Below are 57,671 nucleotides of genomic sequence, written 5' to 3' on the forward strand. Positions count from 1 at the left end.
CAGACCCCAATGCCTACATCTTTATCATGCACATTTTATAGAGCATAGCGCGGACTCATTACCATTCGTGCTGGCCCTGGTACAATGGGCTAAAGAGCGATTTACCAACGTGATTTATAAACAGACCGACCACTCTATTATTGAGTTTTTCCGGCGTTCTAAAATGATTCCGCATCCTGCTAATTCTCCTTGTAGCCGTCTGCTAAAAATCGTACCAATGCTGGAATATATGGCCTTCCACCAACTCGATATTGATCTGATCGGCTACATCAGTGAGGAAAAGGGACGGGCCACAAAGATGCGCTCTAAATACTCACAGGATAGCAAGCGCAAAGCCTTTCCTATAATAGATAGAACCAATGAATGGTGCTTTACCATCGTTAAGGAGAAATTTGGTTGGTATCCGGCAATTTATGATCTGCGCTGGAATGACCAAGCATTTGTTCACTGGATGGAAGGAAATATTGACAGACTTCCAGAAGATGCACAACGACGGGTACGAAAAAAGTTGCATACAGATAAAAGAGTTTTTAAACACAATAACTGCCTGCCATGTAAAAACATGAATCTGGAAGATATGCTTATACTCGAATATGCCTATCCAGACCGACTTAATACCGCTCTTGACTTATCCAAGCAGTTGCAAAAGTATTGGGGACGGGATGCCACCGCTTACTATCAAGTATTTGCAGGCCATCATTGTAGCATGTAGCGTCCCACTTGCAAGTGATTATAGAATTTATTGTTCACCTATAAACCCAATACAATGATTACTACAAAAATTTCCAAAAAGGATTTTGAATGGCAACAAAGACCGAGTAACGAATTTATTAAAGTAGCTACGCTCGATGGCCAACCGATCCTAAAAGGGGTAGCCATCTGCGCCTACGATCTTGAAGAAAGGTCTGGATACATTGTTTACTACCAGCGGGTAAAGGAATACTATTCCACATTTGTACAGTTACGAACCCCAAGTGGCAAGTTGGTTAAAGGATATGCAGAAGGTTTCGATTTTTCCCTTGTCTACGCTGCTGAACGCCCAGGTAAATACCCTGATGATGCTGAAACTTTTGAGCGGTTCGTACAGGCAAAACAAACCTTTACACCCATAGGTAATAAGAAGAATTTCCCAGCCTATGTTCGAAATCTGATACAGGAAGATGACGACATAATTTTTGTTCATCGCTATCCGGGCAATCTATGGATGACGGAAGATGTCGATGATCATGGAGATCGCTTTGCATGCTTAGACTTGAACTATGTATATGAGCAGTTCTACACTGGTGATCTCGAACAGGCGGAAGATTATCTCTTTGATATGTTTATGCTTTATGGGAATAGCTTTTAGAAAGCTATTTCGGCGCCATATAGTTAGACTAAAAAAAATAAATCATGGAAAAGTATCTTTTTGACTTTCACTGGTCTATGGTAGTGCAGGTAACCCGTGTTAAAACTGGTCTGAAAAGAAATCGGCATGTGGTCAATAATGTATTAGGTACTTCGCTTGATTATGCTTTTCTCCATCTACAGCGTAAGCTGCACAAAAACGGATGGGTGCTTAGAAAGGTGGTTTCAGCCCGGCCCTATGAAATAGCACATGCCTTTTATTCCATGTCGGAGGGCAAACTATTGGAAAAGGAAAAGTTACACCTTATCCAATGGCCCCCGACACCCACTCCAGAGCAGATAAATGCGGTATGTTACATTCCTAAACCTTGATAGTTTAAGGCTACCCATTTCCCTCCAGGTGTTCATCTTCAGAGCGTTGTTGGATTAATACACCATTACGGTAAATATCCTTTTTCGCCAATCCATAGAAAAACCAAGCTGCCGCAAACGGGCATTTTTGATCATCGGTAACCCGCTGCCACGGCCCATGCTGACACCGATAATCAACGCCGACTGCATTACGCGCCGCCCTACAGGTACGCTCCAGCGAGCAGGGGACAAGACCTTCCATTAGGAAGTTTCCCAATTGCCAGGCCACCCGAAAATGGGATGGGTCCGAAATCGGCTCCAGCCAATCCAGCCCATAGGGAACCCGCGCTGTGCGTTCCCCGGCGTTATTAATGGATAGAGGGCCACCCAAAAAGTTAAAAGCCCTGTAGAAATCATAGCTCAAGGGTTGAGTTGCTTTGTAGATTTTCACGATGGCATGTGGAAACATATAGCGGAGTATTCTTCCTCGCTCAACATTAGCTTGTAACAACTGCATTGTCCCCATGTAAAATTCGTGATCCCATATCTTACTGCTAACATGCCTAATGCCCTGATCTGCATAGTCCATATAACCAAGATGATCCCATCCAATACCGTTGTAATAACGATAACCATAGTCAATAACTTCTTCTCCAGACGCCGGCATAAAGCCGGCGTTTTCCATTTCGGTAAGTATGCTTACAAATGCCCATCCGGGCATGTTGTGCATTAGTGATACGTCACATAAGGCAAAGATATTTTCCTCCTGGTCGCAAAAGTCAGGGTAGATGCGGCGGGCCAAGTCAACAGCCACCCGGTAGGGATAACGTGGCTGTAGGTTGAGATCGGGGTAGAATTTTCTTTCTATCATATAGGCCATCGTTTCCGATACCGCGTATTCACCAAAGTTAAAATACTTTGTTTGCCTACCCTCGCTCTCCAGGGTGAGTTTAATTACTGTAGCACGGGAGTTTTCAAAATACTGCTGTATCCGCGCATCGGGTTCATTCAGAACTTCTGTTATTATATAGCTGTCTGCTTGCTGCATGGAGATCCCAGTAATTTGGCCGGAGCCTCGTAGCCGTTCTAAAAATTCCATGTGTAGTCGCTGCTCATCTGCCACCGGGCCGTCCATTGGCACATTAAGCTCTGTAACGGCCTCCGGCTGTATGGAAGATATCAACTGGCGCAGCCGATCCAATCCATTCCAGATTTTGCATAACCCTGAACAAGTGGTTACGTCCTGTATAAAGTGGAAATATTCATGAAAGTAAGTCCCCTGCGGCCCCGGCTCCAGGAGTGCCAGATTGTGTAGGCTCTGGTCAGTATCAACATAGATCTCCAGAAAAGAAGTAAGGTATCTACCTGTATCAGCCATTGTTAGTGTTTATATACATACGAATAAATTTTACCTGTTAGCTGCAATCTACCTATTAACGACCTATAACCACTGCTATTGCCACAAAATGATTGCCTGTAGTCTGCTAAAAACCACATTTATCCCACTGTCCCCCAAATCGCGAAAGTACAAACCTTCTTCGGCCCTACGAACAAACTGCTGCCGTCCCGGAAACGGCAGCGCCGGAGGTTGTCAAAAAAAATCTCCACCGGTCAGCCAACACACCAGGCCGGGAGTTGACCGGTAGTATTTTTTTGTGCCAATTCGTTCATTCAGGCCTTCGCCGGTTAGGAAAAGTTGCTAAGGGTGTAAGCGGGCGGGAGTAGACGCCATTCTACCAACAGCCCCAAATTAATAACAATTTAAAATTTACACTCATGGCACACGAAATCAATTTCAACGAAATTACCGGCAAGCACAGTTTTTACGCAAGATCAGAGAAGGCATGGCACGGACTGGGACAGGTAAAGGACGGTTATCAAAATAGCCGCGAAGTCATTGTAGACGCAGGGCTGGATTATACCGTTAACATCGCCCCTAACACACACCACGTTCCGGGTTTTGAATCCGTAGTGGCAGACGATTCCTTTTATACCTATCGCACCGATAACGGCGCTATACTGGGTAGCCGGATCGGCAAAAAGTACCGGGTATTGCAAAACGTAGACGCTTTCGGATTCTTTGATGCCATAACCGAAGGAGAGGGCATTTTATATGAAACCGCCGGAGCATTGGGTAAAGGTGAAAGGATATTTATTACTGCCAAATTACCCGATTATATTAAGGTGGCACAGGATGACCTGATCGAAAAGTACATTTTCCTTTATAACTCCCACGATGGTACAGGCAGCATTAAAATTGCCTTCACGCCCGTACGCATCGTATGTGCTAACACCCTAAATGCGGCTATGCGCAATTGTCAGAACTCCATTGAAATCCGTCATACGGAATCAGCCGCCGAAAAATTGAGGAAGGCGCACACCTTCTTAGGTATCAGTAATCAATTTTCTGCACAGTTTGAACAGTTAATGCAAAGTTGGGTAAAAGTTCCTATGACCGATCCGCAAGTAAAGCGACTGATTGAAATGGCACTTTGCCCAAACAAGGAAACGCTTACCAAATTGCAGGCCGGTCAGTGGGAAGAAGTAAGCACCCGCTTTAAAAATAGCGTAGATGCCGCTTTCGAGTATGCAATGTGCAATGTAACCCAACAGATGGGCACCACAAGAGGCACCCTGTTTGGCGCATACAATGCGGTAACAGGCTATTTCCAGAATGTGAAGGAGTATAAAAACACTTCCGCAAAGTTCGAAAGCATTATCGAAGGTTCAGCCTTCCAGAAAGGACAAGCAGCCTTTAACATGTGCGTAAACTTTGCCGATTTAGGAGAAACAGCACTGATTTACAATTAAGCAAACAGGTGCAGGCCAGTAAAAAGCCTGCACCTATTTTTTTCCTGTAAAAACATCCCTTTATGGAAACGATAATGGTAAAACTTCCCGAAATGGAAGAAGTAAATTTTTCCTTTGAGCCACAATATGAAGAAATTCCTATTCGCGGTAACTACATGGCAACAGGTATTGAGCAACTGGATAGAGAAGCAGAAGCCGCTGTATTAAGAGAGCTGGAAAACGGGAATATATACGCATGGTTTTGCGCCGCCGTCACGGCAGAATGGAGAGGGATAAAGGAAACTACGTATTTAGGTGGCTGCTCTTATCATGATGAAAAGGATTTTAAAAGAGATCATTACGATAGTATGAAAGACGAGGCATATAAAGACTTAATAGCTACTATTAAATCATTGGCAAAGTAAGTGCTGAAAAGCCGGTGACCTGTTTTAATTATTAAACTAAAAACATTTACGTTATGGAAGAAAATACTTTTATCACTCATGAGCCAGGTCAGAAAGATGCGTGGATTTGTATGCCTGTCCTTTGATATATGGTAATTGTAAGAGTATTTTTTGGGCCACGGCGCGGCCACGTCAAATCAGGTGTTGGCTGTGGTAAAAAAGTCGGCGCCCGCGCTTAAAAATTTTATTGCCGCATATAATAATGTTTTACTAGCTTATCTGTTTTTGATATTGTAATATGGGAGCTGTCCGAATGGGTAAATAATTGTCTCTATAAAAAAGGGGCCGTTAAGCCCCCGGAAGCCGCGTAATGCCCCTACTTCCATTAATAATAGGGTATCGCGGTTAAATATGATAAAGGCAATAGTTTAAAGCTGATTTTATTGATTAAAGTTAGGCATCCATACTCAATTTCAAAATTTTAATACTATACTAACCCTTAGTAGACTTTTATAATTTGAGGTAATTCAATGATTTATATCCGTAGTAAATGGTTTGAGCCGCCAATGTGTAAATAAAACGTATTACCACTATGGGCCAGATGACGGAAACTCACTAAATTGAGCTTTATCAAAATCATTACATATGAATAGATTACAACTTATCGCCTACGCGACTAACTCTGTTACCGAACTGGCCCTATTGTTTCAGAATCACAGCCGGATGTATAATGGCAACATACCGCTGGATCTATTAGAAGCCTATCATAGTGAATTTCTGGTGATCTATCAACGACTTGTAAAATTTGGTCAGCAACCCCTGAGTGCCGCCACAGTCAGTGAAGCTGGTTCGCTGGTATGGGCGCTGAAGCCTGGTGAAAACGTGCTGGTCTGTGTGGACAAAGTGATTAACCGGATGGTAGCCACTTATAAGACCGCCGAGGCTCAATCTTGTGTTCGTGTATAGTACTGTTTCTGTTCCAATTGTGCTGTCTGATATTCTATTGAATTACAGGGTATCAGCCGGGAGCGGAAATTTTCATATTCGAGACACTGCTGCGCATCAGTAGTATCCCATCTGCGCTGGTTCTTATCCCACCTACCATCCCTATAACCCGGTGGTGGCAGATAATAGGTGATTATGTTAGCAGCAATTACATGGGGTTCTACTTCATAGAGCATAATGCGGCTACGTTGCTCTTTATTAAACTGTCGGTAATAAGACGGTTTCATAATTAAGAAAAGGGCATAGTATATTAAATAGAATTACGGTCAGGCATAATTGGGATAAAAATTACACCATTATTCTCGTACATTTGCCGCCGGGTTTGAATCTCCCCAAATTTCCTTCCACACTAAAAGAACTTTGAGCGCCTGCTCAGTCCCTATGCGAAAGCATAGAAAGCATTCTTTTGTCAAATACGACATAGAGTAATGTGCAGCCCATTTTTATGGTGCCGCAAATCTGCTATGACCAAAACGCCGTTATGAATTATTTAGATAAAATTAACAGAGGCCATTACTATGCGGTAATGATCGAGATCATAAAGTATGGTTATCCTAAAGCACATATAGATGATCCATTGTGGATATACTATGCGGATCAGATCATTCCCCTTAATTACATGGTCATTTTAGCCACAATGGGCGCCGTCACCCCCTTAACCAAAAACAATCTACCCTCCGAAGATATATTGGTATTACAGTTTGCACAGATGGGCTTTCGGGTGGTTAGGCACGTAGTAGGCAGAAAGGATCTGCAGTACTTGGCCGTGAGCTTTAAAAGTGAAGATGATCAGGCCCTAGCCGACATGAAACATGCTGGCATATGGCATTATGATGACCAATTGAATGGTGGCAGCGAGCGAAATGCCCCCGGACTGCTTATTAAAATCCAGGCGGGGGATCGTATCGCAGTAAGGATAAGCCATCAAAACAGGATACAGGATTTCTACCCAATTTTTGGAACTGTTATCGCTACCCATCAGGCAAGGGAGGGGGGCATACACGTTGCCTATGATGTTAATTCATTTTCCATATCTATAAAACGCAAATCCATAGTGCCCGCAGCCGATTGGGAAAGGCCGGTTTTGCAAATAGAAGATAAAGAGCATGTCCGGACATTATTCAATGAAACTCCTTTCCGAAATCCACATGATTTATACAAACAAGCGAGGCCGGCTTTTAAACCTATCGCGAGTTCTGAAACTAGAAAGGTCGCATCGCCGGCTACAATATCCTAAAAGGTAATTCCCTTGATTTTGTGTCTTACACCAACCTTTTTTTAACGGTACTTTTTAAGCAAAATTCATCATGGAATCAACAACTACCAATAAACAAAATTTTGGCTCCTATATGGAGGTCATAAATTCATTGCGCCAGATACAGCGCTATCAGCACCTGCCAAAAATTGACCCTGATAGTGTAGATACCGCATACCTACACTATCGGCGAAACGAAGGATTTACCTTTCTTTCTGAAACTTATACCCCTGGCCAACATTGTAAAGATATTTACCAAACTATTAAGATTGTCACTGACAAGGACGTTTTTGCCATTAGCGAGCTAGTTTGCATTGATGACTGCGATATTGATCTCCAAGCCAATTATACAGTCGGTAATTTGACATGGAGAAATACCTACCATGACAAATGTTGTTATTACAGAATATTTATCCCAGTTGTAGACGCCACCTATCATGAAATAAGTGGGTTTTATGGAGTCGCGGAAAATAGAACTGCCACCTATGAGGTAGGCCCCTGTGTTCTCGAACTGGAGCAATACCGGGACAGTGAGAACGAAATATATTTAGTGATCAATTGTAACTCCTATGTGTTGTATTCGGCCCTGTTAGATTACTGCCGTATTCTATTTGATATTTTCTGTCTTTTAACTGGGACCGCACATTTTCAGTGGTTCTGCTTTTTTCATCACACTTTAACCCAAAAAGAGATCGCCGGGATGCGATACCAAACCTGGCATAAGCCCCGTGCCAATGAATTTTCCGCCTTCGGTGTTACGATTGGCCCACTGGCCCTGACCAAAAGATGCGACTTTGGAAAGGAAAAGATCGAGGCCCTGGCAGCTATGGCCATCCAGCACCAATTATTTAGGGAATGTATTGCCGTACTCAGCGAGGCTTCCGGGATTCCGGCACGGTTACATTGTTTGGCTGTTGCAAAAATAATGGCCTGTTTGGCGCAAGTATTCGGTAGTGATGATGGCATCCAGCTTCATTATAAAGTAGCTGAAATTGCCCGATTAACCAATCTTGAAAATCGCTGGAATAAAATGCTTTCAAGGCTGGGGATTTCGTTGGAGCCAGAAGAAAAGACAGCCATTTTATGGGCTTATGCGGTATCCTGGCACTCCGATTTCGGTGGTGCTTCAACCGGAGCGCAGGTAGACTATAAACGGTTACAGATGATTTTGATGAATATTTTGAATACCATTTTTCTCCGTAGTGTAGATCATAGAGGCAATATGGGCGATCAAACCACATATAAGGCCGTGGTCATGTGGGATTTGTCTGTGGATTTCTGGCACCGGACTATTTAGATAAAAAAATAAATATTATAGGTATGGCTCTATCACCGAACCGACAGCTATTGAACGAATTTAATAAGTTCCGGCATCAACGTAATTTCAACGCGCATTTAGGAAATGGGGAAAAGTCATTGGTTAGGATCAACTACGATGAAAGACTGGGGATGCGAATGGTGGGTAGCAGTCAGGATCTTGAGCAGTTTCGAAGTGGAGTACAACCAATCAAAATGGATTTCGACCGGGTGAATCACCTCGTTTCCTACTACCACTATGTATCTCCTTGTGATACCACCCCCGACAATTGCGTATTTCACATCGAGAGAATGTCCTATCATATTCCTAAACCTCGTACCAAATACTGTTATAAAGCCCTGATACCGGACCTGGATATTTTTACCGGCAGTGCGCTCACCCATAACCTGGCGCAAAACCTGAAGTCAACTAACCGTGGAAACTTTGTCATTCAGGGGGTAGTGTTAAGTTGCGACCTGGTGGAAAAGGATGGAGTTAATCACCTAATCATCACCTGCCATGTTTTGCAACTCTACAATGTATTCTGTCAGCAAATTGATGCAATACTGGCGGCACTGGGTTATTTCACTGGAGGCTACCACCGCAACTGGTTTGCCTTTTTTTACGATAACGATGATTTCAGATCTATTCTTGCCTATACCTATGAGCGAACTGGCACTAATGTACTTTTCCCTTTTTGCCCACTACATTTTTTCAAAAATGGCCTTTACCATGCTCCAAAAAAATTTACTTCAACCCAAATAAGTTTATTCGCCCAACGGCTCATCGCAGTACCAGGATTCTATGACACAGTTTCCCTCTGGCTGGAACTGGGCTGGTCCACGCCGCGACAACAAATAATGGTACTCTCATCCACCATCCACTTTTTATGTGAGGCCCTAATGGGAGGCAATATATTGCGGGCCGCTCCCATTCGTAACCGTACTGTTTTCCGTAAGGTGTTATCCCAACTTAATAAAGTAGTGGATGCGCTCACCGAAGTGGACGATCCCTGCAGGGTAGAAATTAAACGCAACTTGCGAGCCTTTAATAAAGCCAGCCTGGCCGAAAAAGTGAGTTGTTGTTTTAGCTTTCTTCACCTTGATATGGAACATGCCACCTGCGAGGCGCTCAAACAAGCCGAAGATCAACAACCCAGTGGATTTTCTACAATACGCGAATATCAACCTGCTGAATACACAGCCCTGGTTTTAGCCAACACCGCTAATATGATATTTTTACGGATGATCGAATACACCGGACCTATCGTTGATCTTACGGTCCATCCAGTAGTACGGCCTGAAGATGCGGGAGGTGCCGTTTTTCCCATTATGGTTTGATAACTTTCCTATTCCAGCTACAGGTATATCCTCAATAGTGAACCGATACCAAAATTATACCCCCTCCTTACCTATTGTTAGCCGATGCTCACTCTGAATATGTGTCTTACGCAGATAATTATAGTATCGCCGAAAAGCGACACCATCATCTTCAATAAAAAGTTTGAGAATAGAATAAAAAGATGGCCCTGCCAAGACTGCCAGGGCCATGTACCTCCACACCATATTACCTCTGTCGAACTATGGCAGGTGAGTACAATATTCTATTGATGGACCTCATCTATGACGTGTAATGTTTCCTGGATAAGCGAAGAAAAGGCGAGTTCGAGCAAATCTGTAATTGGAAATCCTACCGGATAAGCCAGATGGTAGGGGGATGACATATAGTAGATGATAATGCCTTTATAATGGAATAAGTAGGGCAGCAGGTATTTTTGCGTATTAAAACTTGCTTCGAGCAACCCATACTTTTTTGCGTATGCCATATCTGGATTGGCTACAACCATGTAAAATGCGATTGTATCCCGTGACGGATGCCGGACGTAAAAGCAGTAAGGGGCTTGCGAAAGGACTTCATGAAGGGGAATAAACGGCGGCAAGATGGTATCTTTTGCATAACGGTCCACCCCCTCAAACACTTGCTTTCCCCTCCAGTAATGATACTCTTGCCGATTCTTTCCAGTTAGCTTACCAAAGTAGCAAATAGAAAAGGTGTCTTCTTTGAGTAGTTCTTTGTTTGGCGCCAAATACTGTTGATACCGTGTCCTGGTGAGGTGTTTTAAGGAATCAATGTTTTCCATATCTTTTTCCGGTAGCACACATATTATCTGCACTTTTTGTCCCCATGAATCAAAGATTTCACCCTTCTGCAAAGGGAATTGCCGCCTTAGCCTTCTTAGTTCTTCGGCCTTTGCTGAATCGCTTTGAAATGCCTTCCGCTGGGCTGACGCTGATGCAGTGATAGTAGCCATTAAAGTAAAGATGGCAATGAAACGCCACATGAACATTGGTTTATTGGTTAACAAAATTAAAAACTGAAAAAAGGACCCGGCTTAATAGGCCAGGCCCTGTTGACTAACGATAGAAGAAAGGCATATGAGATCCTTTAAAAGTAGGTTCACCCATCATCGAGCAATATCTTGCGACGTTGTAGTAAATTACAAGGTCCGAATTTTTACAGATTTCGATACAGCCAGGTTTTTAAAAATAGGGGCGGGCCAGCCCAGAAGCGGCAGCACCGCTGCCCTATTTGAACTCCGCTGACTGAAACTATCTTTATATTTTACCTGGGCAACAAAAGCCGTAGGCAAGACTATTTCCCACGATCAAGGCCCCTTATGTCACTATCGCACTTTTTATAAAACTCCTGGAAGGACTCTTCCACCAAATCTGAAACCGGATACGTTGTAGCCCAACCGGTACCGTGAAGCTGATCCTGGTAGCAGATGGTAATGAACTTGTAATAATATAGTTTTTCCTGGGTGTAGTCACGTAAAAACCTGATTGCATCTTTTTTAGAATGTAACTGCGCATATTGCCTGGCCGTGTTCCCTCGGATAATATGAAATATGATACTGGTAGAATCCTGGTGCCTCACGTATTTGTTAGGACCGAGCTGTTTTAAAAGTTTTACAGCCAACAGCGAAGATGATGGCATGATCGTGTCTGGATGGAAATTCTCTAAAAAAGCAATTCGCCTTTCCCCTCTTTTATATCCTGACACCCTCAGATTCCGGTCGGAGAGTTGACCAATATACATGATGTATATCAAATAATCTGCTATGGCTGCTCCACCGACCTTACGGATAAGCCTATCAAATTTGTCGCTTTCATGTTGTAGCGAATCCTCATTGAGCAGCATCGGATCTTTAACCAGGTTGTAAAGTATTATGCAACCCGTGTGGCTGAAGTTAAAAGACTGATCTTCCGAAAGTGGAAACTGATGCAGATATTGGGAAATTGGAGATGCCGGCGTAAGCAACTGCTGAGCGTTGGCAGTATTACAAAAGAAAAGGAGCAGTAGGGATAAAAGTTTCATGACAGTTACGCTATTACAATAGAAACAACCAAACCGGCCTTTGATACCAAAGTAAAAATTGAAACACGCGATTTTTCGAGTTTATTTAAACTTATCGGTAACCCCTAAAGGATTTCTAGTGTTCCGGGTAGTTAGCTTGATTTTTGCTAATTTGGTCTATCCAGACACCCGAATTAGTTGATTTTACGGGGTTTCTTAATATTGTATACCGGCAATTCTGTCCTGATAATAAAATCTTCCAATTCGGCACGACCCAATTCTATTTCAAGAAATGCGACTGTTAGCTGGGTTGACATAAAATCATTAAGTAGGACCTCAATCTCATCACAGAATCTTTCCTTACTGGTAGCTTTCTTGTAACCAGGATGGCCGTCATACATTTCGGCACCCAAGGTCCTTCGTAGCGTATGGTTGCAAGTTCGAACAATATCGCCCATCCGCTCTTTAATATTCCCTGTTTCTCCAATGTAAACAAGGCGGCTACTCTGGCGGATAACATAGGCTCCGGCTTTTTGAGGGAAAGGTTTTCGCCAACCTTTTGCACATGCAATGAACTGTTGAGGGGCTGCCAGCAATTTATCCTTTAATAGCTGAAGATATTGTTGCACATCAATTTCCATAATGATCGGTTTGTGGTGCCAATATAGTGGAATGGTTTCAATTGCACCAGTCTTATATCATAGACGTTACTGTCTCAAAATCTATCATCTGATATATTGCTATTTACAATGGGTGTAGTTTCGAAGTGGGGAAATAGCCCAACTTAAATACGCATTTATGAAAATGTACCTTGATAAACTGATTGATACTTATAAATGGTGCAAAAATCTTGACCCCAAAGGAGCGACAACCTTACTGCTCCCTACCTTTTGTGGAGTAGATCCTACCACCATTGTACATTTTGCCGATGCCTTTAACCTGGCAGAATTTCGGTATTTGGCACAGGAATCCTATTCAGACTATGCAGGAGTGTCTATTAAGAGGCTGACCGCTGCCCTCAAAGACATGAAAACCGGGACTTACGATTTCAGTCCTCATATCTATGCGGAAAAAGGAAAAGCCGCTTACATTAACCTTAATCATGTGCTTGTAACGGTCGAAGATAAAGCGGCCTTGAAAATGAGCTTTCACTTTGTAAACTGGGATAAATTGGGCCAACATCCGGCGCCAGGTAGCTGGCAGGAAGCGTTTTTGAAAACAGTGAAGGATTTCGCCTATAAGCATAATGGGCACATTGTAGCCGCTAATCTTTGGAAAACCTACGCTCCATCCGATGTTAAACTACCGGCATTTCTTACTAATCTCCGGGGGAATCCCAATCAGGTCGAACAGCTGCAGAAAAAAAGCATTGCTGCCAAAGTAAGAGCTGTAAATAGGAATGCCAAAGCGCCTAGTCCTCGGCAATGAAGAAATGAAGTATTCCAATAAAAACGCCCAGCTCGTGCCGGGCATTCATGAGAAAAATTCTATTCAGGCCACTACTCTGAAAAGATCAAGTGGGTTATAGCTTATATAACGAATATTCCAGTGGCTTCAACCATCGCGACTACAAGTTTTTTATACATCTTCGCTTAATTGTCGTAATCAATCACCAGACAGTTTTATTCCGCTTCGTGCTGTACTTTTCAGCAAAGCAAATCACTATGTACATGAAAATAAAGGATATTGATGCCATATATAGAGAGCTGAAACGGGGTAACCAGGCACTATGTAACACAATTTATACTCTGGACTATGAATTAGTTTCCCCCAAGGGACTAAGGTTTACCAATTCCAGCTATGAAGAGGCGCTGTTTCGGGAAACAACCCCCAACTGGGAAAATTATAGTGCGCTTAGTGCAATAGATTTCTATGAAGCGGTACGTGACATTAAGGTTGGTAAATATGATTTTTCCCATGCCATCGAGGATTCTATAAATTATGGCCAGGTTATCAACCTGGATAAAATACTATGGAACGGGCAGGAATGGATAGAGGCAATGCAGGCTTTAAAGCAATATGCGGAAATGACCAGCCCAGGCAGTCAGAATATTGATAAATATCTTAAAGACCTTACCATTAGCCTGTCAAATGTGGCTCATAAACATGGGGGGCTTGACCAGTTACAACATGTCTGGAAACGCCTGGGACCAAAAGATGTAAGACTGTCCGAAATAATTCGCGATTTAGGCAGCAACCCGAATCAGCGTACCACACATTATACCAAACTGGTTCTTGATCATAATCGACGAGTGGTACGGAGATCAGAAATGCGCCAAAAGCGGGTTTAGTAAAAGGAGAAAAGATCCGCTCCCCCATAAAGCCAGGGATTGTTCCAGACGTATCCGTTTCTCCTATTATAAATAATTGGGTATAGCCGGTGAAACATCTGGAGCTATTAAAAAAGGTACGGATTATCGGTGATGCTTCGCAGGGTTTGGTGTTGAGTGTTGCCTACATAATAATATTTTAACGAAAGGCGCTGAAGTTCCAAGTCGCATAAGGGTAAAAAAGGGTATCCACAGATGAAAAAGGCGCCTGAATACAGCGTAAAGCAAATACGTAGCTGCTCATCCGCCTATGATCATAACGCAAACTCGAAAAATTGGCATTCCACACCTCTTCAGCCACATCGCGATGAGCGTTATAATAGTCAACTCGTCCGGCCTCGTCTGACCAAAGGGTCAAATAGTACCAGTCGGCACTTGACACAGCATAGAAGTACGGAAATACTGTTCGGCCTACCGAGTCAGTATATATCCTTGCCGGAAAAACATCAGGCCTACCATTATAACTATAGTGTTTTGATTCGATATCTGGTGGTACTGGCGGCTGTAGTGATGATCCTTCTTTCGTGCAAGCAAAGTTCAAAATCATTACGGAAAGTAAGTATGCCATTAAGGCAAATGATTTCAATTCCATAGGTAAAACTTAACAATTAGTAGTGTATGACTAATGCGGCCCTTTGGGGATCTTTCCCGGTCGTCTGCTACTCTATAAAACAATTGATGAGTGATTTTTGACTAAAGAAATTATGAAAACACTGCTTTTTTAGTGACCATAAACCGTATTACCTATCTTTTTGGAGTTTTTCGAAGTCATTAATAATTGTATTGAAAATCACCTAATTTCTCTGTTTCCTGACAAGAATTGACGACTGTTGTTCATTATTGGGGGGTAGTTTTTCTGATTCATTAGTATGGCCTTACTATTCTAAATGGCTTCCCTCTAATTTACAGATCGTCTAGTAACGAGGGGGATACCTGGTTGCAAAGCCTCTTTCCATATTAAGCGTATCTCTTAAAGAGGTAAATAAAACGTCGTTTCGTGGATGCTCGTATTTAAAAATGCGTCGCGTTCCCATTTCATCAATGTTTTCGAAGTTAAACGAAAGTGTATCAAACACTCTATGATGAAACATGAAATCTACATACGCCAGGGGCGCGATGTGCTGATCCACGTCAAAAAACCATTTCTCCATCATCATGGTACTCGGCCATGAGGTCTTTTGAAAAAAGGTAAGTTTTGTCCCGTAAGATTCTGCTGTTGCCGGAGCAATTAATGGCAGAAATGCGGTTATTCGTTTTTCCAGTGTATTACTATCATTTATGGATAGATCGGGACTTAATGTTACATGGATTGATCTGTTATAAAATTCCTCTTTGTCGTCACGCAGGAGGAAGAATATATATTTAAAATAGGCAATGCTATCATCTAAAACAAAGTTGTTTACTAACGGCACCAGGCTTTTTAATCGTTTATTTACACTGTCATACTTGTATTCAAAAAAACTTTTGTGATACCAGCACCTAAATAATAGGCCTTTCCCTACTTCACCTGTTAAAGTGTCTCGTGCATCCATAATGGCGGGCTTATTGTGAATGCCTATCGCTCTGGCAAATAGGATTAGGCGATCGAATAAATCGTAGGCCTCTACCTCTGGAACAACATTAACTTTTGCGAGTGCCGGGGTATTATCATTTTGCTCCGGGGTTTTCACGTGGGAGGAACAATAAAATAGAGTTAGAACAAGCAAGGGTAGAAATTTCATAAAAATTCAAGTTGGTTGGTAAATAATAAAAAACGAACATAAAAGGCAATGAATCGTATTGATACTCAAATGAGGAAAACTCACTTTTCTACGGCCAGTGGTTTAAAATGTGGTTGGTAATATCGAAGATAAGATAGGAACTCAACTTCCTTTCAGGGGAATATTAAAACACTAATTTTTTAGATACTATATGGTATAAGATTTATCAATTTAGAATTTTTCAATGCTATTTACCGTCATGTTAAATATCGACGAAATTGCCACCGTTTAGGCCACAATTGGCAGGATAGTTATCAGATCAAAGGCGATTAATTGGTGAGCACAAACTAAGACAATAGTAGGAGGGAAAATACTTCGACTTGTTAAAGCCACCTGGGACGTAGGTAATTGAGGATTTTTCTTTTATCGTCTTTATGGGTTATAGGATTAGCCAGGACAATCCGGGGACGCTTGTTGGAAGATGATACTTTGGGGATTCGATATTTCAGTCTGATACTTTTACCCTTAAAACATTCATGCTTGCGAACATATCTCTGCACTTCCAAATCCATGTTATCCACGGGACTAATACCAATCACCATCTTCCCTGTTTCTGGTACAACTTGTAAATAGTATTTTAATCCGTTCTTGTTCCCTAGATCACATTGGCAGTACCGAACCAGGTCAAATTGGCTTTCGACGCTAAGGTTAAAGCCACATACCTTTATAGGGATATTTTTGAGAAACTTTAGTATGTTTAAATCACTATAGTTTTCGTCATACCGATTCCATAAATAGTACTTCTGGTTATAAAATTTCCTCCATTCATCACTCATTAAGAACATCGCTTTTGCCATAAAATTCTATTTAGTAAATACTGTAAATGAATTTATAAATGATGGCATTAAGGAAATGTCAGATGACAAATATAATAGGCAGTGACTACCACAGGATATTATTTGAGTCAGAATTACTCACCTGATTGTTTAGTCCTGTTCTGAATTTTACTTTTACAATGTAGTCAATTGAAGCTATGCCATTACACACAAACTAAGTCGCCATTAGGTTGTGATAATGATAGCAGCAAGTTTGCGAGTGCAAAAAATGGACACTACATCAGAAAAGATTCATATTGATTCTAAACCTGATGTCAAAAGAGGGCAAAGGAGTTTTAAGCTGGATTTATTGAATTAACACAGAAGCGTTATCACACGATGCAAGCCTGTCGCCAAGGATTTGCAAATTTGAAACGCTTCAACGATGCAGTCACATGCACAAGAGATCAGCAATAAGGGTAAAATTAGGGTTCACCCTCAATCGTGAAGCGGGGTCCAAGTATTTCTTTTATTCTATTTTGTTTTTCTTTCGCAAGAATAGAAATGAAGTCAAAGTCACCTTCATGATATTCTACGCGTAGGCTAACGTCACTATCAAAGGCAGAAAGATAGATTACCTTTAACAGTTGTTCTGCAAAGGCAATTAATGGCTCAATTTGCTCGATTGTGAGGTCATCGTATTCGACTTCAGCTTTTTGGGCTGGAGTGTCGGTATGCCCATAAAAACGATTACGCAAGCCTCTAATAGTTTGTAGCAGCATTTGATTAGTATCCAAGAATGACTGCCATTCCTGAAGAGTTTCATGATTGACCTGGACCCAACCGAAAATTTGGTCTGCTTTAAATTGATTGGTAAAATTCTGGATATTGTAATAGTCGTTTCTACTGGTAGAATACAACTTAGCAATTTCGATAATCAAGACTCGCCAATAAAGGTGTCGAGTGTTATTCATAAAACGATCAACAGCTAAGTATTTTGCTTCAAGCTCGTCCTTTGGTTTATGAAGACGAAGACAGTATAAGTAATGTTGGCGGCATTGGTATACGATTTTCCAATATTCGCTAACCTTATCTCTTAAAACTTCCTGCGGAGTGGGCTGATTGGTCATAGCATCAATTATTAATCCAGTTAGGATCATTATATAATAATGAATGTAAGAAAAATAAACAAGTAGCCAGGGCTTTGTTCTTCTCTACAATCAGGTTTTCAAGGTTGAATTTAGTAGCAAGAAATTCATTAGGTTAAAACCATATATTTAGTACTCAAATACAATGATTCCCAGTCATTTGTATACATGCCACATCTCACTACTGGTAAATCAGAAAGGCTAGGAAAACTTCAAGCCTGCCAATTTTTCGAACGGCTGTAGTTCTATAATCTATTTTATATCTAGTCTACTGACAACGAACAACAAAGGTATGAGGAGTTCGATAGGATCTAGCCCAGCTCCAGTAGCAGTTTAGGTCTTAAATGCCCTTTAATATTCTTGCAGGTAATATTGCACTATGGTAGATTTTCGATAGAAAAGCTATATTTGTGCCCGCGTATACTGGTAGACAGTGGCGTGAATAGTTCTTCTTAATGTAGTTTGTGGGCACATGAATACGAAATAGGCAATGTTTCACTTTATGTTGCACTTAATTTACAATATGCTGGTTTTTAATACCTTATAAGCGATTTTGCTCCCCAACAGGGGGAGCAGAAAGCCTGGTAGTACTACCAGGCTTTTTCTATTTTAAGCCGTGAAGCAGCTATTTTCCCTGAGCAGAAAGGATTTTTAATTTAACTTCCAGCATAACAACAATCCCATAATGGAAAAAAGTAGCAAATTTATAGCGGTAGAAGGTTTGGATGGCGCCGGTAAATCAACGCAGATTGAACTGCTGACGAAATACCTGGAGTCAAAAAATGAGAAGACGAAATTTGTACATTTCCCAAGAAGCAATCAGGGTATGTTTGGGGAATTGATTGCTAAATTCCTGCGTGGTGAATTCGGAGATGTGAAAAACGTACATCCCCAATTGGTGGCGTTATTGTTTGCGGAAGACCGGAAAGAATTTGCCGCTACTATCAACCAATGGCTGAAAGACGGCTACTTTGTGCTGGTAGACCGCTACGTGCTTTCGAATATCGCTTTCCAATGTGCCAAGCTGGAGAGCGAAGAGGAAAAGCAATACCTCCGCAACTGGATCAATGAATTTGAATACAACTATAATAAAATCCCCAAGCCACATTTTTCTATTTACCTGGATGTGCCGTTTGCTTTTGTAGAGGCTGCGCTGGAAAAGAGACGCGCAAATGAAGACCGGGAATATTTACAGGGGAAAGATGATATTCACGAAAAGGATTTCTCCCTGCAACGCGCGGTGAAGAAGGAATACGATACCTTGTTATCGGCCGATACAACGATCAACAGGATTGCCTGTTTCAATGTAGCACAGCAAATGCGGCCTATTGCAGATATTCATACCGAAATTGTTCAACTGGTGAATAGCCAGGTACAACTATAAAGAGAAAGGGAGCAATGCTCCCTTTTTTAATGCTCTTCAAAGCCCGGGTTAAACCCGGCCATCGGGATTTCCGTGTATGCCGTTACCGGAATCACCTTTCCCAAAAATATTTTCATGTGTTGTAAGTAATTCCGGGCTGTATACCTGTCCCCGGAAATAGATACCCTGTTTGAAACCTGGTTCCACTGTTATGAGCGCGCAGGTGTCGTCTTCCTATTGAATATTCTGGCTTTACATACGACTGGCACTAAGAAAGTACGCATCTTTTAATTCCACAAAAACTGAAAACATGAAAACTCTTCGCGGCGCTAGAGCGCTTCTCCACAGCAGTTTTATGGCTGTGTTCCTCCTGGCATTGATTGTTACCGGCTGTAAGAAACCGGCCTTAACCCCATCTTCCGAAAACAACCTGTTGGCAACCGGCAATGTGGTCAGTATTAATTCGGTGCAACCGGTAAAATCGGAAGCCCTGCTGGCAATGCAGTGCTATAACAACGCATTTTACCATGAGTATGGCACCTATGGCCCTTCTTTCAAGGCCTATTATTATTCGGATGTGAATCATACCGGCAGAATGGATTTCTGGCGGCAGGCAGAGGCCATTGAAACCCTGATCGATGCCTATAATACCAACAACAATGCGGATCTTAAAAATAAGATCGTTTATCTCTACAATGGTATGCGGGATAACTATGGCCTGCTATGGACTTCCAACATCTATAACGATGATGTAATCTGGGGTGCACTGATGTGTATCCGCGCTTTTCAGATCACCAACGATGGCGGTATGAAAGATATGGCGAAGAACAACTTTGATATGGTCTGGAACCGGGCCTGGGATACTAACCTGGGAGGTGGCCTCTGGTGGACTACCGCCAATAACACCAAGAATGCCTGTGTAAACGCTCCTGCGGCCATTTGTGCCATGTACCTCTACCAGGCTACGGGTGATGCGGCTTATAAAACAAAAGCGCAACAGCTCCTCGACTGGATGGTACTTAAATTGTATACCGCAGGTTCGGGAGAAGTGAAAGGCGCTATGAACGCCGCTGGCGTAATCACAGAAGGCACCCGCACTTATACGCAGGGTACCTTTATCGGCGCCTGCAGCATGTTACACCCCTACTACCCTTCCAATAACTATAAAACTATGGGGGCTAAAGCGATGGACTATACGAAAAACAGCATGTGTAATGCCCAGGGACTGTTGCCGGATGAATATGATAACGATGATTGTCAGGGTTTTAAAGCTATTTTTGCCCGTTGGGCCTGTAAGTTTGTAAAAGATCACAGCTACCAGAGCACCTATGCGGCCTGGCTCAATTATAACGCCGCAGAAGCCTGGAATTACCGGAACTCCAACGGACTCATGTGGGGCCAATGGTGGCACCGCACTCCTGATAATTACGTCAATTCCTTCGAAACCACCTGTGGAGTGGCCATGATGAATGGTGTCTGGCAGTTTTAGATTCGCTTTTGTTTTTATTGAAAGAGATAATTAATTTGTGTGATATACTTGATAGTTATGATAAACACAAAAAGGGTATCGATCCTGTTGCTCGTCTTATTCTCCGCAATAATGACGCAGGCGCAATCGTTGACCGATCTTGTCAATAAAAATGTGGCATCGCTGGGCGGCGCAGATAAGTTAAAGGACCTGAAAACGCAGTATGCAGAGGGTACAATGGAAGTGCAGGGGATGTCGCTTCCCTTCAAGAAATGGGTAGTACAGGGTAAAGCGCTCCGTATGGAATTTACGGTAATGGGTACCACCAATATCCAGGTGGTAAACGGCTCAGAAGCCTGGGTACAGATGCCTGTGATGGGTAAACCTGATCCGGAAACAATGGACTCCTCTACCACTAAATTGATGGCCAGCCAACTGGATCTGACGGGCGATTTTTTCCGCTACAATGAAAAAGGGAATAAGCTGGAACTCCAGGGACTTGAAAATATCAATGGCGCCCAATTGGCCAAAGTGAAAGTTATTTCCCATGCCGGCATCACCACTTATTGCTATGTAGATCCTGCTACCGGAAACGTACTGAAAACACTGAATAAAGTGGATATTCAAGGTCAGTCGATGGATCTGACCACCGACATCAGCAATTTCCTGAAAACAGCTGATGGTTTCACTTATGGCAGCGTTATTTCCCAGGATCCAACTGGCGTAAAGATTACCGTGTCTAAGCTGGAAAATAATGTGCCGGTAGATGAATCGATATTTAAGAAGCCATAATAATTAAAGAGGTTGTTCCGTCACTTTTTCGGGGCAACCTCTTTTGATGATGCGCAGGAGTTATCCCGACAATACCCCTATACATGAAAAATTTCTTTTGTTTGCGCCCGTTTGTATTTACGCTCCTTTTACTGCCGGCATTGCCATTCACAGGCAAAGCGCAAACGGCGCCGCTACCCGAAGCATATAAGAAATTTGTGAACTTCTTTTCATCTGAAAGAATGAAGGTGAGAGAAGGTGGCTGTAATGATTGCTCCAACATCGTATTGTTAAAATTGCAATTTGGTAAAAGGGATATACCAGATAGTGTTTTCCTTTCCTATTCTGCCCCACTCTCTATTCAATCCTGGACAACAAAAATCCGCGAGCTGGATATTGACTGGAAACAGCTGTTGAAAGATAATGGCAAAGCAAAGACGGTTATTTTACCGGTGTTGTATATCAACGAGATATCTGGCGGCTCAGCGATGTTTGCATCTGCAAGGGATTTGAGTCAGGGTCTTTTTCAGTTTGCCAATGGCGGCTTACCGGCTGGAGATACTACAAAATGGTGGGAACCGATTATTATAACCACCACCACTGCCAACACAGAAAGCAGTATGTTATTGAATAACAAAAATCTTCAACAAAAGTAATTGTAATCGCGTATCATCTTTTATTTCGTTAACAACGATTCTAATAACCTTATTTTCCTGATATCCGGTTTGGTGGTGAATATTCCCTGTCCGCCGCTGTTTCGCACCCCACGTACAAAACAATAAATCACCCCGCCAAATTGTTTCTCATAATTAAAGCCAGGGATACGGCTTTCCAGGTATTTTTTCACTGCTACGGTATAGATAAAATACTGGAGATGATAATTGTTTTCATTCATGGCGGCTGCCAGTCCTTCTGCATCGTAATCAGCAACGCTGTTGCCCAGGTAGTTCGATTTCCAGTCGAGGATATAATACTTTCCCTGGTGCTCAAAGAACAGGTCAATTTTCCCATTCATGATCCCTTCCAGTTCCTGGCTGCTGTATTCAGAAAAACGTTTTACACTTACACTCACCTGGTCGTCCGACAGGTTATTCAGCAGATTGGATTTGAATACCGGTACCGGGAAGTCAAATTCAAACTCCGCCAGCCGGTGCGAACGCCCTACAGACGCCAGCTGGAAGCTGGTGCCTGCAATGTGGATCGGTGCATACATGATATGCTGCAACATTTCGTTCAGCCGTTCGAGATATACTTCCCGTTGTCCCGGTACAAAATGGCGGATGGCTTCTTCCAGCCAGTGCTCCCATTTTGTGGGATCAGAGAAATTGATATTTTCAAAGATAAAGTGCAGCAGGTTACCCGTTTTGGCGCCCCTGCGCAGGGTGGTAAAGATGAAGTTGTCGTATGGGTCCGTTTGCTGGAACGAGCGTACCCGTGGCCGGTGTTCAGGTTTGGCGGCCAGCATGGTATAACTCATCTTACGCCAGTTCTGTTCCTGCAAATGGAACGATATAGGGGGCCTGCTTACGGCCAGCTGGCCTTTGGTGAGTTGCTGGCGATAGCTTTCGGCCGGTGTTTCTGCCGGCGATCCCTGCAAATTAATCAGGGCAGGATCCGGTGCAGCTATTACGAGTTCCTTTAGAAAGGCGGATAGCGAAGAGTCTTTAAAAGCACTGTATGTATTTTTAAAGAGGTAGCATTTATAAACGGCACGGGTCACCGCTACATAGATAAGGCGGCGGTTTTCCTGCTCCTGTTGTTGTTGGTAGGCTTTCAGTTGGTTGTCCGTGAGAAGCGCTTTTTGAGTACCCAGGTAATCGCCGGTTTCCGGATCGCGGAAGCTCACAAACTCAATTCTTTGTTTCTCCACGAAATCCAGGAAAGGGGCCATCACGATTTTATATTCCAGCCCTTTACTTTTGTGAATGGTCACAATGTTTACGGCGTCTTCATCGCTTTCCACCCGTTGTGCATATTCATCACCTTCGGTGTTCATGCCGTCGATGCCGCGTTTGAGCCAGGAAATGAGATCCCGCATAGACAGGTTTTTGCGGCTCTGCACCTGGTGTACCAGTTCGGATAACTGATACAGGTTGGTGATGATGCGTTCCCCGTTTTCAGTATGGCCGTCGAGCAGCACCTGTCGTACGCCGAAATCTGCAATGAACTCCATGAGCGCAGTGTAGGCACCATCGCGTTGCCAGAGGTTCCGGTATTTGCCAAACAGGTCCAGCATGATTTCATCATCTAGTTGCAACAGAGTACGGGTATTGTAGCCCGTGAAACTACCAAGCAACGCCCGGTTAATAGACGAGCGGTCGGGCGTTTCCATGGCTTCCAGCAGGTGCAGCAATTGCTGCGCTTCCGCTGATCTGAGTACTTTGGCTTCGTCGATGGTAACGGCCGGGATGCCCAGTTTGGCCAGCGCATGTTTGATATCTCTTCCCTCCTGCCCCGTGCGCACCAGGATACCGATATCCGATGGCGTAACGGGCCGTGATCCGTTGTTGTTTTCGATGCGGTAGTCCTTATCCAGCAATAGTTGCGCAATTTGCGCCGCTACCCCTTTGGAAATGGTTTCTTTTTTATCGCAGGAGATAATTTCTATAGGCACTTCTTTAGCACTTCCATTGTAGAGATAGCCTTTTTTGTTATTCTCCGGGCTGTGTACCTGGATATAGTCAATGCTATCACTTTCGGCAGCGAAATCGAACGTGGGAAAGCCGGGTGTAGGTTCAAAGAAGACGTTCATGGCGCGGATCAGGTTTTCGGAAGACCGGAAATTCTGATTCATATCATATACATGCTGTACGCCATTACGGGCATTGAAGTAAGTGAAAATATCTGCTTTTCGCCAGGCATAAATGCTTTGCTTCGGATCGCCGATATAGAACAGTGTGGTGTTCTGGCCGAAGGCCCGATCAAATATTTCGAATTGTTCTTTATCGGTGTCCTGGAACTCATCTACAAAAACGGCCCTGTATTTACTTTGCAGTTTTGTAATCAGTTCCTCGTTGTTGTTTTTCACCAGGGCGGTATGCAGGTTGTTGATGAGGTCATCATAACCCATCATGTTGCTGCGTTCCTTGAATAACCGCACCTGCTCTGCTATTTCCTTGATGGCTGCGTAGTAGATCTGCCGGCGTACCAGCTGTTGCCGGTCTTTTAGCTGTTTGTTGATGTCATCTGCTTCGTCAATGCCCGGTAACAGATCCGGGAATATTTTCTCAATATATTTTGCGGATCTTTTTTCGCGGATCTTTTTTATCAATAGCTCCGGTTCTGCAATCAGGTCAGGATAGTCTTTTTTTGTGTATTGGTTAGTGGCGCAGGCAGCGGCGATATGCGCGGCATTGGCAGTGATAAAAGCACAAAGACTATCCGTGATTGCCTTTTCTGCGGCTGTCAGCTCGTTTAATTCCCGGATCCATTGTTCCTGCAAGGAATCGCTGATGTCATCGGATACCTCATCCGAGTAGCCCAGGAATTTTTTGCCACCGAGATGTTCTTTGATAACATTGAGCATTTCGGTTTTCATGTCTTCCTCCCAGATCTGTTCCAGCAGATGGGTATTGAGGGTAGTGACATTCCTGCGCCAGAATTTATTCAGTTCGTTTTCAATGATCGGCGTGAGATCGGGCACCATGGTAGCGCCAAATAGCTGATTGGTTTCAAAGGCAAACTCATTCAGTGTTTGCTGGCAGAAGCCATGGATGGTAAGCACAGACGTTTCATCCAGTAGCAGAATGGCATCACGCAGCAGTTGCTGCACTGGCCGGGGATCGTCAAAATCAATGACGCTGAACACCAGGTCCATGATTTTCTGATCGCTGATTTCCTGTCCCCTGCTCACTTTGTAGGCCTGACGGATAAATAAACGTATCCTTTCTTCCAGTTCTGCTACGGCAGCCCGGGTGAAAGTTACCATCAGTATTTCTTTGACCGACAGCTTTTGTTCCAGGATCAATCGCAGTACCAGGATGGCAATGGAATACGTTTTACCGGTACCGGCGCTGGCCTCAATGAGGTTGCTGCCTTCCAGTGGAACGGTGGCTGCGTCGAACTTTTTATATATTATGCTATCGATCATTTGTCTTTGTCTGGTGTTTCAAAATATGCCTGGAGCAAGGTGGTAAGCGGCGATAAAAGCAGGTCGTAGGTATCGTGATACCCCACAAGTGCTTCTTCGTGTTCAAAAAAGCCCTGTTCATATACCTGTACCAGGTAAGGATCTGGGGCTTCCTGCCGTTCTATCATACCTGATATTTTATCCTTGAATTTCTTCAGGTCTATTGTCAGCCGGTCTTTTTCTGTGAGTTCCAGGTCCGGGAAAAACGGGATGATTTTGTTGAAGCCGGACTTGTATACTTTTATGATTTCTGTTAGTCGCCGCAGTGCTTCTTCCGGTGTAAGCGGGGTCGCCTGGAAGGCATCCTCTTTCCGGGCGCCGGAAATAAAACAGAGATCTGTTGCCACGCCGGCTGCTTTGCCCGCCAGGTAACGGATATAGGCTTCTATAAGGTACTTGCTTTCTTTCTTTGACCACGACACCTGTACGAGCGTTTGGTCATAAATGCGGATATGCCCTTTGAGCATACTGCCATCCACTTCCAGTTCTACCGGCACCTTTTTTTCTACTGCACCTTTGGTGCAGGCTTCAAACAGGTTGCGCACGGGAACCACCTGGTCCTCCATTTTATGAATAGATACGGCAGCCATATTGCGGAGCGGCAACCGGCCTTTTTTTACCAGCGTACTTTGTAAAATGGGCTGTTGCTTTTCGGTGACCGGCAGCAATTCATTTTTAACGGACCATTGCTGCAGCCTGTTCAGGCTAAAGATCTCTGTTTCGTTGAGCAGCAGCTGGTTGTCGTTGTACCTGATCCCGAGCACCTTGTTATAATACGCCCGGAAAGGATTTTTGAAAAAGCTGATCACTTCTTCCAGGGTAATTTCCTCGAAGGTGAGCGGAGTGGTTGTTTTATTTTCGTTGAGATAGGTTTTTCTGGCCGTGTCTTTTGTACTGAGATAGGAAAACAGGCGGCTATCGGTACCGGCATATTTCCTGCTGAAGCTTTGCAGCGGCTGCAAGGTAACCAGCTGATGGCGCACAGTTTCCGGCTCTTCGGTACCTGCTTCGATATAGTCTACCAGTTCATCTACCAGTACAGAAGGCGGAAGATCGGTATTGTCTTTCGCATCTTTACCGATGTAGCTGATATAGAGGTATTCCCTTGCGGATAGCAGGGTTTCGAGGAACAGGTGTTTGTCGTTCTCTTTCACATTACGATCGCCTTTCTGACGGTCTTTTTCCATCAGGTTAAAGCTGGATTTATTTTCGCGGCGCGGAAATTTATTGTAGTTCAGTCCCATGAGCGCCACCACTTTGAAGGGGATACTACGCATGGGAATGAGCGAACAGAAAGTGATACCGCCGTTTACGAACAGGCCCGCACGGGTGCTGCCGGTAAGTGTATCCAGGAAGCTATGACTGAATACATCGAAGGTTACTTTTTCGCTCATGAACTCATTGAGGGCATTGTAGGCCGTGAGTTGTTTGATCAGGGTGTTATAATCTTCGTCCACATCATCTACCGGCTCATACACCATATTATGCAATACTCTTTCGGTGTAGGCTACCCATTCTACAATGCTGCGTGGGCGGCGTCTGTCGAGGATGGCGGACATGAGTACTTCTGCAAAATGGCAGAAGCGGATCACTTCATGGGCATCGCTGCCTTCGGTGATATCCAGCGGAAAGAAGCTGTCTTCCCCTTGTCCGTATTCCTCTTCGCCGCTCATGCAGATGCCGAACATGATGCGCTGTATCCCGTATTGCCAGCTCACGAAATGTGTTTCTTCCTTCTTGCTGCCGTTGATGCCGAAGCGGATATTGGCGGCTTCAATGATCTTGCGGATCAGTACCGGATCCTGTAGATTAAAACGTTTACGGATATACGAGAAATCCAGGAGCTGCATCACCGCTTCCGACTTGAAGTTTTCCTCATTCATGGTGAGGATGGCGTGCAGGGCGTTAAAGAGATTGTCGTTGTCGGTATAACTTTCATCCGCAATCGTATACCGGAAAGTATAAGGCGCGTTGTTGAACACGGCTTTGATATAGGGTGCATAGGCATCTATATCGCTTACCATCACCACGATGTCGCGGGGCGATAGCGATTCCTTTTTTTGCGCTACGAGGTGCACCAGGTAATTGTAAAGCACCTCCACTTCGCGGGCTACCGTGTAGCAGGCGTTGATGGTAACAGAGCCGTCACTGATATCCTGTGGGGAGATGGCTTGCCGGTCGGCCGTGGTAGCGGCTGCGGTAAAAATATCGTGTTGTATTTTATGCAGGAGGCTATCTGGTTCCGGTTCTACGGTATCTATTTCTTCGTATGCATTGATAAAGGCATCGTAGGCGAAGAAAAGTCCGAAGGAATCCTGTATCACGCGGCCCCAGCCTGTGAGCAGGGCGTTGCCGGCTTTGGAATCCTGGATGTCTTTCAGTCCTTTTTGGCGCCAGCGGGCAATTTGTTTTTCGTTGCGATCGTCGAACCAGAACACCACCGGTGAAGGGTTGATGATATGGAAGTATACGTCTATAAAGGAAGATAGCTCATGCAGGATCTTCACATGATAGGCCGTGATGATGGAGAGACCGAACAGGTGTACCACCGGCATGCGTGCCGACAGGCCTGCCTTTTGGGCATTGCTGCGCAGGGCGTCGAGGATAAAGTTGCCTACGATGGTTTTATCGGGCAATGCGCCGCCGGAGAGTTGTTTTACTTTCACCCACAGCCAGTGTTGCCAGCCGGCGGAAGCCAGTTCTGGGGTATCGGTAAAGGTCCACGCCTGGATCATTTCCGGGCGGTATACCTGGTACTGATCGAACAGATCGGCCACTTTTTCTGCGAGGGCCATGCGTTTAAGGTCGCTTTCTGTTTCGTCTGTGGTGTAGTAGGCGGCTACTTTCGGGTATTTAGCCATGAACTCTTCCTGTCCCAGGAGCTTAAACACCAGCCAGCTGAGGTTTTGCGGGGAGAGCACTTCAGAATGAGGCCCGCCCAGGATTACGTACAGCTGGTACAGCAGATCGTTCGGCTTCATGAAGCGGCAGTTGGCCGCAATGCCCAGGTGGTCGGCCAACTGGAGTTTCAGCCAGTTGTTCATCCCTTCCGTCTGGGTAATAATATAGTGAGGTTGAAACACGCTGTTGCCTGCATCCTGGAGGTTTTGGGCCAATCCGGATGATAAGCTGTTCAGTGAGTTCGAAACTTTTAAAAACAATGCCATTGATCAATCAGTTGTTTACACTCCGCCATTCCCGAAGCAGGTGATTTAATTTACTGCTGCATTCACTTCCCTGAACCTCGCTGCGATGCCCGAGGCTCTTTCCACGAAGCGTTCCGCTGCCAGGAGAATTACCTCCGGCGTTCCCTGTACATACACTTTGTTTTTGGCGCGGCTTACTGCGGTGTACAAGAGTTCCCGGGTGAGAATCGGTACATCGGTAGTATCCGGCAATAGTACCAGCACTTCTCCGAATTCGGAGCCCTGGCTTTTATGGATGGTCATGGCGAAGGCGGTTTCCGCCTGGGTGAGGTAACCGGGCAGCACTGCTTTCAGAGCGCCGGTGCTGTCTTCAAACCAGGCCATGAGTACACCGTTTTCGTCGGCGCGGATAATACCGGTATCACCGTTGAATAAGCCATGCTCATAATAGTTACGGGTAAGGATCACCGGCCGGTTTTCGTAGAATTCCGAATTGGCGGTAATCAGTTTTTTATCGAATAAATATTTTTCTATTTGTTTGTTGACCGCATATAATCCCTGCGGCCCTTCCCTTACGGCGGTGAGTACCCGTTGTGCGTTGAGGAGTTTCAGCGCCGTAGCGATGTCTTTTTCTGTAATGAAAGCGGCGTAGCCGGCGATAAAGTCTTCGAAAAGGGCCACTGAAGCGGCAGGGTCCACCACTACCTGTTCATCCGCCGAAGGCGGGAAAAAAGAAGTAATGGCAGGCACATTATTGGCGATAATGGCTTTACTGAATTTGCCGATACCGGTATTGCCGGTGAAACGATGACTGCGCCGCAGTTCCACCAGGTGCTGGAATAAAGGATGCGGATCATCATTCTGTTCCTGGGTGGCCGGAATTTGCCGTTCCGGTTCCGGGATAAAGCTGTTGATCAGTTGCCGGCGGTCGGTGGTAAAGCGGTTCAGGTGTTCCTGTGCCTGGCAGAGGTCTCCGAAGAGACTGCCCGCTTCTACAGAGGCCAGTTGGTCTTTGTCGCCCAGCAGGATGAGGCGTGTATCCGGATGAATCGCGTCCAGCAGTTTGGCAAAGAGAGCCACGTCAATCATGGAGCACTCATCAATGATCACTACGTCGTAGTTGAGTGGGTTGTCTTTGTTGTGTCGGAAGTACGGACTGCCGTTGATGGATTTCAGTAAACGGTGTATGGTGGCTGGTTGCAGGGCCTTGAACTTTTCGGTAACAGCGGCTTCTACCTCCAGGGTGGTATTGCGTAAGCTTTCGGCCATACGGGCGGCGGCTTTACCGGTAGGTGCGGCCAGCGCTACTTTCAGTGCCGGATCGGTGGCAAACAGGATGGCAAGGATCTTAGCCACGGTGGTTGTTTTACCGGTACCGGGACCGCCGGTGATAATAGTAAAATTATTGAGTACGCCGGTGATGGCGGCGGTGAGCTGCCAGTCAGCCGGATCGTTATCTGTATTGGTATTTACTGTGCCGGCAAACAATTTACTGATCAGCGGCTGCTGTTGTTGCAGCAGTGCGGTCCTTTCCGGCAGCACTGCTTTTTCCTTTGTGAGGAATTGGCGGATGCGTTGCAGGAACTCCGTTTCGTACCGGAAATAGCGTTGCAGGTACAGCCGGTTCTGGTAGATTACGAAGGGCTGTTTATCGTTGCCCTGGGTGCCTACGAGCGGAATGCTTTCCAGGAGTTGGTTATTGGTATCTATTTTTTGATAGGACTCCGGGAGATTTTCTTTTTCGCTGGCTATTTTATCGAGATGCAGGCAGATATGACCTTCGCTGCCTTTTTTTGATAACAGGTACGCATACGGCTTCAGTGCCGGTATATCAAAATACTCGGCAAATTGCTGGTGTACATCGTTCAGGGTGGGTATATTTCGCATTCTTATCGGTCACTTGAAAAGATTAAAGTACAACTTTTTCTGCATCCTCTGAAAGGTCGTTATATTGTAGGAAATATAGACCTATATACTGTTCCCCTATGTCAAAGAAATTGCTGGCCCTTTGCATTTTGTTAGCTGCGTTTTTATGTGTTAGTGCGCAGGAAGATCTCTGGAGAAAACCCAGTCAGTTGAAAGCAAATATTTCCGTACTCGGAGTGAATGCAAATTACGAATTGCGTTTGTTAAAATACTCCACCCTGAACCTGGAAGGGGGAATTGATATGGGGTTGTCTTATTCCAACAGCAGTTATTTTGGTGAAAACTGGGAATTTGCTGCTGCGCCTGTGATTTCGGGCGAGTTCCGGCAGTATTACGGTTTGGCCAGGCGTGCGGCACATTACCGGCGGGTGGATAACAATGCGGGTAATTTTTTCAGTATCACGGGCGGCTACCGGGGGCGGGCATTGTATTCTACTACCTACTATAATACGGATGCGGTTTTCCTGATACCAGCCTGGGGGATGCAACGCAGCTGGGGGCGTCATTTCAGTTTTGAAGGTCGTTTCGGGTTGGCCTTTACGCCGGATGATGGGTATAATGATCCGGTGTCGCTCAATTTCCGGATCAACTTCGGGTATGTGATCTTCTGACCGGCCTGTTTTTGTAAATTAGGGGCTTAAACGGAGAGATATGTCGTCCAGGATAGTAAAGCAGGTAATAGTGATGCGCAAGGACCTGAACATGCGCAAAGGAAAAATGATCGCCCAGGGAGCGCATGCTTCCATCGCCTTTTTAACGAGGCACGCCACCATTGACGGGCATACTTTACAAACCAATTTAAGAAATCCGGAAGAGGTATCTGAATGGATGACGAAGGGATTTACCAAAATCTGTTTGTCGGTAGATTCAGAAGAAGACCTGGAAAGGGTGTACCAGCAGGCGATAGATGATGGGTTGAATGCCACACTGATTACGGATTCGGGGTTAACAGAATTTGGCGGGGTGCCTACTAAAACCTGTTGTGCGATCGGGCCTAATTCCAACGAGGAAATAGACCGGATCACGAAAGATCTGAAGCTGCTTTAGTCTTCGTCTCCTACTACATCGGTTTCAACGACGCGGCCTACCTGTCCGTCTTCCAGTCGTACTTTAATACCACGGGAATGGAATGCGGCAGAGGTCAGCAGATCCTTTACAATGCCGTATGTTTTTTTACCGCTACGTTGATCTTTCTTGAGGATGATGGCCACTTCCAGGCCAGGATATACATCTTTTCTATATTGTCCGTCCATGGGGCAAAGCTACTATTTTTGTTTTTTCCGAGATGCGATTTATAGAAAAAGAAGTGACACCCTTTTGATGCCACTTCTTTTTTATTTAGAGATAAAAATCTGTCGCAGTTGATCTATGAGCATCCCGTTTCCGCTGACGCTGATGTTATTGATTTTTTCTGCGATTTTTTCCACATACTCCATTTCTTTCAGCTTAAACAGCATGGGATTGTCTTCCATGAGTTTAGCGGTATTGAGTAAACTCCTGGTGCTGGCAGTTTCTTCTCTTCGCATAATGATATTGGCCTGTGCTTTCTTTTCGGCTACCAGTACCTGGTTCATGATGTCTTTTACATCACCTGGCAGGATGATATCCCGGATACCGAAGCTGGCCACGCTGATGCCCAAGGCTTCCGTTTTCGCGCTGACTGCTTTCAGGATGTAAGGCGCGATGGCGTCTTTCTTTTCCAGCAGTTCATCGAAATTCAAAGTGGTCACATATTCCCGCAAGGCAAGCTGGAACAGCACGTAGAGCTGTTTTTCGTAGTCCTTATTCTGCAGGAGTGCCTTATTGATATCGGTTACCCGGTACTGTGCCCAGGCATTGATTCTCAATGCGGCCTTGTCTTTGGTCAGGATTTCCTGTCCATTGATTTCGGTCTGCAATTGCCGGGTATCAACTTTACTGATCGCGATAGAGATGTTGTTTCTCCACCAGAAGTAAACGCCGGTGTACAATGTCATGGCGTACTTACCGTCTACCAGCATGATGGCCTGTTCGTAATTTTCCACGTTGAAGGTTCTTACGTAAGGCGCTACCAGCCGGTGGCAGAGGGTAGTGCGATCTATATTTTCGGTGATAGCTATTTTGGAGATATCGGCCCGTACAAATCTGTTATCGATGATATTTTTCCAGAAGGCGTATCTACCGGCGGTTAATACCTGCTTCAGCAATCCATTTTCGTAGTGCAGCACAATTTCTGTTTCTTTTACTTCGATCACCTGCAAAGCGTTGGTGATGTCGGCATCCTGCAGGAGGATGTTCAGTTCGATGGGTGCAACGAATGGTTTGTTGATATCGAAGATGGTAATATCTTCGTTGACCAGCCAGTGGCGGCCTTCCTGGAGCATGCGTTGATAGGCTCCGTTCTTAAAAACCAACCCTCTTTCGTAGGCGTTGATGGTTACTCTTTTCATTTTCTTTCATTTTGGGGTTGTTGATAAAAAAGCCAGGGCTGTTGTCCGGGAGAAGAACACGGAAACGGGACCGGATCTTTGGTGCGTCATCATTCAGGGCGGAAGTACTGGCTGATGCGGACGGTTGATGCGTGTGCCTGTTTTCGGGTGTTGATCTCCCTGCCGGTGTCACCCTTTTGATGACTGGGCTGGGCAATGAAGCCCTGGCTTTGATGGTTGGCTGCTTTCGCAACCGGTGTTTAAAAGGATTTACAGTCCTTGTTTTTTGCTCCTTAAAGCGTGTTGATTGGTCTATTGCTTTACCCAGTAAGCTACCATTTTCAAGAAATGGGAAGGATTCGAACCTTCTATCGATAGATGATCTGTGCGGGAATAGTATTGTTGTGGCAACAGCATACAGGTAGTTACTACGCCTGCACTGCGGAGGTGGTGACCCTCCCGCCTGGTTTGCCTGCAACAGCGGCTATTCCCGTCTTCCTTATTAGGGAAGCTTTTTTAGTAAATGCTTTTCATTTACCTGGTGGATGAAGCAGGATTCGAACCTGCACTGGCGGTGCTTCAAACCGCTGCTCTACCATTGGAGCTATTCATCCGTGTTGTGTGAGTAGCAGGATTCGAACCTGCTAAGCCTGTTAAGGCGATGGTTTTACAGACCATTGCGACACTCCCGCTTCGCCGTACTCACTTTGGGGTTTTCGTTTTTGGGGTTATGATGGGTGCTGACGGGGATCGAACCCTGATCATCCGGTTCACATCCGGGTATTCTGCCATTGAACTATCAGCACCGTATTTAAAAAGTAATCCTGATTGGATTTGAACCAATAACCTTCTGCTCCAAAAACAGACGCACTGCCAATTGTGCTACAGGATTGTTTGTAACCCGGATTGGATTCGAACCAATAACCGGCTGCATATAAGGCAGGTGCTCTAACCATTGAGCTACCGGGTTGTTTTTGTGGTAAGCCTGACTGGATTCGAACCAATAACCTTCTGCTCCAAAAACAGACGCACTACCAGTTATGCTACAGGCTTATGTGCATAAAAAAAGCCGGTCGTTACGAACGACCGGCTTCTACGTATATACATAAGCGTTACTTATGTGCGTTGATAGCTAAGTCGTTGCGAAATATTTTCATAGCGATGCCAAACCGATAACAGCGGTGTGTTATGATCCTGACTAAATCGTATGTACTGTTTCTGTTTTTGCATGCTTATTATTGCGTGATTAATACAATTAAAAAGCCCCGCAATCTCTTGCGGGGCCTACGTTATATCGAATTCGTTATTTCAACTTATTCAACCGGATAACATGCCCCGCTACTGGTAAAGTCTGTCGGCAGACTTCCCTGTTGTTTGCATTGTATGTGAAAAATTGAGCGGTACATGTTTCTTGTTTTTTTGTTGATGCAAAGGTGGGAATATTTTTTTAATATCTCCAAATATTTTTCAAATTTATTTTTTAGCTAGATAAATGAATGTGTTTTGTATTTGCAAAGTGTTATTCAAATGTGAATACCTTTTTCGTTACAAATTCCTGCAAAAAGCTTTTTGCATAAGTGCTACATAAAGGACTGCATCAATACTGCATTAACTGTAGATTAACATCTTCTACTAAAATTTAAAGGTGTCATTTTAGTATTTTGGATTTTATTAAGTTGCAATCCTAATCATTTTTAGATTTCAACTATCAGTGTATCGGAGGTGTATAACCCATGTAATGATTGAGAAATATAAACAGTAGTATACACGGATGATTAGTATTCATCATACACCATGACTTTTAAATATTCCAAATAATATGAAAAACCGTCTGCTTCACGCCGATGATGATCCTGTTTTTTCTGGCATCGTAAAGAGAATTCTCCACCAGGGAGGCTTTGAAGTGTATAATGCCACTGATGGAGAGCATGCCTGGTCCCTGTTCCGCGAAATGAAATTTCATTATTGCTTACTCGATATTATGATGCCGCGCTTAAATGGCATTGATCTCGGAGAGCGGATCAGGAATGCCAATAGCGATATCCCTATTTTTTATCTGTCGGGTGAAGACCGGGGCATAGTAGAGAAGGATGTTTTCGGAAGAGGTGGCGGCCATGCCTATTTCAACAAAACATTCAAGTTGAGCGAGCTATCGGCCATGCTGCATGAATCCCTCCAGATTAAAGTATATTGATTGCCGGAAATTTTTAAATAAATAACGAACTATGACTATCCTGGAAAACGCTCCTGAAGCTTTTCATATTCTCTATGCCGAGAATGATGAGGTACTTGTTAAAGCGATAAAAAGAGCACTGGAACAGAATGGAAATTTCATTGTGTACTGTGCCTATGATGGCAACGAAGGTTGGGAGCTATATAAAAGAAAATCATACGACCTTTGTTTGCTGGATGTACATATGCCCGGTTTGGATGGCGTGCAGCTTGGCGGAAAAATCCGTGCAGGGAATGATAAGATTCCCATCATCTATCTCTCCGCCGATCTTAAACTGGAAACAAAATTGAAAGGATTTAAGCGAGGGGGCGCTGATGATTATTGTGAAAAGCCTATTCAAACAGAGGTGCTGATTTATAAAATGTATGCGCTCATCAAGCGGTCGAAGGAGCAGAATGCAGTATGGGAGTCTGTTTCCTTCGGCGCATTTACTTACAACAGGAAAAAATATACGTTGTCGTATGGCGGGAAAACATATCAGCTCGGTATTAAAGAAGTAAAGATCATGGATCTGCTCACAGAAAAATTTAATGTAACGATCCCGGCAATAGACCTGCAAACCCTTGTAGGAGGAGAAGGCAGCAAACACTCCCTGAATACGCCTATCGCCAATCTTCGTAAGCATTTTAAGATAAGCCCGGAAGTGAAGCTGGATACCATCCAGTTAACCGGTTATTCCTTGAGAGTACCCACCCATTTAATAAAATATCATTTACACCAGGTTAGCATTCCTTATTGAATATTTTCCTATATTCGGAACCTGTTTAGTAGACCCAATTAGTATCGTTAACCATATTTTATTACTACAAAAATTAACATCATGAAACTCCACAGAACATTACATCATCCTGATGGTGGGCGTTCATTAGCCGAATATGAAATAAGAGATAATAACGTTTTTACTACCATACACCATAACGATGGCCCCGCTCCCCTGCCCTGGTTCGAAGTGCGGGAAAATAAACTGTACCCAACTATGCACCATCCGAAAGGGAGAAGTTCTTTTCATTGGTTCGAGATTAGTGGAAATAGTATTACGCCATCTATACATCATCCGAACGGACGGGATAGCTTAGCATGGTATAAGATTGTATAGCCCTTAAGAAATTGGGTTTATAAGGCAGGCCTGGCGGAGACGCCGGGCTTTTTTATGTATAATACAAGCGCAGCTCCGGGTTACTTGTTTCCTTCCAATAACCGTTCAGGTTAAATAGCACATCGCCCGAAGTGTATTTTACCTTGGAGCCACGCTTGTGTTATAAAGTTATGTTGACTGCTTAAGCATTCAGGAGGTAGCTGGCATCCAATACCTTTAATAACTCATTGTAGAATACAAGAAGATCGGCCCGGTGCTCCGCATGCTCATATTGGGTGTCTTGTGCGGCTAATGTTTCCGACAACCAGAGCCAGAGAATGTTGCGCGCCGTAGCTGGTGGGAATAGCTCGCAGAAGCTGCGTATGGTGAGCATGGGATCTTGTAATTCCTGCTCAGACAGGTGGGTATGGTTAAAAAAGGATGGGGAGTTTTGCATAACAATAGATTTTTTGATTATGCTCAAAGATATATATAAATAGCTTTAAAAGCAAAATATGAATATTTATTAAATGAATAATTAGCTTTGTAATATGCAACTCTATGAATCATAATGAAAAGTATAAATCATAAATTGGAGAAAATATGCTTTTAACGCTGCATTATGAGTGATAAAGTCTTCAATAGAATTAAGGCTGTACTGGCAGAAAAGGGAAAAACAAATAACTGGTTAGCTGAAACATTGAATGTAAACAGAACTTCAGTTTCAAAATGGTGCACGAATAAAATGCAGCCAACGATAGAAACATTGTTTGAAATTGCAGAGGCGCTGGATGTGGAAGCAAGGGAATTACTTGTTGTTAGAAAGAACAAATAATCTTTGTTAGCCTAATTTCCAATGGAATATAACATTCACCTCGATCAGCTTCGCCAGCAAATTCCTATTGGTATTCGTCATGGTTTAACCCTTCTTCAACAAACAGGCGGAGATATAGTACAAGCCAAAGCATTATTTGAGGAAGAAATGACTTTACTGATTGTGAAGAAAGCATCTGTTTCACCAGATGTGGCGAAGGAACATTTGTTGGCTTGCAAGTATGATATAGCCAGTGCGCTTACTCGCATTGATGAAGGTCGCTTTTCCCTCTCAGAGCGGATATTGAAGAAATACAACAAAGAGGAAGCACTTGATCTCATCGTACGTCAAATAGAAATCACAGAAAATATCCAAAGAAAATGCTGGTTGCCGCTGCAAGAGATAACACATGTACCACCTTTAGTATATGGCGTACTGGCCGTACACGACTTTTTAGGATACGAGAGCTGGGAAGGATTTAGTAGTGCGCTTTATTTTTATTCAGATATTATTATTGCACAGTTTGAGGGTGTGGTCAATATGCCGGCTATGGCCGATTGCCTGCGTACTGCAAAAAAGCAAAGCAATGCGATTTATGCAGCGCATAAGGGCAAGGATCCGTCGGTGATGTCTAATTTGATAAATGAGGATGTAGTGTTTTGTGTTCAGGAAAGTTTTTTTGAAAAGAATAGATCGGCTGTTCTGGAGCGATTGCATGACTTAATCGCAAATAATATAACGATGTTTCCTTAGCATTTAAATGTAAACTTGAAGAATCCAGCATTTGAAAATTGCGTCTTGTATTTCTCTGTTAACCTACTCCATCCAATAAGTACCTACTATATTCCTTAAAAATCCAGTATATGCTTTTAATTGTGCAGGCTGACTAAAAGTATAAAATTGATCATGGGTAGTATGAAAACCCATATAGAAAAGCCAGAAACCAAGCGAAAGGTAAGGTACTGCAGCCAGTTCCTCTTTACTAATAGGGCGATATGCGCTCTATCCCTCCAGGAAAGTGCTATTGCTGCGTATGGAAGCTTAAAAATCAGGATCGGGTAACTATAATCTCGAAATAAGATCTATAAAATCATTATGATAAACAAATATAAATATAGAATCCCTAATCCCTTTGCTATTCCCCCCTTTTCTCCCTATTTTTACCCGACATGGCCACGCAACGTCCGGAACAATCTCACCACCAACTGAAGTCATTATTTGACCTGCTATACCTGCGCCTGTGCCGATTTGCAGACGAAATAATCGCCGATTCCGCTGCTGCAGAGGATATTGTCCAGGAAGCCTTCATCAAATTCTGGCAAAAGAATCCGGATGTTAAAGACCTCCCAGCCATCAAAACATTTTTATACGTATTAGTAAAAAACGCATGTCTGAACCATCTTAAACACCAGAAGGTAGTACAGAAATTTGCGCAGACACAAACGCAGGAAGCCGAAGAAGCGGCGGTTCTCAAAGCGGAAGTATGGGGCGAAATCCACCGTGCCATTGCTTCCCTACCCGAAGGGTGCCGGAATGTTTTCAAGCTCAGTTATTTCGAAGGACTCAAAAACCAGGAAATAGCAGATGAACTGAACATTTCCATCAATACGGTAAAAACACAGAAAGCCCGGGCGCTCGAATTATTAAAGCTCCGATTAAAGCCAGAAACCTTCCTGGCACTATGTCTCCTTGTTTCAGAAAAATATTTTTAAGGCTTTCACCCATTTCCCCTGAGTAAGTTGTTTTAAGTATAGTAGCACCATGGAATCATACCACCACCTGTATAACACGTCCCGTTTACTTATCAAGTATTGGGAGAATTCGCTTTCTGAAGAAGAGCAGATAGCGTTAGAGGCATGGATAGCAGAGAATCCTTTGTTATTCGAGGAATTGAGTAAGGAAGAAGTGTTGAAGGTGGAGATGAAGAAAATGGGCGAATATCACCCGCAGCAGGCCTGGGACCGTATTGAAGGCGAATTGATGGTGAAGCGGATGGTTCCCTGGGGGCGTATGGCAGCGGCTATGTTATTGCTGGTATTGGCTATTGGCGCTAAATGGTGGTATACCAGTCATGTAGAGCCACCGATGCCGGAGATTGCGAAGGCGCAGCATACAAAAGGTCAGCCCGTATTGATTATGGGTAATGGTGAGGAAGTGGTGTTACAGGCGAGAGATACTTTGTTGAAAGAACAAGGTGGTGCTACGATCCGGCAGCAGGGCAATAAGCTTGCTTATGGAGATACCACCGGGCCTATGGTGTATAACACGTTACAGATACCGAGAGGTATGAATTATAATCTTACACTGAGCGATGGTACAGAAGTGTGGCTGAATGCGGAATCGTCGTTACGTTTTCCGGTGCATTTCACAGGGAAGGAGCGGAAAGTGTATCTCACGGGAGAAGCTTATTTTTCGGTGGCTACCAATGCAGCAAAGCCTTTCAGCGTGTTTACGGAACAGATGGAGGTGGCGGTATTGGGTACAGAATTTAACGTGATGGCCTATACGAATGAACCGGCGGTACAATTGGCGCTGGTGAGTGGTAGTGTAAAAGTAAAGGCAGGTGGAAAGGAAACCATCCTACAACCGGGATGGGTGGGTATTTGTAGCAAAGAGAACATCACCACACAACAGATGGATATTACCGCCCTGACCGGCTGGAAAAGGGGCATGTTTGTATTCAGAAACGACGACATCACCACTGTCATGCACCAGTTAGAGCGCTGGTACGATGTTACAGCGGTATATCCCAAAGGGAAGCCGGCCAACCAGCATTTCACAGGCGCCATTGTGCGCTATGATAGCATAGAAAAAGTACTGGAAATGTTGAATCAGACGGGAGGAGCCAATTTTAAGTTAAGAGGAAAGCAAATAAACGTGGATTTTTAATCACTAACCAACCAGTGTAGTGTCAGATGAATTACCCGGAACGTTACGGGTATTAGATTGTCATGCTCGCTGAGCCAAAATCTATTGTAGTCAATGAAACGATTGTTCATATTACTGCTGTGTGTGCAGTATATAGGGCCGCTGTGTGCGCAGCCTGTCACGGCCAACCTGCAACAGGTACCCGCAGAGAAAGCATTTGCCGTTATACAGCAACAAACCGGGTACGAATTTTTGTATAATAATGAGCTGGTACAAAAAGCCGGACGTATCAACTTTTCTGTAAAGCAGGCTTCTTTGGAAACCGCTCTGCAACAATGCTTTAGCCAGATTCCTTTTACCTGGAAGATGGTGGACAAAACTATTATTATAACCCCACAACCGGTGGCAACGGCGGCGGCGGAATATACTATCAACGGTAAAGTGCTATCTGCCGATAGCAGGAAACCGCTGGCCGGCGCTACTATCCGGGTAAAAGGCACGGATAAAGGGGCTACTTCAAATGCCAGTGGAGCGTTTTCCATTACTACAGCTATGCAGCATCCGTTGCTGCAGGTATCTTTCCTGGGATATATCAGCAAAGAAGTAAGAGCAGACGATGACCTGGTGATTTACCTGGAAGAAGATAAACAGAAACTGAGTGAAGTAGTGGTGACCACCGGTTACGTAACATTGCCGAAAGAGCGGGCTACTGGCTCGTTTTCACAGGTGGATAAATCGCAGCTCGATAAACGTATCACTACCAATATCATCGATAAACTGGAAGGCCTCAGCACCGGTTTAGCCTTTTCCAGAAGCGTTACTTCCGATAAGCCTAAGTTAAGCCTGCGTGGACGCAGTACCTTGTTTTCTGAAGATCAGCCGCTGATCGTGGTAAACGGATTTCCCATTGAAGGCGATTTAAATACCATCGATCCCGATGATGTGGAGAGTATCACCATCTTGAAAGATGCTGCTGCAGCCTCTATCTGGGGTGTACGTGCTGCCAATGGCGTAATCGTTATTACTACGCGCCAGGGCAAATTCAATCAGCGCCCTACCGTGGAACTGAGATCCAATTTTGTGTTTGGATCAAAACCGGACTACAGCCAGCTGCATTTAATGAGTACCAGTGATTATATAGATGCCCAACAAATCCTGTTCAAGGCAGGTAGGTATAATACCATGTTTTCTCCCAGCAGCCGCCAGCCTATCCCGGAAGCGGTGCAGATCTGGAAAGATGAGAAAGATGGGAAAATTACGTCGGATGTGGCTACACAAAGAATAAATGCGCTTCGTGGCATCGATATCCTCAACGACTATAGCCGTCTATTTACAAGAAATACCTTAACGCAGCAGTACCAGTTGAATGTAAGCGGCGGTAGCGAAAATATGCAGTACTACGTATCTGCGGGGTATGATAAAAACGCGAATTACATGGTGGGCAACAATTATGAGCGCTTCACCCTGAATACCAGCAATACCGTGCGCGTAACCAAAAAAATGGAACTCAGTATCGCAGGGCAGTTAACGCAAGGCAATACCAGCAACCCTTTCGACGTTACCGGCTCCTCCCCCTTTGATATTATCAGCGGCTCCCGCAGCGCCCAGATGGTCAGCAGCCAGATCCCATCTCCCTACACCAGGCTGGTAGATGACAACGGCAACGCACTCACTGTACCCTGGTTTTATAACGACGCATTCAAGCAACAGGGCTATAAACGCGGCTTTGTGAATATGGACTACGCTCCGCTGACAGAGTTCCAGCTGATGAACCGTCAGCTGAAAAGTATGGCCGTTAACGTGAGACTCGGCGTGAATTATGAACTTGCGAAGGGACTGAACCTGGACCTGAAATATAACCTCGAAAAAAATAACGGGTCAGATAGAAATCTCCAGAACCAGAACAGCTTTATGGTTCGGGATAATGTGAACCTCTTCTCTGAAACAATGCCCGATGGAGAACTGGTGCGTCACCTGCCGCTGGGAGATATTCTCACTTTGGCAAAAAATGACCTAACTGCACAAACGTTTCGTGGTCAATTAAACTTCAACCGCAACTGGCAAGGTAAACATATGATTGCCGCTATTGCGGGTGCAGAATCCAGGGAAATTTTGAGAGAAGGAAATACACAGCGGTTGTTCGGATACAACGATCGTACGCTCCAATTTGCGGATGTGGATATGGTCACCCAATTCCCCGACTACTATGGCTTTACCAATTCCATTGGTAGTATGCTGGGCGTAGGTATCCCCGTGAGCTATGTAAAAGACAGGTTCATTTCTTATTTCTCCAATGCGTCTTATACTTATCTAAATCGCTATACTTTATCGGCCAGTGGCCGTGTAGATGGCTCCAATCTCTTTGGAGTGCAACGCAACCGCCGCCTCAATCCATTGTGGTCGGTAGGTGCTGCCTGGCAGGTGCAACGCGAAAGCTTCTTCCACGCCACCTGGGTGGACATGCTGAAACTACGTGCGACCTACGGTTTCAACGGTAACATCAATAAAACAGCCACCGCTTATACAACGGCTAACCTGATGCCTTCCGGCGAAAATGCGACTTCTTTTATTCCTTATGGAAATATTATTAACCCCGCCAATCCTAACCTGCGTTGGGAGAAAGTAGGGCAAATCAATCTGGGCGCCGACTTTGCCCTCTTCCAGGAAAGATTGAACGGATCGATAGAATATTTCAACAAACGCGCACAGGATCTTTTTGGTAATGCCTTCCTGGCGCCTTCTACCGGCTTTAACAGCATCAGCAGCAATATTGCGGCCATGAGAACTAATGGCTGGGAACTGAAGCTGGATTCGCGTAACCTCAGCACAGCGGATTTCAGGTGGAACACCACTTTTATGCTGAGTGTGGCCAAAGATAAAGTTACTAAGTTCTATAACTCCGGTAGCGCATTAAATCCCGGCATGTTCCTGTTATTCGGTGGCCGCGACGACGACGATCGCGCCAACTATCTTCCTGTGGAAGGTTACCCGTTGTTCGGTATCTGGGCTTATCCATGGGGCGGACTGGATGCAAAAGGAAATGCCAATATCATTGGACCGGATGGGAAGTTGATCAGCGACCGGTTTGAGGCAGGCCGGATCTACGACAACATCTACAAAATGAAGTACATGGGCGCCGTAAATCCACCGGTATTCGGTAGCCTGGCCAATACGTTTTCTTACAAGCAACTCAGCTTAACGGTGAATGTCCTGTACAAGTTCGGGCATTATTTCCGTCGCAGTGATCTTGGTTATTATACACTCTTCGCCGCCTACCAACGCGGACCGGATAGTTTCAAAGACCGCTGGAAACAAGCCGGCGATGAAAAGAAAACAGATATCCCGGCATTTACCGGTGTTAGAAACCAGGACCGTGTGAACAACGACTTCTACCAATATTCAGATGTCAACGTGGAAAAGGCGGATCATGTGCGCCTGCAGGATGTATTGCTGAGTTATGATATTACAAAGCAATCTTTTCATAGTCTTCCTGTGAGCCGCATTACTTTATATGCCCAGGCCAGCAACCTCGGTATTATCTGGAGAGCCAACAAATACGGCCTGGATCCCGATTATGCACCACAAACATTTTCGTCGGTAATGCCGCCGGTACGCACCTTGGCCATTGGCGCCAAAGTGGGCTTCTGATCACATCAAATAATCAAGCAATGAAAAAGGGTATATATATAGTATTTGCATTTTTAGTAGCGGGTTTGGCAGGGTGTAAAGATTACCTGGATATACAGCCGAAAGACAAGCTCATTCCCGGTAATGTGGAAGATTTCCGTTTGCTGCTGGATGATCAGTGGACCATGAATAACACCCCTGGTTTGGGAGATGTGATGGCGGATGATCTGTCTTTAACAGACGATGAGTATAACGATGTGCCCCAGGATTACTTTCAACGCGCCTACACATGGAGTAAAGATCTTTTTTCTCCCGAGGAAGAAGTAAATGACTGGAATAAGCCGTACAAGATTATTTTTTATGCCAATACCATCCTCGAAGGACTGGCAGCTAATCCCGCCGGGCTTCCGGAAACCCGCAACCAGATTGAGGGAGAAGCCGACTTTCATCGTGCCTACGCCTACTTTAACCTGTTGAACACCTTTGCGAAGCAATACAATGCCGCTACGGCAGATAAAGACCTGGGTGTACCATTACGCTTAAGTTCAGATATCACTGCAACGGTTACACGTAATAGCGTAAAGGAGGTATACGATCAGGTATTAACAGATCTGAATAATGCCATAAAATTACTGCCGGTAAAAGCCGCCTATAAAACAAGGCCTTCCCGCGCAGCTGCTTATGCCTTGGCTGCCCGCATTTATTTGCAGATGGGGAACTATGACGCAGCACTGGAGCAGTCTACCAATGCGTTATCTCTCCAGAATACCCTGGTAGATTATAATACCGTAGATCCGGGAAATACCCCTTTTGATGCCGTTTTCCCGGTAACCATTGTGAGTAACCCGGAAGTGATTTTCATTTCTTCTACCATGGGAATTTATGCTAAGAACAACTATGTTTCTACTGGTTTTTATCAGATGTATGATGCTCATGACCTGCGCGCACCTTTGTTTTTCAGAGAAGTACCGGATCAGGGTAACTACCAGTATATCGGCTCTTATAACGATGGCGGTCGTACGAATGTACCCTCTCCTTTTTCCGGGTTTACGGTAGCAGAACTATACCTCATCCGCGCAGAATGTTATGCACGCAAAAACGATGCAGGTAAGGCTATGGGTGATCTGAATACCTTGCTGGTAAAGCGCTTTGAGAATAATGAATTTCAGCCGCTTGTTCCTGGCACACCGAAGGAAGCACTGAATATTGTCTTAGCAGAACGGAGAAAGGAACTCGTTTTCAGAAATCTCCGGTTCATGGATCTCAGACGGTTAAATGCAGATCCGGCATATGCAGTAACGTTAACGCGTACTCTCAACGACGAAACATTTACACTACTGCCTGGAGATAACCGTTATGTGTTTCCGATTCCTTATAACGAAATCTCTACCAATCATTTAGAACAGAACCCAAGATAAAACGCATCTCATGAAACGAATAGCCGTTTTGTTCCTGGCTACGACTATCGCTATGGTAGCCAATGCACAGCAGCAGATAAGAAGCAGCATCACCCTGACCGCCACAGATATAAAAGGCCGCTTTCAGCTGGAACAACTTGTTTCCGCCAAAGATGCCATCCTGCGCAAGGTGATGCGGCCTGTATTTTTTCCTACAGATAGTGTAACACATCTTACCTGGAGCACCAATATCAGTGAACCGGTAGTCATATCGCTCGCTGTACGCGGCGATGCTACGGCCACACAAAAGGTGTTCCTGCAACCAGGCGACTCCCTCAGCTTTGTCTTTCATGCAAAAGACACGCTGGATGGTAATCTGCTGATGGATACCGTGCATTCAAAGGCCGGCACGCTGAATAATGTACTGGCCTGGTATGAATACCATAACAACCTCACCATGACGCCCATCTGGCTCGCCGCCGAAGCAAGCAAAGCCACACTGCCTATGTTTGAACAACATCTGCAAGGCATGAACGCGAAATATGCTAATGCCAGCAAACTGACCGGCAACAACAAATACCTGGCTGCAATGCACAGTTACAATGCACTGATGGTGCGTAATCTTGCCTGGTGGTGCTACGACGAAAATAATAACACAGATAGCTTGCCGGATACATTTATAAAACCCGCTTACGACGATAAAGCGTTTGCCCTGCTAAATGATCCTGCTTTTGTAAAGTATGTGCTGCCGGAAGAAATAAAGCGTGGATTTGCCTACCAATACGATTGGATGCTGAAACAGCGATATAAAACAGCAATCGCCGGCATGAATGACAGCGCTAAAACCATATTCCTGGGTCAGAAAATTGAGCAATCAGCAAAATTGCCCGCTTTTAAGGAACTGGCGTGGTACGTGTATGTAAAGGAAACATACTTCCCTTATCTCAATAAACGCTATAACGCTACTCAACAGGCAGATGCCCGGAAAGCCGCCGCCAAAGTGGTACTGCCGGTAAAAGATACCGCAATGCAGGCCCGCTTGCAACAGCTGATTGCCACTATGGGTAATGTATTGCCCGGTTCACAGGGACTTAACTTTGCATTGGAAGATCATACCGGTAAGATCTGGCATTTCAGCGACCTTAAAGGAAAAGTGGTGTACGTGGATGTATGGACCACCTGGTGCGGCCCCTGCCGCGCAGAAGCGCCTCTCTTTGAAAAGATGGCCGCAGATTATGCAGGTAAAGACATTGTGTTTTTAGGTATTTCGGCAGATAGACCAAAGGATAAGGCTACCTGGATTGAGATGGCCAGCCACAAGAAAACCTTACAGCTGTATTCCGGCGAAAAAACAGCGTTCATGAACTATTACCAGGTGCCTGGCTACCCCACTTTTCTTTTGTTTGATAAAGAAGGAAAAGTCGTAAACGCCAATGCACCCAGGCCCAGCGCTGAAGCTACCCTTAAAACAGCGATCGATAAACTTTTATAACCAGCATAGGGGGAGCGCGTTGTTAGCCGCGTCCTGTTTGCAAAGGGGATTACCTCTTCTTTCCGCCATAGTTTATTTAAAGCGTCTCCGTACCCGGGGGCGCTTTATTTGTATCCGGCGGCCTGTAGCTCGAAAAGCTCCGCGTAGCGGCCTTTCCGGGCAAGCAGTTCTTCATGGCTGCCAATTTCTACCAGTGTACCCCGCTCTAATACGAGGATGCGGTTAGCCATACGCACGGTAGAAAAACGATGTGAAATAAGAACGGCGGTTCTATCACGGGTCAGATCAGCGAAGCGGAGAAATACATTATATTCTGCCCTTGCATCCAGTGCAGAGGTGGGCTCATCCAGTATCAGCAACTGGGCATCTTTCATGTAGGCCCGCGCCAGTGCTATTTTCTGCCATTCGCCACCGGAGAGTTCTATACCTTGATTAAAACGCTTACCAAGCATCTGTTCGTAGCCCATTGGCATTTTTTCTATCAGCGGGTACGCGAGACTTTGTTTCGCGGCATCTTCTATCATCGGCTGGTTGCCACTTTGATTGATGTTGCCAACAGCAATGTTTTGCGATACCGTCATCTGGTAACGCTGATAGTCCTGGAATATAACGCCCACCTGCGTACGTAGTTCCTGCAGGTCATATTCCCGTAAATCCACCCCATCCAGCAGGATACGGCCTTCTACCGGATCATAGAGCCTCGATAATAGCTTTACCAACGTAGTTTTACCGGCGCCGTTCTCTCCTACCAGCGCGAGTTTCTCGCCGGCATGGAGCGTAAAGCTCAGGTGACGGATCGCCCATTTATCAGAATTGATATATTTAAAACCCACGTCCTCAAAGGTAAATCCCTGCAGGATGGGCTTTGGAAATGCCCGTGGATGCAGTGCAGGCACCATTTTGGGCTGGATCTCAAAGAATTCAAATAAATCACGCAGGTAAAGAGCGCCCTGCGTTACCGATGAAAACCGGATAAGGATACCCTGGAAAGTGGTTCGTAATTGCCGGAAAGAACCCGCCAGGAAGGCCAGATCGCCAATACTGAGTTGTCCGCTGATAGTACGGATAATGATGATTACATACGCCGCATAATAGCCTGCAGCGCCTATCATGGCGAAGAGCGTTCCCCAGATGGAATCGCGGATCTGTAACTCTTTTTTATCCGTATAAAATTTATGGGAGATGGCTTTAAAGCGGTTGATCAGGAAATTGGAAAGATCAAACACTTTCACTTCTTTGGCCGTTTCATCGCTGGCGCCGAGGTAACGGATATAATCAAGCTCCCGTCTGTCGGAGGTCTGACCCCAGGCCAGTTTATAGTACAGGTCGTTGAAATGCGACTCATTTAGAAACGCAGGGATCACGGCCAGCAGCAGCAATAGTATCAGCCAGGGATTGAAAACGACCAGGCCCGCTGCCAGGAAAACGATCGTAATAATATCCTGCACCTGGCTGAGTACTTGCGCCAATAGCACCGTTCTGCCGGAAGTTTGCTGCCGGGCGCGTTCCAGTTTATCGTAAAATTCTGCATCTTCAAACTGGTCCAGGTCCAGCTTGGCGGCATGTTCCATGATTTTTACGGAAGTGTGGTTAGCGAACAGGTCGCCGAGAAGCCCGTCCAGCAAAGAAATAGCACGACTCAGCAAATCCGATAGTATCGCCAGTCCAAATTCAATGGCCACCAGCTTCCACAGCCAGGCACTGGGGTGATGGGTATCTTTACTTAGATGCACCACCTGGTCAATAATGAGTTTGCCTACGTATAACAACGACAGTGGCATGGCAGATTGCGCCACTCTTAAAACCGTATTTGCGATGGCCAGCCCGGGGCTGGTTTGCCATACCATCTTAAAAAATGCCGGCAGGTTGCGAAGGGCCGCCAGCCGTTCTTTGAAGGTTAATTTTTCCTCTTTGCCCGTACGTTTCTTCCTTGGATTTGCCATTGCGCTCATGACAGTAATTTACGAAAAACCTATCGTGTTACAGATCAAAAGGATTTTCTTTAAATTTGAGTTCATGTGAAAAAATCGGGATGCTATGTTAATATGGATTATTTCTTTACTGATCGTAGGTTGTGTAATTGTTGCAGGCGTGGTATACGCTGTTAATGAGCAGTCCAGACAATGGGCGGAATCGGATAATTAACAATATCCTCTTATATTAGGGTAACTCAAACCCTCAACTATGTTGAAATCCCTTCTGCCAGGTGTACTGCTGGCAGCTACTCTCTCTGTTTCTGCACAAGATAAAATCCAACAGGTAGAAAACAGCCTGAAGCCCTGGGTACAGGTGGAGAACGCGCCCGCCGTAGGTTTAAACATCTACGAACGCATGAAGGCCTACAATGTACCCTCTGTATCCATTGCAGTAATTGACAACGGAAAAATTGCCTGGACAAAAGCCTATGGACTGGCAGATGTGGCAGATAAAAAGCCAGCAACGCCACAAACGCTTTACCAGGCCGCATCCATCAGCAAATCTATCAATGCGGCAGGCATCATGAAACTCGTGGAAGCCGGGAAGTTGTCACTGGACAAGGATATCCGCAGCTACCTGAAAACCTGGACCTTTCCGGATAATAAATTTTCCAAAGGCCAGCCCATTACCCTGCGCCACCTGATGAATCATACTGCCGGTCTGAGCGTGCATGGTTTCGGCGGTTACGAAGCAGGTAAGCCCCTGCCCACCATTAACCAGATCCTGGATGGCACACCACCCTCCCAAAGCGCCAAAGTGGAACCTGTATTTAAGCCGGGAGAAAGGATGCAGTACTCGGGTGGAGGTACTACTGTGATCCGGAAAATCATAGAAGATAATATAAACACCGATTATGCAGGGTTATACCAGAAGCTGGTATTCACTCCGCTGAAAATGACACACAGTACTTTTATACAACCCCTGCCGGCGTCGCTGGCGCCCAATGCAGCTACCGCCTATGATAGCGATGGTAAGCCGCTGAAGGGCCGCTACCATACTTACCCGGAATTATCGCCGGATGGCCTCTGGACCACTCCTTCCGATCTGGCTACCTATGCCATTGCTATGCAGCAATCGCTGGACAGCGCGAAGGGTAGCTTTCTGAAACCCGCTACCGTCAGGCAAATGCTGGCGCCTTTCTCCGAAAAGCAACAGGTGGGATATGGATTTTTTATCACCGAAGCCGGCGACCAGAAATTTTTCGGACATGGCGGCAGTAACGATGGTTTTAAATGCGCCCTGTATGCCGGGGAAACCAATCACCAGGGCGTAGCCGTAATGATCAACTCAGACAATGGCGCGATCATCGATGAAATTGTAAATGCGGTAGCGGAAGTATATGGTTGGAAGCGTTTTTATCAACCGGCAATTAAGAAAGTAATAACGCCTTCGGCAGATTCCATCGCTGCGTATACAGGTAAATACAATATCAAAGCCGTTGGTATCGGCCTGGAAATTATCTCCAGAAACGGCGTGCCAGGCCTCACGCGCTCCGACAGAAGCACCTGGGAGCAATTGTATTTTACTGATGAAAGCCGCTTTTTTATACTCTCGGAGCGCTTTGATCTCCGTTTCGTTCGCGATAGAAGCGGTAAAGTGACCGGAATCGAAATCCGGACCGGTGACCAGGGCTTCGTCGCAGATAAAGTCGCTGCTGAATAAATAAGTTGTCCGGTAGCGTGATAAAACGATAGCTGTGCATAATTAATAGCCCAGAGTAGAGGGATGCCCCGATCACAAGCGTCATACCTGCGTACTGGAGCTTTAAATTAATTTGCAATTATCGATATGCGTGCAAAAAGGAATGTGCTGACTTATCTGGCAGAGAAGGAATGGCTGATCATGAGTTTATGGTTTGGCCTCGCTTTTATTGGTGCTATACTGGAGATCTCTCGCGATAATTATAATAATTTTCGCATATTTAGAAGTGTGTTCTACCACGTAATACACCAACTTCCTTTATATACGCTTTATCCCGCCGAATACTACGATGTAAATCTTTACGGACCTATATTCAGTATCGTTATTGCACCCTTTGCCGGGCTGGATATGCATCTCGGAGCGATGCTCTGGGCCCTTTCCGGTGCTGCAGTACTGTTTTACGCCATCCGGCAGCTGCCCCTTTCGCGGCTGCAACAAAATATCATTCTGTTACTGTGCACCCAGGAGTTAATGGGCGCCAGTGGCTGGTTCCAGATGAATCAGTTCATTGGCGCTTTCATTATCCTGACCTTTACCAACACGATCAAAGGAAAGGAACTCTGGGCAACGTTTTTCATCGTGTTAGGTACGCTTACCAAGTTTTATGGCATCGTAGGACTCGCATTCTTCTTTTTCAGTCCCAATCCACGGCGCTTTATCGCAGGGCTGTTCCTCTGGGGAGCCGTAATGTTTGCACTGCCAATGGCTATTTCATCTCCTCAATACATCGTCAACTGCTACTTTGAGTGGTATGCCGCACTGGTACACAAGAATGCATTAAATGAAGGCTCCGTATTCCAGGACATATCTGCCGGAGGCTTTGTTAAACGCGTATTCCATATGCCGGACCTGAGCAATATGCTGTTCCTGGTTCCGGCGGTAGTAATGTTTGCATTGCAGTACACGCGTCTGAAAGATCGCTACAACTCCCGCTATCGCCTGTATATTCTTTGCTCTACGCTGATGTTCCCTGTATTGTTCAGCACCAGTTCCGAGTCTCCCACCTATATCATCGCTATACCGGCCATTTGTATCTGGTATGTGATGCAACCCGCTACCCGCTGGAATAATATATTTATCTTTTTTGCCATCCTGCTGGTGAGCTTCTCCCATTCGGATGTGGTAACTCCCTGGGTCAGGAAGAACCTGGCAGTGCCTTATGCCCTGAAAGCCTTGCCCTGCCTGGTGTTATGGCTTAAAATTGCATATGATATCTATACCCGTAAATATTTATTAAAAAAAGCACACGTTTCCGCGCCTGTCAAGGAATTGGAGGCCGTACCGGTATTGTGAAAAAATTAACTGAAAAAGTAATATTCCGGGCGTAAATTGCCGGATTATATTATTAAAGGTTTTTTGATTATGAACACGGGATTCAAGATAGGTAGTGCATTCGCGTTATCTGCAATGCTGTTTCACGGCATGCAGGCAAATGCACAGAAGAAGCCGGCATCCCTGCCGGGCTTTGTTGAAAGTAAATCAGTTGCTTCAGTAGATCCATACATCGGTTCCGGTGGCCACGGGCACGTATTTGTAGGCGCCAGCGTTCCTTACGGAGCTGTACAGGCAGGTCCGACAAACATCGTGAAAGGTTGGGACTGGTGCTCCGGATACCACTATTCAGACAGCGTTTTAATCGGCTTTTCCCAGATGCACCTCAGTGGTACCGGTATCGGCGACCTGGGTGATGTACTCATTATGCCCTACACCGGTAAAGTGAGAACCAACCGGGGTACACAGGAAGATCCGACTTCCGGCTATGGCTCCCATTACTCCCATGCCCGCGAAACCGCCCGCCCCGGCTACTACGCCGTTCAGCTGGACGATTACAACATCAAAGCAGAACTCACCGCCTCCGAAAGAGTGGCGTTTCATAAATATACTTTCCCGAAAGATCAACCCGCCAATATTATCATCGACCTGAAAGAAGGTATTGGCTGGGATGCACCGGTAGAAACATTTATCCGCCAGGTAGATGAATATACCCTCGAAGGATACCGCTATTCCAAAGGCTGGGCAGTTGATCAGCGCCTCTGGTTTGCTATCAAATCCAACGTACCGGTGAAAGAATTCCAGGTATTCAACGGAGATACCAAACAAACCGGTAAAGAAGTAAAAGCGAAAGAAGCCAAGGGCGTCATCGTTTTTGATAAATCTCCCGGACAGGTAATGTTGAAAGTAGGTATCTCTCCTGTGAGCAGCGAAAATGCGCTGGCCAATATCAAAGCAGAGATTCCAGGCTGGGACTTTACCCAAACCATCAAAAACGCCAATGCCAAATGGGATCAGGAATTATCCAAAGTAAGCATTGAAACAAAAGATGAAGCTGTACGTCGGGTATTCTATACCGCCATGTACCATACCATGATCGATCCTGCTCTGTTCAACGATCATGATGGCAGCTACCGTGGCACCGATAAAAAAGTATATGCCAATCCTGGCTTCGATAACTATTCCGTTTTTTCTCTCTGGGATATTTACCGTTCCTGCGCACCACTCGCTACTATCCTGCATCCTGAGAAAGTGAACAGCTTCGTGAACTCGATGCTGGCGATTCACAAACAACAGGGCAAATTGCCGGTATGGCCGCTGATGGGCAATGAAACAGATTGCATGGTAGGCTACCACGCTGTACCTGTTATTGCAGATGCCTACCTGAAAGGATTTAAAGGCTTCAACGCAGAAGAAGCTTTCGAAGCCATGAAGGCAACTTCTACCCGCGACGATCTTGGCGTGAAATACGTAAAAGAGCGTGGCTATATCCCGGCCGACAAAGAATACGAATCTGTTTCCAAAGCAATGGAATATGCGATCGACGATTGGTGCATTGCAGCTATGGCAAAGAAACTGGGCAAAACAGAAGACTTCGAATACTACAAAAAACGCGCAGGCTATTATAAGAACTACTTCGATAGCAGCATCCGCTTCGTACGTCCGCGTATGAGTGATGGCAGCTTCAAAACGCCTTATGATCCGTTCAATTCCATCCACGAGAAAGGCGACTTCACCGAAGGCAACGGCTGGCAGTATACCTGGCTGGTACCACAAGACGTAGAAGGCCTGATCAGCCTCATGGGCGGCGATGAAGCGTTTACGCTTAAACTCGATAGCCTGTTTACCGCTAAAGGTGATATGGGTGCGCAGGCATCTAACGATATCTCTGGTCTTATCGGTATGTATGCGCATGGTAATGAGCCTAGTCATCACGTGACCTACATGTACGCTTTCTCCGGTTACCAATGGAAAACCGCTGAAAAAGTAAGACAGGTCATGAAAGACTTCTACTTCGATCAGCCGGAAGGCCTGGCTGGTAACGAAGATTGCGGCGCTATGTCTTCCTGGTATATATTTTCTTCCCTGGGCTTCTACCCTGAGAACTCCGCCAGCGGTGTGTATGTATTAGGCAGTCCGCTGTTTGATAAAGCATCTATCAAAGTAGGCGCAGGTAAAACCTTTACTGTACAGACTATCGGTAACAGTGCAGCTAACATCTATATCCAGAGTGTTACACTGAACGGTAAGCCATATACGAAAAGCTTTATCACCCATCAGGATGTAGTAAAAGGCGGAACACTGGTAGTGAAGATGGGTAACAAACCTAATCTGACCTTTGGTAAAGCCCTGGCCGACAGACCTTCTAACGCACTGTAATTATATAATATCCGTTAAATAATTTGGGGAGATGAAAGCAATATACTTGCTTCCATCTCCCCAAAAATTTTATAACAACACTACTTATACGCTCTCTCCCAGCACCCGTAACACTTCCGGTGTTACCTCGCCAAAGATAGAAACGCCGGCAGCGCCATTTTGAACAGCCAGTTTCACCGCTTCTGCCAGATCCGTATAATTACCGTGGAAATCCGGTAAGTATAGTCCTGCATACAACGGAAACGCGCCATGTAACCCCCTCACGCCTTCTGCTACGGCATCACCTATCCAACTCACATTTTCCCGGTAAAAGCCATGATAAATCATCGGGCATACGGCATTCAACGGCCAGTTGGTCCAGTCCTGGCGAACAATGCGTTTCGCAATTTCAGGCGTCGGGAATACCGCCGCTGAAATCGGCTTTTTATGTTTCTTCGCTACCTGCGAAAGGTTGCTTACCACATTGGTAATACGGTCGTAGCGGAACTTACGCCAGGAAGGGCTTTGGTCCGGATGTTCTATCTGTAACGGATCTATGCCGTTTTTTTCTTTATAGGCATTGCGGCATTGATCGCAGTAACAGAAATCATACTCCGGCAATTCTTTCGATTGATCAATACCATAGTGGCTCCACAGGTTCACCGGTAATATTACATCGCAAAAACGAACATAGTCGAGGTGAATACCATCTACATAATCCAGTGAAAGGATTTTTTCTACCTGGTCTTTCAGATAATTTACCACTTCCGGTTTGCTTGGGCAAAGCCAGCGATAATAATCCACATAAGGTGGATGATCGGCGCAGGACTCCCCTTTACGGTTCTTCGCATACCATTCGGGATGCGCGGCCAGTAATTCTTTTTCGCCACGGTTCATGGTCCACATCCAGCGGTGTGCCTTGATGCCATTGGCTTTGGCAGTTTTGAAATGAATTTCACTATCCGCTTCAAACATAATATCCGTGATGCCGGCTTTTCTGTAGGCAGCATATCTTGGTTGTAAAATGGCCGCAGTTTCTTTATGATCGGGGTTAATCCATACCCGGTGCTGCACCGTATTTTTTTCAAGGTTGGGAGATGTTTCCTTCACCGCAGCGGCGCTGGCAGGTAATGCAGGTGCGGCGAAAGCAAGTCCGCCGATCCCTAATGATTTAATAAAAAGACGTTTATCCATAGCTGTTATTTTCTGTTAGTATAAACTTTACCTTCCTGGTTGATATTGATCGCGCCTGAAAAACTACTACCCGTAATACTGGCGGTGTATTGTGATGAAATGCCTTCCATCGTTAGCGTATATACCTGACCGTTAGCACCTGTTTGTTTGGCCGGGATCTTCAGTTCCGCCAGCGTAGCAGCATAGCGGCCATTACTCTGTTGGTACTGCTGTTGCGCATTGTACACCAGCCAGAGAAACGGTTTGGCGTTTTCTGCCGGTGGCAGCTGAAATACAGTATTAGCCTTGCTGGTAAAAAGCAGGTAGCCCCAGCGTTCAGGTGCATGCATATTTACGATTTCCTGCGGCGACCACACCCAGTTATGTTCCGGCTGCTGGCGTTTTACATACTTGCCATCCTTCACATCGGTATCCCATTCCACCCGCGAAAAATTGATCCGCCACATCGTGTTTTCCACCGGCCGCTGGTTTTTGCTGAAAAAGCTCATGGCGCTGAAAGGAATGGCCATTTCTACGGTCCATTCTTTATCCGTATCCGACGGATTGTTGACCGTACCATTAACGTGTACGGCAGTACGTATACCTTTGGTATCCCAGTTCAGCAAAGCCTCTCCCCCATTACGGTATGGCTTGCCCATAAACAGGTCCATCACCGTATTTAAGGCATTGATCTCTATTTCGTAGTACTGGTGCGTATCTCCATCAGGATCTATAAACACCTCAAAATCATTATCCCGGAAAATAATGGCGTCGTGGTCGGTGAGGGTGCCCCACATATGCGGTTCTTCCAGGGTAGCTGCAATATATAAATATTGCTGGTCCCACATCATCTTAACGCGGGTACGCAATGGTGGTGCGGGTTTGGAGTCTCCTTCTATATCTTTGAAGTCGGAAGACCAGGTGGCTTGCTGCCACCCGGCTTCATCCAGTTTCCCGTCGATGGTAACCGGCGCTTTCGTTTCCTGACATACGTAGTGAAGCGGCGTTCCTTTAAAGGGCCGGAATGATTCGGAGAAGACCTGTGCGAAGCTGGTCTTTCCGAGTATCAGCATACAAATGCCACAGCCGGTTATTAATTTCTTGATGTTGACAGGCGTTTTTCTCATTTAAATTTTCCGTTGATTAAATCCTATAATTCTTACCAGATGCGCACTCTCGTGCTGTCTGGCCTATACATGCCATCGCCTGGCTTTACGCCATACACTTCATAGAAAGCGTCTACATCGCTGAATGGTCCGTTTACCCTGAATTTAGCCGGGGAATGCACGTCTGTCAGCACTTGTTTCGCCAGGGATTCTTTTTTGGTATGTCCCAGCCAGCCCAGGGCATAGCCCATGAAATAGCGCTGTGATGGCGTATATCCGGCAACTTTCTCATTTTTTTTGAACTGCTCCGTTTTCTTGAAGGCTTCCCATCCGAGCAGAATGCCACCCAGGTCGGCGATGTTTTCACCAAGGGTAGCTTTACCATTGATGCGCAAAGTATCTACCACTACATAGCCATTGAATTGTTTTACCATCACGGCGGCGCGGTCATTGAATTTCTTCTCATCTTCCTTGCTCCACCAGCTTTTTAAATTACCGGCTGCATCAAACTGACGGCCTTCGTCATCGAAGCCGTGTGTGATTTCGTGTCCAATGGTAGATGCACCGGCGTAACCATACACGATGGCATCATCCAGTTCTTCATCCCTTTTGCCCGGTACGGTAAAGATACCCGCAGGAAGCACAATTTCATTGTTGCTCGGGTTATAATAAGCATTGTAGGTTTGTGGCGTCATGTCCCATTCATTACGGTCAACCGGTTTGCCCAGTTTATTGACCTGGTAATTTTGCCACCACTGCTGGGCCGCTTCAATGTTCTGATGATAGGATTGTTGCTTGATATCCATCGCAGAAAAATCTTTCCACTTATCAGGATAACCTACTTTCTTGGTAATTTTAGAGAGTTTGTATAATGCTTTTTGTTTCGTACTGTCGCTCATCCAGTCGAGATGTTCGATGCGGATTTTCAATTCTCCACGGATCTCTTCCACCAGGTTTTCATATCTCTTTTTTGCGGTGGTGTTAAAGAATTCTTTCACAAACAATTGCCCCAATGCTTCTCCCATTGCACTTTCTTCTGCATCCAGTACCCGCTTCCAGCGTGGCTTTTGTTTGTCCTGTCCTTTGAGGAGGGTACCATAGAAAGCGAAATCGGTATTGGCAATAGTATCACTGAGATGCTGCGCAGCGGCGTTGATCACATGCCATTTGAGGTAGTCTTTCCAGGTATCGAGTGACTGTGATTTCAGCGCATTACTCAGATTGGTATAGAACTCCGGCTGACCCACAATGATGGTATCCGCAAATTTGGAGATGCCTTGTTGCTGGATAAATTCCTTCCAGTCAGCATTCCCTGCAATTTTATTCAGCTGGGCTACCGGCATTTTATGATAGTTGGCTTCCGGGTCGCGCAGTGCTTCCAGCTTGCGGCTGGATTTGGCCAGGTTGGCTTCCAGTGCTACAATGCCGGTGGCGGCTTTTGGCGCGCTACTGCTGTCGTAGCCAATAAACTGGAGCATCCTGGCCACATGACCGGGATAAGCATTCCTTATTTTGGTGGTGCGGTCGTCGGTGTTGAAGTAGTAGTCGCGGTTAGGAAGACCTAACCC

At 45.1% G+C, this 57,671-nt stretch carries 47 protein-coding genes and 6 tRNA genes (2 of these 53 running past the window's edge); 29 read left to right on the forward strand and 24 right to left on the reverse strand.

What is annotated here, in order from left to right; genetic code table 11:
• The 3 genes in view from BMW79_RS04540 to BMW79_RS04550 are tightly spaced (at most 54 nt apart) and all read left to right on the forward strand, a layout consistent with a single transcriptional unit that may run on beyond the window.
• Window positions 1-712 carry the 3' portion of a hypothetical protein gene (locus tag BMW79_RS04540; protein ID WP_089891148.1) on the forward strand. 95 nt of this gene lie to the left of the window's left edge, so only the last 712 of its 807 coding nucleotides appear in the window; the start codon falls outside the window, past its left edge; its stop codon occupies window positions 710-712.
• Window positions 713-766: 54 nt separating this feature from the next.
• Entirely contained in the window at window positions 767-1,348 is a 582-nt protein-coding gene (locus tag BMW79_RS04545) for a hypothetical protein (RefSeq protein ID WP_089891151.1), read from the forward strand.
• A gap of 44 nt (window positions 1,349-1,392) precedes the next feature.
• Complete coding sequence (locus tag BMW79_RS04550; protein ID WP_089891154.1) at window positions 1,393-1,719, forward strand: hypothetical protein; 327 nt, start codon at window positions 1,393-1,395, stop codon at window positions 1,717-1,719.
• A gap of 10 nt (window positions 1,720-1,729) precedes the next feature.
• Here the strand turns inward: BMW79_RS04550 and BMW79_RS04555 are convergent, their stop codons facing one another.
• Entirely contained in the window at window positions 1,730-3,076 is a 1,347-nt protein-coding gene (locus BMW79_RS04555) for a hypothetical protein (protein ID WP_089891157.1), read from the reverse strand.
• 398 nt (window positions 3,077-3,474) lie between these two features.
• Between BMW79_RS04555 and BMW79_RS04560 the strand changes: the two genes are divergently transcribed.
• The 6 genes from BMW79_RS04560 to BMW79_RS04590 all read left to right on the forward strand — a co-directional run bounded on the left by BMW79_RS04560 (window position 3,475) and on the right by BMW79_RS04590 (window position 9,789).
• Window positions 3,475-4,509, forward strand: a complete 1,035-nt coding sequence (locus tag BMW79_RS04560; protein WP_089891160.1) for a DUF932 domain-containing protein — start codon at window positions 3,475-3,477, stop codon at window positions 4,507-4,509.
• Window positions 4,510-4,571: 62 nt separating this feature from the next.
• On the forward strand, window positions 4,572-4,913 hold the full coding sequence (locus BMW79_RS04565; RefSeq protein ID WP_089891162.1) for a hypothetical protein: 342 nt from the start codon (window positions 4,572-4,574) through the stop codon (window positions 4,911-4,913).
• A 624-nt stretch (window positions 4,914-5,537) separates the two neighbouring features.
• Window positions 5,538-5,858, forward strand: coding sequence for a hypothetical protein (locus BMW79_RS04570; RefSeq protein ID WP_089891165.1), 321 nt, complete (start codon window positions 5,538-5,540; stop codon window positions 5,856-5,858).
• A 520-nt stretch (window positions 5,859-6,378) separates the two neighbouring features.
• Window positions 6,379-7,134, forward strand: a complete 756-nt coding sequence (locus BMW79_RS04580) for a hypothetical protein (RefSeq protein ID WP_143059078.1) — start codon at window positions 6,379-6,381, stop codon at window positions 7,132-7,134.
• A gap of 70 nt (window positions 7,135-7,204) precedes the next feature.
• Entirely contained in the window at window positions 7,205-8,449 is a 1,245-nt protein-coding gene (locus tag BMW79_RS04585) for a hypothetical protein (RefSeq protein ID WP_143059079.1), read from the forward strand.
• Between the two features lie 23 nt (window positions 8,450-8,472).
• Complete coding sequence (locus BMW79_RS04590) at window positions 8,473-9,789, forward strand: hypothetical protein (RefSeq protein WP_143059080.1); 1,317 nt, start codon at window positions 8,473-8,475, stop codon at window positions 9,787-9,789.
• 263 nt (window positions 9,790-10,052) lie between these two features.
• Here BMW79_RS04590 and BMW79_RS04595 read toward each other — a convergent pair whose 3' ends face one another.
• The 3 genes from BMW79_RS04595 to BMW79_RS04605 form a co-directional block, all read right to left on the reverse strand.
• Window positions 10,053-10,790 (reverse strand): hypothetical protein, encoded by a 738-nt coding sequence (locus BMW79_RS04595; RefSeq protein WP_143059081.1) that lies wholly within the window; start codon window positions 10,788-10,790, stop codon window positions 10,053-10,055.
• 311 nt (window positions 10,791-11,101) lie between these two features.
• Window positions 11,102-11,827 (reverse strand): hypothetical protein, encoded by a 726-nt coding sequence (locus tag BMW79_RS04600; RefSeq protein ID WP_089891181.1) that lies wholly within the window; start codon window positions 11,825-11,827, stop codon window positions 11,102-11,104.
• Between the two features lie 173 nt (window positions 11,828-12,000).
• Window positions 12,001-12,447 carry a GIY-YIG nuclease family protein gene (locus tag BMW79_RS04605; RefSeq protein WP_089891184.1) on the reverse strand — a complete coding sequence of 149 codons (447 nt, stop codon included), beginning with the start codon at window positions 12,445-12,447 and terminating at the stop codon, window positions 12,001-12,003.
• 157 nt (window positions 12,448-12,604) lie between these two features.
• Here BMW79_RS04605 and BMW79_RS04610 point away from each other — a divergent pair, with 157 nt between their 5' ends.
• Together BMW79_RS04610 and BMW79_RS04615 are read left to right on the forward strand one after the other, a co-directional pair.
• Window positions 12,605-13,234: a hypothetical protein gene (locus BMW79_RS04610; protein WP_089891186.1), complete on the forward strand. Its 630-nt coding sequence runs from the start codon at window positions 12,605-12,607 to the stop codon at window positions 13,232-13,234.
• A 242-nt stretch (window positions 13,235-13,476) separates the two neighbouring features.
• Window positions 13,477-14,097: a hypothetical protein gene (locus BMW79_RS04615; protein WP_089891189.1), complete on the forward strand. Its 621-nt coding sequence runs from the start codon at window positions 13,477-13,479 to the stop codon at window positions 14,095-14,097.
• A gap of 178 nt (window positions 14,098-14,275) precedes the next feature.
• Here BMW79_RS04615 and BMW79_RS33695 read toward each other — a convergent pair whose 3' ends face one another.
• From BMW79_RS33695 to BMW79_RS04630, 3 genes are all read right to left on the reverse strand, one after another.
• Entirely contained in the window at window positions 14,276-14,728 is a 453-nt protein-coding gene (locus BMW79_RS33695; RefSeq protein WP_143059082.1) for a hypothetical protein, read from the reverse strand.
• A gap of 322 nt (window positions 14,729-15,050) precedes the next feature.
• Window positions 15,051-15,857 carry a hypothetical protein gene (locus BMW79_RS04620; protein ID WP_089891192.1) on the reverse strand — a complete coding sequence of 269 codons (807 nt, stop codon included), beginning with the start codon at window positions 15,855-15,857 and terminating at the stop codon, window positions 15,051-15,053.
• 1,279 nt (window positions 15,858-17,136) lie between these two features.
• A complete protein-coding gene (locus BMW79_RS04630) occupies window positions 17,137-17,781 on the reverse strand; it encodes an AbiU2 domain-containing protein (protein ID WP_089891197.1) in 645 nt (214 codons plus the stop codon).
• Window positions 17,782-18,484: 703 nt separating this feature from the next.
• Between BMW79_RS04630 and tmk the strand changes: the two genes are divergently transcribed.
• The 4 genes from tmk (at window position 18,485) to BMW79_RS04650 (ending at window position 22,057) form a co-directional block, all read left to right on the forward strand.
• Window positions 18,485-19,183, forward strand: coding sequence for a dTMP kinase (gene tmk / locus BMW79_RS04635; RefSeq protein WP_089891202.1), 699 nt, complete (start codon window positions 18,485-18,487; stop codon window positions 19,181-19,183).
• A 289-nt stretch (window positions 19,184-19,472) separates the two neighbouring features.
• Window positions 19,473-20,651: a glycoside hydrolase family 76 protein gene (locus BMW79_RS04640; RefSeq protein ID WP_245752376.1), complete on the forward strand. Its 1,179-nt coding sequence runs from the start codon at window positions 19,473-19,475 to the stop codon at window positions 20,649-20,651.
• Window positions 20,652-20,708: 57 nt separating this feature from the next.
• The gene (locus BMW79_RS04645) at window positions 20,709-21,422 is read left to right on the forward strand and encodes a hypothetical protein (protein ID WP_143059083.1); all 714 of its coding nucleotides are present in this window, start codon (window positions 20,709-20,711) and stop codon (window positions 21,420-21,422) included.
• Between the two features lie 83 nt (window positions 21,423-21,505).
• Window positions 21,506-22,057 (forward strand): hypothetical protein, encoded by a 552-nt coding sequence (locus tag BMW79_RS04650; protein ID WP_089891207.1) that lies wholly within the window; start codon window positions 21,506-21,508, stop codon window positions 22,055-22,057.
• A gap of 20 nt (window positions 22,058-22,077) precedes the next feature.
• On the opposite strand, the gene recB is transcribed toward BMW79_RS04650, so the two are convergent.
• Genes recB through recD form a run of 3 tightly spaced genes read right to left on the reverse strand, consistent with a single transcriptional unit; the run spans window position 22,078 to window position 30,563 of the window.
• Window positions 22,078-25,491: an exodeoxyribonuclease V subunit beta gene (gene recB, locus BMW79_RS04655; protein WP_089891209.1), complete on the reverse strand. Its 3,414-nt coding sequence runs from the start codon at window positions 25,489-25,491 to the stop codon at window positions 22,078-22,080.
• Window positions 25,488-28,697 (reverse strand): exodeoxyribonuclease V subunit gamma, encoded by a 3,210-nt coding sequence (recC, locus tag BMW79_RS04660; RefSeq protein ID WP_089891210.1) that lies wholly within the window; start codon window positions 28,695-28,697, stop codon window positions 25,488-25,490. Before recC ends, recB begins: the two co-directional genes overlap by 4 nt.
• A 45-nt stretch (window positions 28,698-28,742) precedes the next feature.
• On the reverse strand, window positions 28,743-30,563 hold the full coding sequence (gene recD, locus BMW79_RS04665) for an exodeoxyribonuclease V subunit alpha (protein ID WP_245752377.1): 1,821 nt from the start codon (window positions 30,561-30,563) through the stop codon (window positions 28,743-28,745).
• 98 nt (window positions 30,564-30,661) lie between these two features.
• Between recD and BMW79_RS04670 the strand changes: the two genes are divergently transcribed.
• Window positions 30,662-31,213 (forward strand): hypothetical protein, encoded by a 552-nt coding sequence (locus tag BMW79_RS04670; protein ID WP_143059084.1) that lies wholly within the window; start codon window positions 30,662-30,664, stop codon window positions 31,211-31,213.
• A gap of 40 nt (window positions 31,214-31,253) precedes the next feature.
• On the forward strand, window positions 31,254-31,649 hold the full coding sequence (pth2, locus tag BMW79_RS04675; RefSeq protein WP_089891214.1) for an aminoacyl-tRNA hydrolase: 396 nt from the start codon (window positions 31,254-31,256) through the stop codon (window positions 31,647-31,649).
• Here the strand turns inward: pth2 and BMW79_RS04680 are convergent.
• The 8 genes from BMW79_RS04680 to BMW79_RS04715 form a co-directional block, all read right to left on the reverse strand.
• The gene (locus tag BMW79_RS04680; RefSeq protein ID WP_089891217.1) at window positions 31,646-31,855 is read right to left on the reverse strand and encodes a YwbE family protein; all 210 of its coding nucleotides are present in this window, start codon (window positions 31,853-31,855) and stop codon (window positions 31,646-31,648) included. The two genes, pth2 and BMW79_RS04680, sit on opposite strands and share 4 nt — an antisense overlap.
• An 81-nt stretch (window positions 31,856-31,936) precedes the next feature.
• Window positions 31,937-33,031 (reverse strand): slipin family protein, encoded by a 1,095-nt coding sequence (locus BMW79_RS04685; protein WP_089891220.1) that lies wholly within the window; start codon window positions 33,029-33,031, stop codon window positions 31,937-31,939.
• 518 nt (window positions 33,032-33,549) lie between these two features.
• Window positions 33,550-33,624, reverse strand: a tRNA-Phe gene (locus BMW79_RS04690).
• A 6-nt stretch (window positions 33,625-33,630) separates the two neighbouring features.
• Window positions 33,631-33,716: transfer RNA gene (locus BMW79_RS04695), tRNA-Tyr, on the reverse strand.
• A 29-nt stretch (window positions 33,717-33,745) separates the two neighbouring features.
• Window positions 33,746-33,817 (reverse strand) — tRNA-His (locus tag BMW79_RS04700).
• Between the two features lie 12 nt (window positions 33,818-33,829).
• A tRNA-Gln gene (locus tag BMW79_RS04705) sits at window positions 33,830-33,902 on the reverse strand.
• A 5-nt stretch (window positions 33,903-33,907) separates the two neighbouring features.
• Window positions 33,908-33,980: transfer RNA gene (locus BMW79_RS04710), tRNA-Ile, on the reverse strand.
• Between the two features lie 7 nt (window positions 33,981-33,987).
• A tRNA-Gln gene (locus BMW79_RS04715) sits at window positions 33,988-34,063 on the reverse strand.
• Between the two features lie 766 nt (window positions 34,064-34,829).
• On the opposite strand from BMW79_RS04715, the gene BMW79_RS04720 reads away from it, so the two are divergent.
• Together BMW79_RS04720 and BMW79_RS04725 are read left to right on the forward strand one after the other, a co-directional pair.
• A complete protein-coding gene (locus BMW79_RS04720; RefSeq protein WP_089891222.1) occupies window positions 34,830-35,204 on the forward strand; it encodes a response regulator in 375 nt (124 codons plus the stop codon).
• Between the two features lie 31 nt (window positions 35,205-35,235).
• On the forward strand, window positions 35,236-35,982 hold the full coding sequence (locus BMW79_RS04725) for a response regulator transcription factor (RefSeq protein WP_089891225.1): 747 nt from the start codon (window positions 35,236-35,238) through the stop codon (window positions 35,980-35,982).
• Window positions 35,983-36,108: 126 nt separating this feature from the next.
• On the opposite strand, the gene BMW79_RS33805 is transcribed toward BMW79_RS04725, so the two are convergent.
• Window positions 36,109-36,252 (reverse strand): hypothetical protein, encoded by a 144-nt coding sequence (locus tag BMW79_RS33805; protein ID WP_177192040.1) that lies wholly within the window; start codon window positions 36,250-36,252, stop codon window positions 36,109-36,111.
• A gap of 268 nt (window positions 36,253-36,520) precedes the next feature.
• Window positions 36,521-36,775: a hypothetical protein gene (locus BMW79_RS04730; RefSeq protein WP_089891227.1), complete on the reverse strand. Its 255-nt coding sequence runs from the start codon at window positions 36,773-36,775 to the stop codon at window positions 36,521-36,523.
• 165 nt (window positions 36,776-36,940) lie between these two features.
• Between BMW79_RS04730 and BMW79_RS04735 the strand changes: the two genes are divergently transcribed.
• From BMW79_RS04735 to BMW79_RS04765, 7 genes are all read left to right on the forward strand, one after another.
• Entirely contained in the window at window positions 36,941-37,153 is a 213-nt protein-coding gene (locus BMW79_RS04735; protein WP_089891230.1) for a helix-turn-helix transcriptional regulator, read from the forward strand.
• Between the two features lie 21 nt (window positions 37,154-37,174).
• Window positions 37,175-37,885: a hypothetical protein gene (locus BMW79_RS04740; protein WP_089891233.1), complete on the forward strand. Its 711-nt coding sequence runs from the start codon at window positions 37,175-37,177 to the stop codon at window positions 37,883-37,885.
• A 416-nt stretch (window positions 37,886-38,301) separates the two neighbouring features.
• Window positions 38,302-38,844, forward strand: a complete 543-nt coding sequence (locus tag BMW79_RS04745; protein WP_089891236.1) for an RNA polymerase sigma-70 factor — start codon at window positions 38,302-38,304, stop codon at window positions 38,842-38,844.
• A 49-nt stretch (window positions 38,845-38,893) separates the two neighbouring features.
• Window positions 38,894-40,021, forward strand: a complete 1,128-nt coding sequence (locus BMW79_RS04750) for a FecR family protein (RefSeq protein ID WP_089891239.1) — start codon at window positions 38,894-38,896, stop codon at window positions 40,019-40,021.
• A gap of 93 nt (window positions 40,022-40,114) precedes the next feature.
• Entirely contained in the window at window positions 40,115-43,648 is a 3,534-nt protein-coding gene (locus tag BMW79_RS04755) for a SusC/RagA family TonB-linked outer membrane protein (protein ID WP_089891241.1), read from the forward strand.
• A 20-nt stretch (window positions 43,649-43,668) separates the two neighbouring features.
• Window positions 43,669-45,045, forward strand: a complete 1,377-nt coding sequence (locus BMW79_RS04760) for a RagB/SusD family nutrient uptake outer membrane protein (RefSeq protein ID WP_089891243.1) — start codon at window positions 43,669-43,671, stop codon at window positions 45,043-45,045.
• 10 nt (window positions 45,046-45,055) lie between these two features.
• Window positions 45,056-46,516, forward strand: coding sequence for a TlpA family protein disulfide reductase (locus BMW79_RS04765; protein WP_089891246.1), 1,461 nt, complete (start codon window positions 45,056-45,058; stop codon window positions 46,514-46,516).
• A 104-nt stretch (window positions 46,517-46,620) separates the two neighbouring features.
• Here BMW79_RS04765 and BMW79_RS04770 read toward each other — a convergent pair whose 3' ends face one another.
• Window positions 46,621-48,468, reverse strand: a complete 1,848-nt coding sequence (locus BMW79_RS04770; RefSeq protein ID WP_245752378.1) for an ABC transporter ATP-binding protein — start codon at window positions 48,466-48,468, stop codon at window positions 46,621-46,623.
• Window positions 48,469-48,700: 232 nt separating this feature from the next.
• On the opposite strand from BMW79_RS04770, the gene BMW79_RS04775 reads away from it, so the two are divergent.
• The 3 genes from BMW79_RS04775 to BMW79_RS04785 all read left to right on the forward strand — a co-directional run bounded on the left by BMW79_RS04775 (window position 48,701) and on the right by BMW79_RS04785 (window position 53,845).
• Window positions 48,701-50,155: a serine hydrolase domain-containing protein gene (locus BMW79_RS04775; protein WP_089891249.1), complete on the forward strand. Its 1,455-nt coding sequence runs from the start codon at window positions 48,701-48,703 to the stop codon at window positions 50,153-50,155.
• A 126-nt stretch (window positions 50,156-50,281) separates the two neighbouring features.
• Complete coding sequence (locus BMW79_RS04780; RefSeq protein WP_089891252.1) at window positions 50,282-51,487, forward strand: glycosyltransferase family 87 protein; 1,206 nt, start codon at window positions 50,282-50,284, stop codon at window positions 51,485-51,487.
• A 69-nt stretch (window positions 51,488-51,556) separates the two neighbouring features.
• Complete coding sequence (locus BMW79_RS04785; protein ID WP_089896778.1) at window positions 51,557-53,845, forward strand: GH92 family glycosyl hydrolase; 2,289 nt, start codon at window positions 51,557-51,559, stop codon at window positions 53,843-53,845.
• An 84-nt stretch (window positions 53,846-53,929) separates the two neighbouring features.
• Here the strand turns inward: BMW79_RS04785 and BMW79_RS04790 are convergent, their stop codons facing one another.
• The 3 genes in view from BMW79_RS04790 to BMW79_RS04800 are tightly spaced (at most 32 nt apart) and all read right to left on the reverse strand, a layout consistent with a single transcriptional unit that may run on beyond the window.
• Window positions 53,930-55,018, reverse strand: a complete 1,089-nt coding sequence (locus BMW79_RS04790) for a family 10 glycosylhydrolase (protein ID WP_089891255.1) — start codon at window positions 55,016-55,018, stop codon at window positions 53,930-53,932.
• Between the two features lie 5 nt (window positions 55,019-55,023).
• Window positions 55,024-56,124 carry a carbohydrate-binding family 9-like protein gene (locus BMW79_RS04795; RefSeq protein ID WP_089891257.1) on the reverse strand — a complete coding sequence of 367 codons (1,101 nt, stop codon included), beginning with the start codon at window positions 56,122-56,124 and terminating at the stop codon, window positions 55,024-55,026.
• Window positions 56,125-56,156: 32 nt separating this feature from the next.
• On the reverse strand, window positions 56,157-57,671 hold the 3' portion of the coding sequence (locus tag BMW79_RS04800; protein ID WP_089891260.1) for a M13 family metallopeptidase. 534 nt of this gene lie beyond the right edge of the window; only the last 1,515 of its 2,049 coding nucleotides appear in the window; its start codon lies off the right edge, out of view; its stop codon occupies window positions 56,157-56,159.

The organism is Chitinophaga arvensicola, assembly GCF_900110835.1.
Lineage (GTDB): Bacteria > Bacteroidota > Bacteroidia > Chitinophagales > Chitinophagaceae > Chitinophaga > Chitinophaga arvensicola.

Bases quoted from the DNA above. Each gene is read 5' to 3' on its own strand.
- BMW79_RS04545 (WP_089891151.1), top strand. From the start codon at position 767: ATGATTACTACAAAAATTTCCAAAAAGGATTTTGAATGGCAACAAAGA.
- BMW79_RS04550 (WP_089891154.1), top strand. From the start codon at position 1,393: ATGGAAAAGTATCTTTTTGACTTTCACTGGTCTATGGTAGTGCAGGTA.
- BMW79_RS04555 (WP_089891157.1), bottom strand. From the start codon at position 3,076: ATGGCTGATACAGGTAGATACCTTACTTCTTTTCTGGAGATCTATGTT.
- BMW79_RS04560 (WP_089891160.1), top strand. From the start codon at position 3,475: ATGGCACACGAAATCAATTTCAACGAAATTACCGGCAAGCACAGTTTT.
- BMW79_RS04565 (WP_089891162.1), top strand. From the start codon at position 4,572: ATGGAAACGATAATGGTAAAACTTCCCGAAATGGAAGAAGTAAATTTT.
- BMW79_RS04570 (WP_089891165.1), top strand. From the start codon at position 5,538: ATGAATAGATTACAACTTATCGCCTACGCGACTAACTCTGTTACCGAA.
- BMW79_RS04580 (WP_143059078.1), top strand. From the start codon at position 6,379: ATGAATTATTTAGATAAAATTAACAGAGGCCATTACTATGCGGTAATG.
- BMW79_RS04585 (WP_143059079.1), top strand. From the start codon at position 7,205: ATGGAATCAACAACTACCAATAAACAAAATTTTGGCTCCTATATGGAG.
- BMW79_RS04590 (WP_143059080.1), top strand. From the start codon at position 8,473: ATGGCTCTATCACCGAACCGACAGCTATTGAACGAATTTAATAAGTTC.
- BMW79_RS04595 (WP_143059081.1), bottom strand. From the start codon at position 10,790: ATGTGGCGTTTCATTGCCATCTTTACTTTAATGGCTACTATCACTGCA.
- BMW79_RS04600 (WP_089891181.1), bottom strand. From the start codon at position 11,827: ATGAAACTTTTATCCCTACTGCTCCTTTTCTTTTGTAATACTGCCAAC.
- BMW79_RS04605 (WP_089891184.1), bottom strand. From the start codon at position 12,447: ATGGAAATTGATGTGCAACAATATCTTCAGCTATTAAAGGATAAATTG.
- BMW79_RS04610 (WP_089891186.1), top strand. From the start codon at position 12,605: ATGAAAATGTACCTTGATAAACTGATTGATACTTATAAATGGTGCAAA.
- BMW79_RS04615 (WP_089891189.1), top strand. From the start codon at position 13,477: ATGAAAATAAAGGATATTGATGCCATATATAGAGAGCTGAAACGGGGT.
- BMW79_RS33695 (WP_143059082.1), bottom strand. From the start codon at position 14,728: ATGGAATTGAAATCATTTGCCTTAATGGCATACTTACTTTCCGTAATG.
- BMW79_RS04620 (WP_089891192.1), bottom strand. From the start codon at position 15,857: ATGAAATTTCTACCCTTGCTTGTTCTAACTCTATTTTATTGTTCCTCC.
- BMW79_RS04630 (WP_089891197.1), bottom strand. From the start codon at position 17,781: ATGACCAATCAGCCCACTCCGCAGGAAGTTTTAAGAGATAAGGTTAGC.
- tmk (WP_089891202.1), top strand. From the start codon at position 18,485: ATGGAAAAAAGTAGCAAATTTATAGCGGTAGAAGGTTTGGATGGCGCC.
- BMW79_RS04640 (WP_245752376.1), top strand. From the start codon at position 19,473: ATGAAAACTCTTCGCGGCGCTAGAGCGCTTCTCCACAGCAGTTTTATG.
- BMW79_RS04645 (WP_143059083.1), top strand. From the start codon at position 20,709: ATGATAAACACAAAAAGGGTATCGATCCTGTTGCTCGTCTTATTCTCC.
- BMW79_RS04650 (WP_089891207.1), top strand. From the start codon at position 21,506: ATGAAAAATTTCTTTTGTTTGCGCCCGTTTGTATTTACGCTCCTTTTA.
- recB (WP_089891209.1), bottom strand. From the start codon at position 25,491: ATGATCGATAGCATAATATATAAAAAGTTCGACGCAGCCACCGTTCCA.
- recC (WP_089891210.1), bottom strand. From the start codon at position 28,697: ATGGCATTGTTTTTAAAAGTTTCGAACTCACTGAACAGCTTATCATCC.
- recD (WP_245752377.1), bottom strand. From the start codon at position 30,563: ATGCGAAATATACCCACCCTGAACGATGTACACCAGCAATTTGCCGAG.
- BMW79_RS04670 (WP_143059084.1), top strand. From the start codon at position 30,662: ATGTCAAAGAAATTGCTGGCCCTTTGCATTTTGTTAGCTGCGTTTTTA.
- pth2 (WP_089891214.1), top strand. From the start codon at position 31,254: ATGTCGTCCAGGATAGTAAAGCAGGTAATAGTGATGCGCAAGGACCTG.
- BMW79_RS04680 (WP_089891217.1), bottom strand. From the start codon at position 31,855: ATGGACGGACAATATAGAAAAGATGTATATCCTGGCCTGGAAGTGGCC.
- BMW79_RS04685 (WP_089891220.1), bottom strand. From the start codon at position 33,031: ATGAAAAGAGTAACCATCAACGCCTACGAAAGAGGGTTGGTTTTTAAG.
- BMW79_RS04720 (WP_089891222.1), top strand. From the start codon at position 34,830: ATGAAAAACCGTCTGCTTCACGCCGATGATGATCCTGTTTTTTCTGGC.
- BMW79_RS04725 (WP_089891225.1), top strand. From the start codon at position 35,236: ATGACTATCCTGGAAAACGCTCCTGAAGCTTTTCATATTCTCTATGCC.
- BMW79_RS33805 (WP_177192040.1), bottom strand. From the start codon at position 36,252: ATGAAAAGAACTTCTCCCTTTCGGATGGTGCATAGTTGGGTACAGTTT.
- BMW79_RS04730 (WP_089891227.1), bottom strand. From the start codon at position 36,775: ATGCAAAACTCCCCATCCTTTTTTAACCATACCCACCTGTCTGAGCAG.
- BMW79_RS04735 (WP_089891230.1), top strand. From the start codon at position 36,941: ATGAGTGATAAAGTCTTCAATAGAATTAAGGCTGTACTGGCAGAAAAG.
- BMW79_RS04740 (WP_089891233.1), top strand. From the start codon at position 37,175: ATGGAATATAACATTCACCTCGATCAGCTTCGCCAGCAAATTCCTATT.
- BMW79_RS04745 (WP_089891236.1), top strand. From the start codon at position 38,302: ATGGCCACGCAACGTCCGGAACAATCTCACCACCAACTGAAGTCATTA.
- BMW79_RS04750 (WP_089891239.1), top strand. From the start codon at position 38,894: ATGGAATCATACCACCACCTGTATAACACGTCCCGTTTACTTATCAAG.
- BMW79_RS04755 (WP_089891241.1), top strand. From the start codon at position 40,115: ATGAAACGATTGTTCATATTACTGCTGTGTGTGCAGTATATAGGGCCG.
- BMW79_RS04760 (WP_089891243.1), top strand. From the start codon at position 43,669: ATGAAAAAGGGTATATATATAGTATTTGCATTTTTAGTAGCGGGTTTG.
- BMW79_RS04765 (WP_089891246.1), top strand. From the start codon at position 45,056: ATGAAACGAATAGCCGTTTTGTTCCTGGCTACGACTATCGCTATGGTA.
- BMW79_RS04770 (WP_245752378.1), bottom strand. From the start codon at position 48,468: ATGAGCGCAATGGCAAATCCAAGGAAGAAACGTACGGGCAAAGAGGAA.
- BMW79_RS04775 (WP_089891249.1), top strand. From the start codon at position 48,701: ATGTTGAAATCCCTTCTGCCAGGTGTACTGCTGGCAGCTACTCTCTCT.
- BMW79_RS04780 (WP_089891252.1), top strand. From the start codon at position 50,282: ATGCGTGCAAAAAGGAATGTGCTGACTTATCTGGCAGAGAAGGAATGG.
- BMW79_RS04785 (WP_089896778.1), top strand. From the start codon at position 51,557: ATGAACACGGGATTCAAGATAGGTAGTGCATTCGCGTTATCTGCAATG.
- BMW79_RS04790 (WP_089891255.1), bottom strand. From the start codon at position 55,018: ATGGATAAACGTCTTTTTATTAAATCATTAGGGATCGGCGGACTTGCT.
- BMW79_RS04795 (WP_089891257.1), bottom strand. From the start codon at position 56,124: ATGAGAAAAACGCCTGTCAACATCAAGAAATTAATAACCGGCTGTGGC.